50 protein-coding genes, 2 tRNA genes and 2 pseudogenes (2 of these 54 cut by a window edge) are annotated in these 56,247 nt (G+C 63.9%); 25 read left to right on the plus strand and 29 right to left on the minus strand.

Going from position 1 to position 56,247, the window contains the following annotated elements:
* Positions 1-576 carry the 3' portion of a glutathionylspermidine synthase family protein gene (locus tag ACP7BY_RS05040; RefSeq protein ID WP_137902527.1) on the plus strand. The gene continues 564 nt to the left of window position 1, outside the view, so 576 of the gene's 1,140 nt are visible here — the last part of the coding sequence; the start codon falls outside the window, past its left edge; it ends in the stop codon at positions 574-576.
* 1 nt (position 577) lies between these two features.
* Positions 578-1,045, plus strand: a complete 468-nt coding sequence (locus ACP7BY_RS05045) for an OsmC family protein (RefSeq protein WP_033964276.1) — start codon at positions 578-580, stop codon at positions 1,043-1,045.
* A 506-nt stretch (positions 1,046-1,551) separates the two neighbouring features.
* Here the strand turns inward: ACP7BY_RS05045 and ACP7BY_RS05050 are convergent.
* The 7 genes and pseudogenes from ACP7BY_RS05050 to ACP7BY_RS05080 all read right to left on the minus strand — a co-directional run bounded on the left by ACP7BY_RS05050 (position 1,552) and on the right by ACP7BY_RS05080 (position 5,675).
* Positions 1,552-1,926, minus strand: coding sequence for a hypothetical protein (locus ACP7BY_RS05050; protein ID WP_033964274.1), 375 nt, complete (start codon positions 1,924-1,926; stop codon positions 1,552-1,554).
* A 66-nt stretch (positions 1,927-1,992) separates the two neighbouring features.
* Entirely contained in the window at positions 1,993-2,631 is a 639-nt protein-coding gene (gene yihA, locus ACP7BY_RS05055; RefSeq protein WP_033964273.1) for a ribosome biogenesis GTP-binding protein YihA/YsxC, read from the minus strand.
* Complete coding sequence (yidC, locus tag ACP7BY_RS05060; protein ID WP_033964272.1) at positions 2,628-4,385, minus strand: membrane protein insertase YidC; 1,758 nt, start codon at positions 4,383-4,385, stop codon at positions 2,628-2,630. Before yidC ends, yihA begins: the two co-directional genes overlap by 4 nt.
* A gap of 19 nt (positions 4,386-4,404) precedes the next feature.
* A complete protein-coding gene (yidD, locus tag ACP7BY_RS05065) occupies positions 4,405-4,617 on the minus strand; it encodes a membrane protein insertion efficiency factor YidD (protein ID WP_081988645.1) in 213 nt (70 codons plus the stop codon).
* Positions 4,618-4,738: 121 nt separating this feature from the next.
* A pseudogene (rnpA, locus tag ACP7BY_RS05070) lies at positions 4,739-5,050 on the minus strand (ribonuclease P protein component); the annotation flags it as partial.
* Between the two features lie 38 nt (positions 5,051-5,088).
* Entirely contained in the window at positions 5,089-5,223 is a 135-nt protein-coding gene (gene rpmH / locus ACP7BY_RS05075) for a 50S ribosomal protein L34 (protein WP_010162954.1), read from the minus strand.
* Positions 5,224-5,324: 101 nt separating this feature from the next.
* Entirely contained in the window at positions 5,325-5,675 is a 351-nt protein-coding gene (locus tag ACP7BY_RS05080; RefSeq protein ID WP_231564984.1) for a hypothetical protein, read from the minus strand.
* A gap of 106 nt (positions 5,676-5,781) precedes the next feature.
* On the opposite strand from ACP7BY_RS05080, the gene ACP7BY_RS05085 reads away from it, so the two are divergent.
* Positions 5,782-7,287 (plus strand): YifB family Mg chelatase-like AAA ATPase, encoded by a 1,506-nt coding sequence (locus ACP7BY_RS05085; protein WP_033964270.1) that lies wholly within the window; start codon positions 5,782-5,784, stop codon positions 7,285-7,287.
* 6 nt (positions 7,288-7,293) lie between these two features.
* Here ACP7BY_RS05085 and ACP7BY_RS05090 read toward each other — a convergent pair whose 3' ends face one another.
* Positions 7,294-8,217: a hypothetical protein gene (locus ACP7BY_RS05090; RefSeq protein WP_137902528.1), complete on the minus strand. Its 924-nt coding sequence runs from the start codon at positions 8,215-8,217 to the stop codon at positions 7,294-7,296.
* 190 nt (positions 8,218-8,407) lie between these two features.
* On the opposite strand from ACP7BY_RS05090, the gene ACP7BY_RS05095 reads away from it, so the two are divergent.
* Complete coding sequence (locus ACP7BY_RS05095) at positions 8,408-8,854, plus strand: helix-turn-helix domain-containing protein (RefSeq protein ID WP_052192253.1); 447 nt, start codon at positions 8,408-8,410, stop codon at positions 8,852-8,854.
* A 38-nt stretch (positions 8,855-8,892) separates the two neighbouring features.
* Positions 8,893-8,977: transfer RNA gene (locus ACP7BY_RS05100), tRNA-Leu, on the plus strand.
* A 6-nt stretch (positions 8,978-8,983) separates the two neighbouring features.
* Here the strand turns inward: ACP7BY_RS05100 and ACP7BY_RS05105 are convergent.
* Positions 8,984-10,843 carry an ABC-F family ATP-binding cassette domain-containing protein gene (locus tag ACP7BY_RS05105; protein ID WP_033964267.1) on the minus strand — a complete coding sequence of 620 codons (1,860 nt, stop codon included), beginning with the start codon at positions 10,841-10,843 and terminating at the stop codon, positions 8,984-8,986.
* 78 nt (positions 10,844-10,921) lie between these two features.
* Here ACP7BY_RS05105 and ACP7BY_RS05110 point away from each other — a divergent pair, with 78 nt between their 5' ends.
* Positions 10,922-11,374, plus strand: coding sequence for a GreA/GreB family elongation factor (locus ACP7BY_RS05110; protein ID WP_033964266.1), 453 nt, complete (start codon positions 10,922-10,924; stop codon positions 11,372-11,374).
* 99 nt (positions 11,375-11,473) lie between these two features.
* Positions 11,474-11,791: a hypothetical protein gene (locus ACP7BY_RS05115; RefSeq protein WP_231564983.1), complete on the plus strand. Its 318-nt coding sequence runs from the start codon at positions 11,474-11,476 to the stop codon at positions 11,789-11,791.
* 28 nt (positions 11,792-11,819) lie between these two features.
* Here ACP7BY_RS05115 and ACP7BY_RS05120 read toward each other — a convergent pair whose 3' ends face one another.
* The 6 genes from ACP7BY_RS05120 to ACP7BY_RS05145 form a co-directional block, all read right to left on the minus strand.
* Positions 11,820-13,130 (minus strand): sensor histidine kinase, encoded by a 1,311-nt coding sequence (locus ACP7BY_RS05120; RefSeq protein ID WP_033964265.1) that lies wholly within the window; start codon positions 13,128-13,130, stop codon positions 11,820-11,822.
* Between the two features lie 46 nt (positions 13,131-13,176).
* Positions 13,177-13,896 carry a response regulator gene (locus tag ACP7BY_RS05125; RefSeq protein ID WP_033964278.1) on the minus strand — a complete coding sequence of 240 codons (720 nt, stop codon included), beginning with the start codon at positions 13,894-13,896 and terminating at the stop codon, positions 13,177-13,179.
* 88 nt (positions 13,897-13,984) lie between these two features.
* A complete protein-coding gene (locus tag ACP7BY_RS05130; RefSeq protein WP_137902529.1) occupies positions 13,985-14,434 on the minus strand; it encodes an EF-hand domain-containing protein in 450 nt (149 codons plus the stop codon).
* Positions 14,435-14,571: 137 nt separating this feature from the next.
* Positions 14,572-15,348 (minus strand): thioesterase family protein, encoded by a 777-nt coding sequence (locus ACP7BY_RS05135; protein ID WP_033964264.1) that lies wholly within the window; start codon positions 15,346-15,348, stop codon positions 14,572-14,574.
* Complete coding sequence (locus ACP7BY_RS05140) at positions 15,345-16,871, minus strand: class I adenylate-forming enzyme family protein (protein ID WP_137902550.1); 1,527 nt, start codon at positions 16,869-16,871, stop codon at positions 15,345-15,347. The genes ACP7BY_RS05135 and ACP7BY_RS05140 overlap by 4 nt, the downstream gene beginning before the upstream one ends.
* 222 nt (positions 16,872-17,093) lie before the next feature.
* Complete coding sequence (locus tag ACP7BY_RS05145; RefSeq protein WP_033964263.1) at positions 17,094-17,789, minus strand: glutathione binding-like protein; 696 nt, start codon at positions 17,787-17,789, stop codon at positions 17,094-17,096.
* Positions 17,790-18,018: 229 nt separating this feature from the next.
* Here ACP7BY_RS05145 and ACP7BY_RS05150 point away from each other — a divergent pair, with 229 nt between their 5' ends.
* The 6 genes and pseudogenes from ACP7BY_RS05150 (at position 18,019) to ACP7BY_RS05175 (ending at position 27,705) form a co-directional block, all read left to right on the plus strand.
* Entirely contained in the window at positions 18,019-19,236 is a 1,218-nt protein-coding gene (locus ACP7BY_RS05150) for an acyl-CoA dehydrogenase family protein (RefSeq protein ID WP_033964262.1), read from the plus strand.
* Positions 19,237-19,341: 105 nt separating this feature from the next.
* On the plus strand, positions 19,342-20,409 hold the full coding sequence (locus ACP7BY_RS05155; protein WP_033964261.1) for an acyl-CoA dehydrogenase family protein: 1,068 nt from the start codon (positions 19,342-19,344) through the stop codon (positions 20,407-20,409).
* 220 nt (positions 20,410-20,629) lie between these two features.
* Positions 20,630-23,449 carry a TonB-dependent receptor gene (locus tag ACP7BY_RS05160; RefSeq protein ID WP_126848772.1) on the plus strand — a complete coding sequence of 940 codons (2,820 nt, stop codon included), beginning with the start codon at positions 20,630-20,632 and terminating at the stop codon, positions 23,447-23,449.
* Between the two features lie 88 nt (positions 23,450-23,537).
* Positions 23,538-25,744: pseudogene (locus ACP7BY_RS05165) on the plus strand (ribonuclease R family protein).
* A gap of 403 nt (positions 25,745-26,147) precedes the next feature.
* Positions 26,148-26,600: a hypothetical protein gene (locus ACP7BY_RS05170; RefSeq protein WP_171010464.1), complete on the plus strand. Its 453-nt coding sequence runs from the start codon at positions 26,148-26,150 to the stop codon at positions 26,598-26,600.
* 292 nt (positions 26,601-26,892) lie between these two features.
* The gene (locus ACP7BY_RS05175; protein ID WP_033964260.1) at positions 26,893-27,705 is read left to right on the plus strand and encodes a MerR family transcriptional regulator; all 813 of its coding nucleotides are present in this window, start codon (positions 26,893-26,895) and stop codon (positions 27,703-27,705) included.
* 115 nt (positions 27,706-27,820) lie between these two features.
* On the opposite strand, the gene ACP7BY_RS05180 is transcribed toward ACP7BY_RS05175, so the two are convergent.
* Positions 27,821-28,975 (minus strand): saccharopine dehydrogenase family protein, encoded by a 1,155-nt coding sequence (locus ACP7BY_RS05180; protein ID WP_137902531.1) that lies wholly within the window; start codon positions 28,973-28,975, stop codon positions 27,821-27,823.
* A 116-nt stretch (positions 28,976-29,091) separates the two neighbouring features.
* A complete protein-coding gene (locus ACP7BY_RS05185; RefSeq protein WP_033964259.1) occupies positions 29,092-30,879 on the minus strand; it encodes an ABC transporter transmembrane domain-containing protein in 1,788 nt (595 codons plus the stop codon).
* A gap of 149 nt (positions 30,880-31,028) precedes the next feature.
* Between ACP7BY_RS05185 and ACP7BY_RS05190 the strand changes: the two genes are divergently transcribed.
* The 3 genes from ACP7BY_RS05190 to ACP7BY_RS05200 all read left to right on the plus strand — a co-directional run bounded on the left by ACP7BY_RS05190 (position 31,029) and on the right by ACP7BY_RS05200 (position 34,316).
* A complete protein-coding gene (locus ACP7BY_RS05190) occupies positions 31,029-32,261 on the plus strand; it encodes a polyhydroxyalkanoate depolymerase (RefSeq protein ID WP_033964258.1) in 1,233 nt (410 codons plus the stop codon).
* Between the two features lie 229 nt (positions 32,262-32,490).
* Positions 32,491-33,237: an FRG domain-containing protein gene (locus ACP7BY_RS05195; RefSeq protein WP_033964277.1), complete on the plus strand. Its 747-nt coding sequence runs from the start codon at positions 32,491-32,493 to the stop codon at positions 33,235-33,237.
* Positions 33,234-34,316 carry a DUF262 domain-containing protein gene (locus ACP7BY_RS05200; RefSeq protein WP_137902532.1) on the plus strand — a complete coding sequence of 361 codons (1,083 nt, stop codon included), beginning with the start codon at positions 33,234-33,236 and terminating at the stop codon, positions 34,314-34,316. The genes ACP7BY_RS05195 and ACP7BY_RS05200 overlap by 4 nt, the downstream gene beginning before the upstream one ends.
* Positions 34,317-34,486: 170 nt before the next feature.
* Here the strand turns inward: ACP7BY_RS05200 and ACP7BY_RS05205 are convergent, their stop codons facing one another.
* Entirely contained in the window at positions 34,487-35,665 is a 1,179-nt protein-coding gene (locus ACP7BY_RS05205) for an acetyl-CoA C-acyltransferase (RefSeq protein ID WP_033964257.1), read from the minus strand.
* Between the two features lie 126 nt (positions 35,666-35,791).
* Positions 35,792-36,226 carry a MaoC family dehydratase gene (locus ACP7BY_RS05210; protein ID WP_171010471.1) on the minus strand — a complete coding sequence of 145 codons (435 nt, stop codon included), beginning with the start codon at positions 36,224-36,226 and terminating at the stop codon, positions 35,792-35,794.
* A 122-nt stretch (positions 36,227-36,348) separates the two neighbouring features.
* On the opposite strand from ACP7BY_RS05210, the gene putA reads away from it, so the two are divergent.
* Together putA and ACP7BY_RS05220 are read left to right on the plus strand one after the other, a co-directional pair.
* Complete coding sequence (gene putA / locus ACP7BY_RS05215; RefSeq protein ID WP_137902533.1) at positions 36,349-39,342, plus strand: bifunctional proline dehydrogenase/L-glutamate gamma-semialdehyde dehydrogenase PutA; 2,994 nt, start codon at positions 36,349-36,351, stop codon at positions 39,340-39,342.
* Between the two features lie 264 nt (positions 39,343-39,606).
* Positions 39,607-40,548 carry a DUF2167 domain-containing protein gene (locus ACP7BY_RS05220; protein WP_033965995.1) on the plus strand — a complete coding sequence of 314 codons (942 nt, stop codon included), beginning with the start codon at positions 39,607-39,609 and terminating at the stop codon, positions 40,546-40,548.
* A gap of 4 nt (positions 40,549-40,552) precedes the next feature.
* Here the strand turns inward: ACP7BY_RS05220 and ACP7BY_RS05225 are convergent, their stop codons facing one another.
* Together ACP7BY_RS05225 and ACP7BY_RS05230 are read right to left on the minus strand one after the other, a co-directional pair.
* Positions 40,553-41,812, minus strand: a complete 1,260-nt coding sequence (locus ACP7BY_RS05225) for a mechanosensitive ion channel family protein (RefSeq protein ID WP_137902663.1) — start codon at positions 41,810-41,812, stop codon at positions 40,553-40,555.
* An 8-nt stretch (positions 41,813-41,820) separates the two neighbouring features.
* The gene (locus ACP7BY_RS05230; RefSeq protein WP_137902662.1) at positions 41,821-42,840 is read right to left on the minus strand and encodes a DNA topoisomerase IB; all 1,020 of its coding nucleotides are present in this window, start codon (positions 42,838-42,840) and stop codon (positions 41,821-41,823) included.
* Positions 42,841-42,934: 94 nt separating this feature from the next.
* Between ACP7BY_RS05230 and ACP7BY_RS05235 the strand changes: the two genes are divergently transcribed.
* Entirely contained in the window at positions 42,935-43,486 is a 552-nt protein-coding gene (locus ACP7BY_RS05235) for a type 1 glutamine amidotransferase domain-containing protein (protein ID WP_033965996.1), read from the plus strand.
* Here ACP7BY_RS05235 and ACP7BY_RS05240 read toward each other — a convergent pair.
* The 3 genes from ACP7BY_RS05240 to ACP7BY_RS05250 are packed head-to-tail and all read right to left on the minus strand — an operon-like array spanning position 43,462 to position 46,032.
* Positions 43,462-44,559, minus strand: coding sequence for an acyltransferase family protein (locus ACP7BY_RS05240; RefSeq protein ID WP_137902661.1), 1,098 nt, complete (start codon positions 44,557-44,559; stop codon positions 43,462-43,464). The genes ACP7BY_RS05235 and ACP7BY_RS05240 overlap by 25 nt on opposite strands.
* Positions 44,556-45,911: a putative O-glycosylation ligase, exosortase A system-associated gene (locus ACP7BY_RS05245; protein WP_033965997.1), complete on the minus strand. Its 1,356-nt coding sequence runs from the start codon at positions 45,909-45,911 to the stop codon at positions 44,556-44,558. The genes ACP7BY_RS05240 and ACP7BY_RS05245 overlap by 4 nt, the downstream gene beginning before the upstream one ends.
* A complete protein-coding gene (locus ACP7BY_RS05250) occupies positions 45,904-46,032 on the minus strand; it encodes a hypothetical protein (protein WP_260591602.1) in 129 nt (42 codons plus the stop codon). The genes ACP7BY_RS05245 and ACP7BY_RS05250 overlap by 8 nt, the downstream gene beginning before the upstream one ends.
* A gap of 82 nt (positions 46,033-46,114) precedes the next feature.
* Between ACP7BY_RS05250 and ACP7BY_RS05255 the strand changes: the two genes are divergently transcribed.
* The 3 genes from ACP7BY_RS05255 to ACP7BY_RS05265 all read left to right on the plus strand — a co-directional run bounded on the left by ACP7BY_RS05255 (position 46,115) and on the right by ACP7BY_RS05265 (position 49,738).
* Positions 46,115-47,356 (plus strand): TIGR04063 family PEP-CTERM/XrtA system glycosyltransferase, encoded by a 1,242-nt coding sequence (locus ACP7BY_RS05255; protein WP_033965999.1) that lies wholly within the window; start codon positions 46,115-46,117, stop codon positions 47,354-47,356.
* Positions 47,357-47,376: 20 nt separating this feature from the next.
* On the plus strand, positions 47,377-48,171 hold the full coding sequence (locus ACP7BY_RS05260; RefSeq protein ID WP_231565231.1) for a hypothetical protein: 795 nt from the start codon (positions 47,377-47,379) through the stop codon (positions 48,169-48,171).
* Positions 48,172-48,238: 67 nt separating this feature from the next.
* Entirely contained in the window at positions 48,239-49,738 is a 1,500-nt protein-coding gene (locus ACP7BY_RS05265; RefSeq protein WP_033966000.1) for a replicative DNA helicase, read from the plus strand.
* Between the two features lie 184 nt (positions 49,739-49,922).
* Here the strand turns inward: ACP7BY_RS05265 and ACP7BY_RS05270 are convergent, their stop codons facing one another.
* From ACP7BY_RS05270 to rplU, 3 genes are all read right to left on the minus strand, one after another.
* Positions 49,923-50,465, minus strand: coding sequence for a GNAT family N-acetyltransferase (locus tag ACP7BY_RS05270; protein WP_137902659.1), 543 nt, complete (start codon positions 50,463-50,465; stop codon positions 49,923-49,925).
* A 167-nt stretch (positions 50,466-50,632) separates the two neighbouring features.
* Entirely contained in the window at positions 50,633-50,902 is a 270-nt protein-coding gene (gene rpmA / locus ACP7BY_RS05275) for a 50S ribosomal protein L27 (RefSeq protein WP_010407762.1), read from the minus strand.
* A 13-nt stretch (positions 50,903-50,915) separates the two neighbouring features.
* Complete coding sequence (gene rplU / locus ACP7BY_RS05280; RefSeq protein WP_033966002.1) at positions 50,916-51,242, minus strand: 50S ribosomal protein L21; 327 nt, start codon at positions 51,240-51,242, stop codon at positions 50,916-50,918.
* Positions 51,243-51,773: 531 nt separating this feature from the next.
* Between rplU and ACP7BY_RS05285 the strand changes: the two genes are divergently transcribed.
* Entirely contained in the window at positions 51,774-54,344 is a 2,571-nt protein-coding gene (locus ACP7BY_RS05285) for a TonB-dependent receptor plug domain-containing protein (protein WP_137902658.1), read from the plus strand.
* 75 nt (positions 54,345-54,419) lie between these two features.
* On the opposite strand, the gene hspQ is transcribed toward ACP7BY_RS05285, so the two are convergent.
* Complete coding sequence (gene hspQ / locus ACP7BY_RS05290; protein ID WP_033966003.1) at positions 54,420-54,800, minus strand: heat shock protein HspQ; 381 nt, start codon at positions 54,798-54,800, stop codon at positions 54,420-54,422.
* A 159-nt stretch (positions 54,801-54,959) separates the two neighbouring features.
* Between hspQ and ACP7BY_RS05295 the strand changes: the two genes are divergently transcribed.
* Together ACP7BY_RS05295 and ACP7BY_RS05300 are read left to right on the plus strand one after the other, a co-directional pair.
* Positions 54,960-55,049, plus strand: a tRNA-Ser gene (locus ACP7BY_RS05295).
* A gap of 35 nt (positions 55,050-55,084) precedes the next feature.
* Positions 55,085-55,417: a DUF6481 family protein gene (locus ACP7BY_RS05300; protein ID WP_010407771.1), complete on the plus strand. Its 333-nt coding sequence runs from the start codon at positions 55,085-55,087 to the stop codon at positions 55,415-55,417.
* Positions 55,418-55,633: 216 nt separating this feature from the next.
* Here ACP7BY_RS05300 and ACP7BY_RS05305 read toward each other — a convergent pair whose 3' ends face one another.
* Positions 55,634-56,247: the 3' end of an NAD(+) synthase gene (locus ACP7BY_RS05305; RefSeq protein WP_137902671.1), read on the minus strand. 1,444 nt of this gene lie beyond the right edge of the window; the window shows 614 of its 2,058 coding nt (coding positions 1,445-2,058); its start codon lies beyond the right edge, outside the window; its stop codon occupies positions 55,634-55,636.

The raw sequence follows: 56,247 nt of genomic DNA on the forward strand, positions 1-56,247 counted from the left end.
GACACCGCGCGCGCGGCGGGGGTCGACACGCGGCTGATCGAGCTGAAGGATCTGGGCTGGGATAGTGCGGGTCGGCGCTTCGTCGATCTCGACAACATGCCGATCGACGCGATCTTCCATCTCTATCCGTGGGAATGGCTGGTCAACGAGCCGTTCGGCGGCGAGCTGATCGAGAGCCTGAGCAGCACTTTGTGGATCGAGCCGATCTGGAAGATGTTGTGGAGCAACAAGGCGATCCTGGCGGTGCTGTGGGAGCTGTATCCGGGGCACCCCAATTTGCTGGAGACGCGGCGGGCACCGCTTGTCGGCGACCATGTCCGCAAGCCGTTGCTGGCGCGCGAGGGGGCCAATGTCACGCTTGTGAAGGGCGGGGCGACGCTGGCCGAGACCGGCGGCGATTATGGCGAGGAAGGCTTCGTCTATCAGGCGCTGTACGATCTGCCCGGCAGCGGCGAGCAGCGCCCGGTGCTGGGCGCATGGATCGTCGATGGCGCGCCGGCGGGGATGGGCATTCGCGAGGACGGGCCGATCACCGGCAACACCGCGCGCTTCGTGCCGCACATCATCGAAGGGTAATATGTCCGAGCACCAGTACACCGCGCGGATCGCCTGGACCGGCAATCGCGGCGAGGGGACGCGGCAGTATCGCGGCTATGACCGGACGTGGCAGATCGTGACGCCGGGCAAGCCGGTGATCGAGTGCTCGAACGATCCGTTGCTGGGCGGCGATCCGGGCCTGCCCAACCCCGAGGATTTGCTGCTGGCGACGCTCTCGGGCTGTCACATGCTGTGGTATCTGCATCTGGCGAGCGTCGCCGGGGTGGTGGTGACCGCCTATACCGACGACCCGCTCGGCATCGGCGAAAGCGCGCCCGATGGGACGGGGCGGTTCGTGAAGGCGGTGCTGCGGCCGCGGATCGAGCTGCTCGCGGGGAGCGATCTGGCGGTGGCGGATGCGATCCACGCGCGCATCCACGCGCATTGCTTCATCGCGCGATCGGTGAATTTCCCGGTCGAATATGCGGCGACCTATATCGAGCGGTGATCCGGTGCGCCCGACTCGGAAGGTAACGAAGGTAAGGGCGCGTTATAGGCGGAGTGCGACCAATCTCGTCTTGCTGTCGATGAACCGAGTACGGTCGATGGCGGCAACGATGAGAAAGAGCATGCGGGGCGAGATTTTCATACTTCCCGCGTGTAGGACAACGCTTTCGTAAGGTTCGATCAGCGCGCGCTCAAAACGTGCTTCCCCGGCGAAGGCCGGGGCCCAGTTGCGAAGGTGGAACTTATCAAGCGCTAGAGTGTGATGACGTTTGACGGACTCCCCTCCCCTTCAGGGGAGGGGTTGGGGGTGGGGCCTATCCGTCTCACCGAGACCGGCGCACGCGGGGAGAGGCCCCACCCCAACCCCTCCCCTGAAGGGGAGGGGCTTCCCCGGATCGAAGTAACGTCATCCCGCTTTAGCGCTCGCCCTGTGCCGTTCCTCGCCTGGACCCCGGCTTTCGCCTGGGAAGGGCTTTATGGAAAGGCGTTGCGCCCCTGCGCAGGCGGTCAGCGCGAGCGGCGGGGCCAGTTATATTGGCTGCTCTCGAACGACACGACCGCACCGGCATTGTCGCCGAGCGGGATCGCGGCGGTGCCGTAGATGCCGCGCGTGCCGTTCGATCCGATCATCGCGCCGATTTCGCCGTGAATGCCGGGACCGGTGCCTGGGAGGCGCTCGCCGCGGGCGGCGGCGGCGCTTTCCACGGTGTTGCTGTTGAGGATGGCGTCGCGTTCCTTGTCGGACAGCCGGATCGTGTCGCCCGAAGACGGTGCCGCCGCTGCAGCCACAGCAGGAGTAGCCGGCACGGTCGCTTGCTGCTGGGCGAAGCCTGCCGTCGGCAAACCCGCAGCGGCGGAAAGGAGCAGCAGAGCGGGGCGCATCGGACGAGTCATAAGAGTCACTGTAGCGCAGATGTGGGTGATCGCCAACGTGCGCCGAAACCCCGCTTAGCTGGTGACCGCCTCGATCACCGCCGCGCGCAGTTCGGGGATGCCGAGGCCGGTTTCGCTCGACGTCACCAGAATCTCGGGGTGCGCCGCCGGGCGCTTGCGCGCTTCGTCGGCGGTGGCCTGGGTGACCTCGGCCAGTTCGCTCGCCTTGATCTTGTCGGCCTTGGTGATGACCATGCGGTAGCTGACCGCCGCCTTGTCGAGCATTTCGAGGATGTCGCGGTCGACATCCTTGATGCCGTGGCGCGCGTCGATCAGCACCAGCGCGCGCTTGAGCACGTCGCGCCCGCGCAGGAAATCATTGACCATGAAGCGCCACTTCTTGACCATGTCCTTGGGTGCCTTGGCAAAGCCGTAGCCGGGCATGTCGACCAAGCGGAACGCCAGCGGGTTGCCGACGTCGAAGAAGTTCAATTCCTGCGTGCGGCCCGGCGTGTTCGAGGTGCGCGCGAGCGCATTGCGCCCGGTCAGCGCATTGAGCAGCGACGATTTGCCGACGTTGGAGCGCCCGGCAAACGCCACTTCGGGCACCACCGCATCGGGCAGGAACTCGATCGTCGGCGCCGATTTGAGGAACGCGATCGGCCCGGCGAAGAGCTTGCGCGCGGCTTCAATGTCTTCCGGCTCGAAACTCACTTCTTCACCGCCGGTTCTTTGAGGCCGGGATGGCGGGCGTAGAGCAGGCGCTGCTGCGCGACGGTCCACAGGTTGGAGGTGATCCAGTAGACCTGCAGGCCGACCGCGAACGGGGCCATCACGAACATCAGCATCCACGGCATGATCGCGAAGACCTGCTTTTGCGCTTCGTCCATCGGTGCCGGGTTCAGCTTGAACTGGAAGAACATCGACACGCCGAGCAGCACCGGCACCACGCCGATCGCGAGGAACGACGGCAGGTGATAGGGCAGATAGCCGAACAGGTTGAGGATCGTCGCAGGGTCGGGTGCCGACAGATCGTGGATCCAGCCGACGAACGGCTGATGCCGCATTTCGATCGTCAGCAGCAGCACCTTGTACAGCGAATACATGATCGGGATCTGGATCAGGGTCGGCAGGCAGCCCGCGAGCGGGTTGACCTTTTCGGCCTTGTACAGCGCCATCACTTCCTGCTGGGCGCGGGCCTTGTCGTCCTTATACTTTTCCTGGATCGCCTTCATCTTCGGCTGGATCGCCTTCATGGCGGCCATCGAGGCGAACTGACGCTGCGCGACGGGGAAGATCAAAGTGCGGATGGTGACGGTGAGCAGGATGATCGCGACGCCGAAGTTGCCGATCATGCGGAACAACCAGTCGAGATATTTGAAGATCGGCTTTTCGACGATCTCGAACCAGCCCCAATCGATCGCCTTGCCGAAATGCTGGATGCCGAGGCGATCCTCATACCGGTCGAGCGTGTTGGTTTCCTTGGCACCGGCGAAGAATTTGGCGGTCGAGACGAGCGCCTTGCCCGGTGCGACGACGCGCGGGGCGAGCGTGAAATCGCCCTGGAACACGTCGCCGTTTGCAGCGTGGAAGCCCGCCCGAACCGGCGCGCCGTGATCGGGGATGACGGCGGCGAGGAAGTATTTGTCGCCGAAGCCGAGCCAGCCGCCGGTGGAATTGAAGAAATTCTCGCCAGCCTTGGCCGAATTGCCCCAGATCTTGCCGAGGAAGCTCGCTTCCTTGCCCTTCAGATTGTCAAAGGTGATGTCATAGGTGGCACCTTTGTCGAACACGCCGATCGGGCCGATATGGTTGGTCCAGGTATCGGCCTCGGTGCCGACGCCGGCGCGCGAGACGAGCGCATAGGGGCGCAGCGAAATCGGCGCGGGGCCGGCATTGGCGACGGTCTGGCGCACCGTGAACATATATTTGGCATCGACCGCGAAGGTCAGCGCGAAGCGCTGGCCCTGCTTGTTGTCCCAATAGAGCGTGACCGGCGTATTGGAGGTCAGCGTCGTGCCATTGGCGGTGAAGACGGTATCGCCATTGGGGACGGTGACGCCGTCACCATTCCAGCCGAAGCCCGCGAAATACGCATCCTTGGTGCCGCGCGGCGACAGCAGGCGGATCGGCGGGGAATTCTTGTCGATCGTCTGCTTGTATTTGGTCAGCGTCAGATCATCGATCCGCGCGCCCTTCAGGTTGATCGAGCCTTGCAGATCGGCGGTCTGGATCGCCACACGCGGGGTTTCGCGGCGAACGATTTCCAGATCGCGAACCTGCGCCGGGGTCGTCGCGGCCGGGCTTCCGCTGGGCGGAGGGACAACCTGGCTCTTGCCATCGACCAGCTTGGTCGCGGGCGGGTTGGCGACATGCGGGAAATAGCGAGCCGACAGGAAATTGCCGCCCAGCAGAATGATCGCGGCCAGCACCGCGAACAGGATGAAATTCCGGGTATCTTCTTTCACGCGGGTGTCTTCCGTTCGATCAGGGCACTGGATCGGGTCCGTACCCGCCCCAGGGATGGCACCGCGCGATTCGCTTGGTTGCCAACCACCCGCCTTTCACTGCGCCATAGCGGCGAAGCGCGGTGATTGCATAGGCGGAACAGCTTGGGGTGTAGCGGCACGATGGCGGCAATACCGCCGAGGGGCCAATTTGCCAGCCGCGTACCAGCAGGATGAGGAGGCGAGTCAGCACGGCGAGGCGTCGGTATGACCGTTCGCCCTGAGCCTGTCGAAGGGCCCCAGCCGCACGAGCGTCGATGCGTGTAGCGAGCTGTGCTTCCACAAGCTCAGCACGAACGGAGTGGGGTGATCCTTCACCGTGCCGCCTTCGCCAATGCTTTGGTGAGTTCGGCCCGCAATGTGGCGAAATCGCGCTCGATTCCGCCGTTGCGGCCGATCAGCACATGGTCGGCACCGGGCACGCCCTTTTCGGGCAGCAGCTCGCGCGCCAAGGCCCGCAACCGCCGTTTCATGCGATTGCGAACCACGGCGTTGCCGATTTTCTTGGTGACGGTGTAGCCGACCCGCATGGCGGGATCGCCATCACCGCGGGGGCGCACTTGCAGGACGAATCCCGGCATGGGTGCGCGCTTTCCCGCATTCGCCGCGAGAAAATCCGCGCGGCGGGTGAGCGTGCGTAGGTCGGCAGGGCCGACGGGTACGCTTACGCCGAGAGCTTCTTGCGGCCGCGGTTGCGGCGCGCGCGAATCACGTTGCGACCGCCCGGGGTCGCCATGCGCGAGCGGAACCCGTGGCGGCGTGCGCGCACCAGATTGCTCGGCTGAAAGGTCCGCTTCATCGTTCATTCCCTAAAATTCTGCACGGGGCACGTCGAAATAGAAAATGGCCGCCACGAGGACGGCCTTGAAGGTGCGCGCTTACCGAGGACGTGCCGGAAAGTCAACGTGTGCGATCGTTGGTTGGTGGTGCGAGGATCTCGGCGAGCCGCGCGCGAAAGCTGGCGGGCGGGCCGTCTTCCCGCGCTTCCCGGTCGCGCGCGCGGCGGCGTGCGGCGCTTTGGCGGCGCAATCCCATATCGGCATAATGGCCGAGCCTGGGCCAGCGGCGCTTGGCGGTGACGAAATGCTTTTTGGCGCGGTGCGAGTTTTGCAGCACCAGCGCGAGGCCGGCGGCAAACACGAAGATGCCGCCTGGCCCCGGAATCGCGCCGACGATCGGCGAGAGAATCACCAGCACCACGCCACCGGAAACAAGGCCCGTGCGGACCAGCGGATTACGGGACGTCATCATCGACAGGCATGTGGGGCCGGTGTCTTGTTTGCGCAAGACGCCGCCCGGCGCTGTTCCCTCTGCCGGAAAACCCGGTATGCTCCAGCGGCGTCCGGGGGGATCACAGATGGCAGCAAGCGTATCCACGGTGGCGTATCTCGGCCTCGAGGCGCGCGCGGTCGAGGTGCAGGTGCAGTTGATCCCGGGCTTACCCGCCTTCAACGTCGTTGGACTGGGCGACAAAGCGGTGGCGGAAAGCCGCGAGCGGGTGCGCGGGGCGATTGCGGCGATGGGGCTGGCGCTGCCGCCCAAGCGGATCGTGGTCAACCTGTCCCCGGCGGATTTGCCCAAGGAAGGATCGCATTTCGATTTGCCGATCGCGCTGGCGCTGCTGGGCGCAATGGGCGTGGTCGATGCGGAGACGCTGAGCGATTATGTCGTGGTGGGCGAACTCGGGCTCGACGCGCGAATCGCGCCGTCGCCGGGGGTGTTGCTGGCGGCGCTGCATGCGTCGGAACGCGGGATGGGGCTGGTGTGCCCGGCGGCGCAGGGCTCGGAAGCGGCCTGGGCGGGGCAGGGGGTGCTGGCGGCACCCGACATCCTGTCGCTGATCAACCATTTCAAGGGGCATGGCCTGCTGAGCGAGCCGTTGCCCGGCGACGCGGACGATGTCGGCCACGGGCCCGATCTGCGCCAGGTTAAAGGGCAGGAGACGGCCAAGCGTGCGCTCGAAATCGCGGCGGCGGGCGGACATAATCTGCTGATGGTGGGGCCGCCGGGCGCGGGCAAATCGCTGATGGCATCGTGCCTGCCGGGAATTCTGCCGCCGCTCGATGCGAGCGAGGCGCTCGAGGTGTCGATGGTGGCGAGCGTCGCGGGGACGCTGACCGGTGGGCGGCTGACTCGCCAGCGGCCGTACCGCGCGCCGCATCATTCCGCGTCGATGGCGGCGCTGGTCGGCGGCGGGTTGAAGGTCAAACCGGGCGAGGTCAGCCTCGCGCATCTGGGCGTGCTGTTTCTGGACGAACTACCGGAATTTCAGCGCGCCGTGCTCGATTCGCTGCGCCAGCCGCTGGAAGCCGGGACCGTCAGCGTCGCACGTGCCAATGCCCACGTCACTTTCCCGGCGCGGGTGCAATTGATCGCGGCGATGAACCCGTGTCGTTGCGGTCATCTGGGCGACGCGGCGCTTGCCTGTTCGCGCGCGCCGCGCTGTGCAGCCGACTATCAGGCGAAGGTCTCGGGGCCGCTGCTCGACCGCATCGATCTGCATATCGAGGTGCAGGCCGTGAGCGCCGCCGATCTGGTGTTGCCGCCGCCAAGCGAAGGCTCGGCCGAGGTCGCGGGGCGTGTCGCGGCGGCGCGGGCGGTGCAGCGAACGCGCTATGCTGACCATGCGGCGCGCACCAACGCCGATGCGGACGGCGCTTTGCTCGACGCCGTCGCCACTCCCGATGCGGCAGGATGCACGCTGCTGGCGCAAGCGTCGGAAGCGATGCGTTTGTCGGCAAGGGGCTATACGCGCATCCTGCGGGTTGCGCGGACGATTGCCGACTTGGCCGGTGCCGAGACGGTCGGGCGCATTCATGTTGCCGAGGCGCTAAGCTATCGCCGTCAGGCACCTCGCAATTAGTCGGGCTCAGTCGAAGGTGAGGAACGCCGGCTTGCCGTCGAGATAGCAGTGCGTCGGATTATCGAAGCGAAATCCGCCTGGACCCAGCCTCCGCAAGACGTGTGCGCAGTGCGCGGTGGCACGCGCTCCGGCCTGGACGATCGCGGCCGACCTCAGATATGCGTCGGTGGCCAGGACGCCGTGTCCGGCACGCGTCAGCTTTCCCGATGCGACCGCACTTTCGACCTCCCGCCGGACCGTCGAATAGCTCATGCGTAAGGTACGGGCGAGTACGGTGATGGCGATGGGCTCGCGCAAATCCTCGGGCGGAGCGGTATCGGCTTCCCCATAGCGGCGGCTCAGTTCCGGGTCGCGCGTGATCTTGCGCGCACCGGCGGTTGCCACGGTGTGCACGACCACAAGCTCGAGCCAGCTTGCATGCGCGTCCCGAATGTAATCGAACGGCGCAAGCACCAGGTCGATCGCCGCTGCAATGGTAGCGTTCGGATCATAGAAACGATCGACATGATTTGGCGGCAGGGGAACGCCCATCTGTGACAGATCTTCGATGACACTGACCATGTGGTCGTGCAGCGAACGCAGCAAGGTCGCAAAGGCGGGCAGGGCCAGCGTCTCGCTCCGAACGCTCACGCCGTGATCGACGCGCTGGCAAATCCCGTCGTCGATCAAGGCGTGGACGTGCCGTCGTACCGTCTCGAACGGTCGATTGAGCGACATTGCGACCGCATTGATACTGATGCCGTCCACGACCGAAGGCGCGGTCGACGCCAGACCGTTACAGAAAGCGCGAAGGCCGCTACTGCCGCGCAAGATCATTAGCAGGAAAATCGCTCGATCGAACGGGATTTTTCGCTGGAGATGCTCTTCCAGAACGCGGACCACATCCAGTCCAGACGCCAATTGCATCTGGCTGACAATGCGACCGATCATGCGGCTCCCCGGCCGCGCCGCAACTTCCCACTGCAAATGTTGCACCGATCCGATCGCTCCCCACCGCCCTGTGCGAACGGCTCTTACCCGATTTGCTCAAATGACGCATGTGATGTTTATCAAACTGGGTAACCATAGGGTGTAATATTTCAAATGGGGCCGTAACGATTCCATTGGGCGGGGGAATTGTATGGCGGGACACGGCGAAGCGTACGGGGGAGCGGACCTTGTCTCAATCGACGTCGCGCCGCCTGTCAGGCGCGAGTCGTTTCCAGGTGCCGCGTTGCAGAGCGCGCGCGAGGCGATGGGCGAGTCGCTCCGCGATGTGTCCCGCCATACGCGAATTCCCGAGCGCCACCTCGAGGCGATCGAGCGCGCCGATTATCGCGTTTTTCACGCGGCGCTTTACGCCGTCGGTTTTGCCCGCACCTATGCACGCCACGTCGGCTTGACCGAGCCCTGGATCGCCGAGGCGGTTCGCGCGCACTATCTCGCTGAGCGATTGCCGGAACGCGATGCGGCCCCCGGTCTGGAGAGCCGTGCAATACAGAGCGCTGTCCCGGCGATTCTGGCGGCGGTGCTGTCAATCTGCGCGGTATTGATCTTGGTGGGCTGGCTTCTGCGCATGTGGGGTTGATGTCCGGCGCGGTCGCGGCTAACAGCACCGTCCACGCTGCGGGTGTGGTGAAATTGGTAGACGCGCGGGACTCAAAATCCCGTTCCGCAAGGAGTGTCGGTTCGACCCCGACCACCCGCACCATCTACGTTACGCTGCGGCCAGCTCCAGCGTTTCGCTGATCTCGAACCACACGGCCTCGGCGGCCTCCAGCTTTTTCGAAATCTGCGCGTGCTGCTTGGTCAAGTCGGCCGGACTTAGCCGCGCGAGCCACGCCTCGGCGGTGCTTGGATCGAGCATCGCGCGGTCGATCGCACCCAGCTGCTTGGTGAGCTTGGCGACCAAAGCCTCAGCCTCATGCGCGCGCTTTTGCAGGGCGACCGCAGCGGCGCTCAGTTGCGGCTTGTCGTCCTTCTTCGCGGCCTTGGCCTTGGCACCTTCGCCACCGCCATCGCCTGCCAGCACGAAGGCGATATAATCCTCCATGCTGCCGGCATATTCCTTCGCGGTGCCGCCATCGACCAGCACGAGCCGGTCGGCGGTGAGTTCGACCATGTGGCGATCGTGGCTGACCAGGATGACCGCGCCGTCATAGGCATTGAGCGCCTGCACCAGCGCTTCGCGCGCATCGACGTCCAAATGGTTCGTCGGCTCGTCGAGGATCAGCATGTGCGGCGCGTCGCGCGTGATCAGTGCGAGCGCGAGGCGGGCGCGTTCGCCGCCCGAAAGCTTGCCGACCTTCTGCGTCGCCTTGACGCCCGAGAAGCCGAAGCGCCCGAGCTGCGCGCGCACCGCACCCGGTGTCTTGCCCGACATCATGCGGGTCATATGTTCGAGCGGGGTATCGTCGCCGTCGAGTTCCTCGACCTGATATTGGGTGAAATAGCCGACGCGCATCTTGCCGCTGGCGTTCATCGCGCCGTCCATCGTCGGCAATTGTGCGGCGAGCAGGCGGGCGAGCGTAGTCTTGCCGTTGCCGTTGCGGCCCAGCAGCGCGACGCGATCATCGGGATCGAGCCGCAGATTGAGGCGCTGCAGGATCGGCTTGTCGGCATAGCCGACCGCTGCCATGTCGAGCGTGATCAGCGGCGGGCGTAGTTCTTCAGGGCTCGGGAATTCGAACGACAGCGTCGGATCTTCGACCATCGACGCGATCGGCTGCATCTTCGCCAGCATCTTCTGGCGGCTCTGCGCCTGCTTGGCGGTCGAGGCACGGGCGCTGTTCTTGGCGATATATTCGCTCAATTTGGCACGCTGCGAATCCTGCGCGGCCTTGGCGGCGGCGAGCTGGGCGACGCGCTCGGCACGCTGGCGCTCGAAGCTGTCATAGCCGCCGGTGTAAAGATGGACCTTGCCGCCTTCGAGATGGAGGATCGTGTCGACGACATTGTTGAGCAGATCGCGCTCGTGGCTGATGACGACCATCATCGCCGGATAGCTTTTCAGGAAATTCTCGAGCCACAGCGTCGCTTCGAGATCGAGATGGTTCGAGGGCTCGTCGAGCAGCAGCAGATCGGGTTCGGAAAAGAGCAGGGAAGCGAGCGCGACGCGCATCTTCCAGCCGCCCGAATAGGAATCGAGCGGGCGGCCCTGCATTTCCTCGTCAAAGCCAAGGCCGACCAGAATGCGCGCGGCGCGCGCGGGGGCGGTGTAGGCGTCGATCGCGGTCAGCCGGTCATAGACGGCTCCGAGACGATCCGGGTCCTGGCAGGTTTCGGCCTCGGTCAGCAGCGCGGCGCGCTCGGTATCGGCGGCGAGCACGGCTTCGATCGGGGTGGTGGTGCCGCTCGGCGCTTCCTGCGCGATATAGCCGATGCGGGTGCCGCGCGGCATCTCGATCTCGCCGAGATCGGGTTCGAGCTGGCCGATCATCACCTTCATCAGCGTGGACTTGCCAGCACCATTGCGCCCGATCAGGCCGACCCGGCTCTTGGGGGGCAGGGCCGCGCTCGCACCGTCGAGGATCGCGCGCCCACCGAGGCGCACCGTGATACCATTGATATTCAGCATCGGCAGCGCCTAGCAGATTGTTGCGTTGCACCCAAGTGTCCGGCAGCGCGTTATACAACAAACACGAGAGGAAGCGGAATGAGCGTCGCCTTCCGTCGCGAAAGCGACGAGGAACATCTGGAGCCCAAGTTCGAACGGCCGATCGCGCCCGGGCCGAATCTGGTCACGCCGCGTGGGCTGGCGCTGATCGGGGCCAAGGTGAACGAACTCGAAGCGGCATTGGCCGATGCGGCGGCGGTCGATCGCGACGCGGTGCTGCGCGAGTTGCGCTATTGGCATACGCGCCAGACCACCGCTGAAGTCGTACCCGCGCCGCCTGCTGGCGTGATCGGTATCGGCAGTCGCGTGACGTACCACCTGGCCGGTGCCGACCGCACGGTCGAAATCGTCGGTGGCGACGAGGCCGATCCGGCGGAGGGCCGCATCGGCTTCCAGGCACCGCTGGCGCGCGCGCTGATCGGCGCGGAGGTGGGAGAGCGGGTCGATTTTGCCGGTAAGGCCGAGGCGGTCGAAATTATCGGGGTGGCGTGAGCCGGGCTTTCCCGGCACGCTCGCAGGTGGGCAGCGAATCACGGCTAGAAGCGTTGGCAGAGTGGATTTCCGAAAAGATTCGACCAAGGACCGCGACCGATGACTCGTAACCGCAAGCTCGGCCCAATGGGCAATCCCTGGCTCGGTATCGGGATGGACGCCTGGACCTTGGGGCTGGAGGCCTCGGCCGTGATCGGGCTGCGCACCTGGCAGCGGGTGATGGCGGGTCCCAACGGCAACGCCGCCAGCGATGCCGAGGCGCATCGCATGATCGATGAGAAGATGACGGCGGCGCTGCAACTGCAAATGGCGATGATGACGGGCCGCTTGGGCACTACACCTGCGACGGCGACCAAGAAGATCATCCGGCACTATTCTCGCACGGTGCGCGCAAACCGGAAGCGCCTGGCGGGCTAACGCTTCGGGCAGGTCTGGCCGCGCGCGGTTACCGGGCCAGCGTAATCCGCGCGATCAGACCGCCGCCGTCGCGGTTCTCCAAAGTGATGTCGCCGCCCGCCTCGCGCACGATCGCGCGGGCAAGTGCGAGGCCCAGCCCGATGCCGCCGGTTTCCTTGTTGCGGGAGGTTTCCAGCCGGGTGAACGCTTCGAACACGTCGCCCAGCCGATCGGCGGGGATGCCCGGGCCACGATCGCACACCGCGATCACCACTTCGTGCGGGGTCGCGGTGAGCGTGACCTCGGCCGACTTGCCATATTTCAGCGCATTCTCGATCAGGTTGCGCAGCGCGCGCCGCATGGGCGAGGGGCGCAGCCGCACTTGCAGGCGATCGGCCTCTTCGAAGCCGACCGAATGGCCAAGATCGCGAAAATCTTCGACCACGGCATCGACCAATGCCGCCAGATCGACCTCGGTCGGCGGTTCGCTCGGGCGACCCAGCCTGGCGAGCGACAGAATGTCGTCGAGCGTGCGGTTCATCTCGGCGATGGTATCGGCCATTTTCGCGCGATCGGTGTCGTCCTCGACCGATTCGATCCGCACGCGCAGCGCCGCCAACGGGGTACGTAGATCGTGCCCGATCGCCCCGAGCATGCGATCTTTTTCCTCCAGCATGGCAGTCACGCGCAGCCGCAATGCGTTGAACGCCACGATCACGTCGCGCACGTCCTGCGGACCGCTCTCGACGATCGGTTCGGTCGCGGTACTAGGGTGGAAGTCGCGTGCGGCGGTGGCCAGGCGGCGTAGCGGGCGCGATATGCGGCGTCCCGCCCAGAGCAACGGCACCAGCACTACGCCGTAGAGAATCGCCGTCTGTGCGAACAGCCGCCACAGGATCGTCGAATCGCTGCGCGTCCAGCCGATGTTGAGCGCAATCCACTGCCCGTCGGGCCGCTGGACCGCGACGACGAGCTCCGCCCCCGCACGGAGCAGGCGTTCGATGCGGGACTGGCTGACATAGCGCAGACGCGGATCGTTCGGCGAGATCGGCAACACTTGCGTTTCGATCCGGTTTACCTTGACGCCAGCGTCAGTGAGCGCGGCGCGCAACGCTTGTTCGATATCGCCCAGCCGCTCCGCCCCGGCCGGGATCGGGGAGGCCGCCAGCACGCGGGTGCGGCTCCACGATCCGCCGCCGCCGATCTTCTTGCCCGCCGCAATGCGTTCGTCGGCATCGACGATGCGGGTGACGGCGGGCCCGGTTGCCTGATCGAGCCGTGCCTGACGCCGTTCCTGCAGCAATAAGCCGAAATTGATCGCCTGCGCGACGAACAGCGCCACCGCGATCAGCAGCGCCATCTGGCCGGAGAGATTGCGCGGGAGGAGCTTCAAGGGCGCGCCGTCGTCACAGCCGGGTCACTTCGGCGGCCAGCGTATAGCCGCCGCCCCATACGGTCTTGATCAGTTCGGGAGCCTTGGGATCGGCCTCGATCTTGCGGCGCAGGCGGCTGACCTGGTTGTCGATCGCGCGGTCGAATGCGGCCGCCTCGCGCCCTTGCGTGAGATCGAGCAACTGGTCGCGAGTCAGCACCTGACGCGGGCGCGTGACCAGCGCGTGCAGCAAATTATATTCGCCGGTCGACAACGGCACCGACACGCCGTCGCGATCGACCAGAGTACGCTCGCCCGATTTCAGCACCCATCCGGCAAAGGCGAAGGATCCGGTCTCGGGCGCGTGTTGGCGCACGCCGCCCGCGGCGGCACGGCGCAGGATAACCTTGACGCGCGCCGCCAGTTCACGTGGCGAAAACGGCTTCACCACATAATCGTCCGCGCCCATTTCGAGTCCGACGATGCGGTCGGTTTCCTCGGTGCGGGCGGTGAGGAGGATGACGGGGATTTCGCCGCTCTCGCGAATATGGCGCGTGAGCGACAGGCCGTCCTCACCGGGCATCATGATATCGAGAATGACGAGGTCGATCGCGTAGGCTGTCATCCGCGCGCGCGCGCCCTCGGCGTCGCCTGCTTGCGTCACGCGAAAGCCCTGCCGCGTCAGGAACTGCGCGAGCGGCTCGCGGATCGAGCGTTCGTCGTCAACCAGCAACAGATGCGGCGTTTCCCCCATGGTGTCGGTGTTTAGCATGACGCGATCCACTTGGAAAAAGGTGCCGGGCGAGCGGGGGGCATGCTCGCCCGGCGGCCGGGCCTGGGGATTATTGGCCCGGATTGGGGGAAGGGGTTGGCGCGGGCGCGATCGCATCCGCAGGGTCGCTGCGGCGCTGCATCACCGCCTTGCGCGCGCGGTCGGTCCAGGCGGCCAATTCGTCCCTGGTGATCTGGCCATCGCCATTGGCGTCGATGCGCGCGAAACGCTTGTCGGCTTGCGCAAGATATTCGGCGCGCGAGATCTTGCCGTCGCCATCGGTATCGGCGCGCGCCAGCAATCGCGCCGCCGGACCCGTCTGCTCGTCGGCCGAGAGGAAGCCGTCCTTATTGGTATCCATCGCGTCGAACCGCGCATTCGCTTGCGCCGTGGCTTCGGCCTTGGAGATCATGCCATCGCCATTGGTGTCCGCCTGCGTCATGCCACCGCCCTGTGCAACGGCCGCAGCGGTCGCAAGCGCGGCAACTGCGGCTGCAGTAAGAATGCGGGTGAACCTCATCGGCTGGTCTCCTGATGCTGCCTTGGCGATGGCGTGTCGGTTGCGCGGTTATGCCGTGGCATCTGTCGCGCCACTATCCCGGGGATGGGGGCAAAGTGTCGCAAAATGTCGCAAGGCGTGGCAACCACGCCCGGCGGTCACGCGAAGATGGCGACGCTTTGCATCCCCTGGGCAATGGGGGTGCCGTCGGCATTCCACAGCATCATCGTCTGGCTCGATCCGCCATTGACCGCGTGGGCCGATTCGGCCGCGAGCAACCACCAGCCATCGCGGGTGGCGGGGGCGGGCGTCAGCAGGTTGACGATCCACGTCAGGGAACTGAGCGGCGCGGGCTGCTTGCCGAGCAGTTTGAACGCGGCGGGCGGTAGCGCGTCGGCCAGCGCCAGCACCTCGACCATCGGGTCGATCCCCGACGCATCGCGCAACCGCGCCCAGCGCAGCCATTCGGCTTCGCCCGGCGCCTGATCCTTCAGGTCGAGGAAGTTGAAATTGCCGGTGAAAAAGCCGTCGGGGCCCGTGTAGAGCGTGGCGTCTGGAGCAGGCGGGGTGACCGCACGCTGCAATCCACCGCTGAGCGCAATGCGCGAGGGCTGTTCGGCCATGAAGACGAAGATTGCGCGATAGCCGAGCCCCGCTTCGGACACGATATCGGCCTGGATGAAGGCGGCGGTGCGGCCGCGGCGCAATTTGGTCGCGATGACCGTGACCGCGCCCGCCAGCGGCCCGATGAAGGAGACTTGCGCCGACCGCAGCGGTGGCAGATCGGGTTCGATACCTTGCGCGGCGTGTAGCGCCAGCGCGCTCGACAGGCCGCCATAAGCGGTGCGCCCTTGCAGCCAGTCGGAGGGAATTTCGGTGCGGAAGCCGCCTTCGACCGGCTGCGCGGTGGAGAGAATCTGGTGGATCGGGGTCACAGCGCGTGCTCCGCCAAGCGATCGCGCAACTCGCGTTTGAGCACCTTGCCGATCGCGCTGCGCGGGAGTTCGGCAATCGCGTGGAGTGCCGCCAGACGCTGGGTCTTGCCAAGTTGCGCATTGGTCCAGTCGAGGATCTCGGCGATGTTGGCGTCGACCCCGGTGTGCGGCACGTAAAAGCCGACCGGGCTTTCCCCCCATTTCTCACTCGGCACGCCGATGACGCTGCAATCGGCGACGGCAGGGTGGCGGGCAAGCACCGCCTCAAGATCGGTTGGATAGATGTTGAAGCCGCCCGAGATAATCAGGTCCTTCTTGCGGTCGAGCAGGGTCAGGAAGCCGTCGGCATCGAAGCGCCCGACATCGCCGTGGCGGATAAAGCGGTTGCCATCGGCATCGAACCATTCCGCAGCGGCGGTGGCGTCCTTGCGGCCGTGATAGGCGGTCATCATCGCCGGGCTGCGGCCGACCACCTCACCCATTTCGCCCTGCGGCACCTCGCGACCGTCATCGTCGATCAGGCGGATGTCGTGGCCCTCGACCGGGCGGCCGACGGTGTGGAGCTTGTCGGGAAAGGCGTTGGCGATCAGCAGGCAGGTGCCGCCGCCCTCGGTCATGCCGTAATATTCGACCAGCAGCCCCGGCCAGCGCGCGACGACATCGGCCTTCAGTGCCGGCGGGAACGGGGCGGAGGTGCAGGTCTTGAAGCGGAAGCTCGACAGATCGAAGCGATCGAAATCGGGCAGTGCCATGATCCGCTGATATTGCACCGGCACCAGCATGGTGTGCGTGGCGCGGTGGCGTTCGGCGAGCGTCAGATAGCCGCGCGCGTCGAACTTCTTCAGCAACACCACAGTGCCGCCCCAGCCGAGCGTGGGCAGCACGCTGACCAAAGTGGTGTTGGAATATAGCGGCGTCGCGATCATCGTCACCGCGTCGGCGAACCCGGCGGCCTCGTTGCGGTTGATATGTGCCCAGCGCATCGCGTGGCTTTGTACGATCCCCTTGGGGACGCCGGTGGTGCCCGACGAGTAGATGATGTTGAAGCCATCCTCGGGCGCGATCGTGACCGGTGTCGGCCGCGCGCCGACCGGGGCGAGCCACGATCCCAGCGATTTCAGATGGACGAGCTTGCCGGGAATATGGTGTCCGCCCAATGCGCTTGCCGCCTCGGCGTCGACGAAGGTGATGGGGGCCGCGCAATCGGCGATCATCGCAACGATGCTATCGGGCGTCCCCGATGGCGCGAGCGGGGTCGCCACGCACCCGGCCCGGAGCGCGCCGAGGAAGATCGCGACATAATCGATGCTGGCGGCGGCGACGATCGCGACGGCGTCGCCCTGCCGCACGCCATCACGCTGAAGCGCGGCGGCGACGCGGTCGACCAGCGCGTCGAGACTGGCATAATCCAGCTCGCCGTCGGCTTCGGCCAGGGCGACCTTGTCCCCCTGCTCCGCGGCGTGCGCACGGATCAGGTCGGGCAAGGTCGCAAAGTCACTCGCGAGCATTTCGGCAGCGGTCATCATGTCCCTTCTCAGCAAATCCCGATCTTCGATTCGCTAGAACAAGAGAGAGGGAAACACCATACGCGATGTTCGAACGATCGATCCTCCCCGGAACGGGGAGGGGGGGCTTCGTCAGTCGGGTGGTGGAGGGGGCTCCACGGGAGTTCCGCCCGCGGCACGCCCCCTCCACCACTCGCTCAATGCTCATGGTCCCCCTCTCCCCGACGCGGGGAGGAGTCGTTACCCCAGTACCTTTGCCGTCTGCCCAAACAGGATCTTCTTCGCCTCCTCGGTCATCGGCTTGTTGTCGCTGATCGCGACCCCCTTGGCATAAGCGGCGATCGTGTGCGGGCGTGCGGCGATCGCCTCGAACCAGCGCTTCACGTTCGGGAAATCGCCGAGATTTTGGCCCTGGCGTTCATACGGCACGATCCAGGGGTAGCAGGCCATGTCGGCGATCGAATATTCGCCGGTGATGAAATCCCGGTCGGCCAGGCGGCGATCGAGAACGCCGTATAAGCGATTGGTTTCCTTGACATAACGATCGATCGCATAAGGAATTTTTTCAGGGGCATAGCCGCTGAAGTGATGGTTCTGCCCGAGCATCGGCCCCAATCCACCCATCTGCCACATCAGCCACTGAATCGTCTCGGTGCGGCTGCGCAAGTCCGCGCCGATGAACGCGCCATATTTGTCGGCCAGATAGAGCAGGATCGCCCCCGATTCGAAGATCGCGATCGGCTCGCCACCATCGGCGGGGTCGTGATCGATGATTGCGGGCATACGGTTGTTGGGCGCGATCTTCAGGAAATCCGGCTGGAATTGGTCGCCTGCGCCGATGTTGACCGGAATGATGCGATACTCGACCCCGGCCTCCTCCAGAAATAGCGTGATTTTGTGGCCGTTCGGCGTGGGCCAGTAATGCAGGTCGATCATGCGCCAAGCTCCTCTTGCGTCACGCGGGAGATGGGGAGCCGCTACGCGTCCGCAACTGCGCCGGGCAACAATGCCGGTGCCGATTGCGGCCTGAAGCGTCGCGGCCCGGTGCCGCCTTACCGAACGGGCGATCGCTGCAACGCGCCCAATAACGCTTTTCACGACGCCCATTCTGTGGCATCGCTTCGCCATACCCAATCTTCAGATTTTATCAGCAAGGACAGGTTTTATGGCGACTGCGCCCGAACTCGACGCTCCAGCGACCGCGCTTGACGAGTTCCGCCAGACGGCCCGCGCCTGGCTTGCCGCCAACTTCCCGCCTGCGCTCAAGGGCAAGGACAATGCCCTGTCCGCGCTCGAAGGCCCAACCGAACTGTCCGCAGATGAAATCGCCTGGAAGGCCGCAATGGGCGAAAAGGGCTGGGGTGTTCCCGGCTGGCCCAAGGCTTATGGCGGCGGTGGGCTCGACAAGGCCGAAATCCGCGTCCTGCAGGAGGAAATGGCGCGGATTGGCGCGTGGAACCCGATTGGCGGCATGGGCGTGATGATGTTCGGCCCGACGCTGCTCGAATATGGCAGCGAGGCGCAGAAGCACGAACATATCCCGGCTATCGCCAAGGGTGAGGTGCGCTGGTGCCAGGGCTATTCCGAGCCCAATGCCGGGTCGGACCTCGCCAATGTGCAGACCTTCGCCGAGGACGCGGGCGACCATTATATCGTCAACGGGCAAAAGACCTGGACGTCGGGCGGGCAGTGGGCCGACAAATGCTTCGCGCTGGTGCGCACCGACAAATCGCAAAAGCACGGCGGCATCAGCTTCCTGCTGCTCGACATGACTTCGCCCGGCGTCGAGGTGAAGCCGATTCGCATGATTTCGGGCCAGTCGCCGTTTTGCGAAACCTTCTTCACCAATGTGAAGGTGCCCAAGGAAAATCTCGTGGGGCGCGAGGGGCAGGGCTGGGAGATCGGCACGCGGCTGCTCCAGCATGAGCGTAACAGCCTGTCGGGCGGCGGCGGTGCCTCGCGGCTGTTCGCGGGCAAGGCGATGGGGGCGCTGGCCAAGGAATATCGCGGCGCGGATGAGCAGGGCCGCGTGCCCGACAGCGATTTGCGCATGCGCATCGTGCGGCATGAGATGGACAGCCGCGCCTTCGCGCTGACGCTGCGCCGTGCCGCGCTGGAAGCCAAGTCGAACCAGGGGCCGTCGGCGGCGACCTCGATCATGAAGAATGTCGGCGCGCGCATCACGCAGGAACGCGCGGAGCTGTCGATCGAGATCATGGGCATGGCCGGGCTGGGCTGGGAGGGCGAGGGCTTCAGTGAGGACGAACTGACCCAGACGCGCACCTGGCTGTGGGGCAAGGCGGTGTCGATCTATGGCGGGTCGACCGAGATCCAGAACAACGTGATTTCGAAGCGCATCCTCGGGATGCTCGATCACCAGTAATTCCAGATAGGCTGCCGCAACTGCGGCGGGCCGGAGAGGGGCGGGGTGAAGGACGGCAGAAGCCATCCTCCCCCGTTTCACCCATCACAAAACGGGGACCGCGAGATGGCCGTACTCAACGACGAACAAACGATGCTCCGCGACATGGTGCGCGAGTGGTCCGACAATGAATCGCCCGTGACCGCCTTCCGCAAGATGCGCGCGGCCGCACCGAGCGCGGGTTATGATGCGGCGGCGTGGCAAGCGCTGTCCGAAATGGGGGTGGCCGGTATCGTCATTCCCGAGGCTTTTGGCGGGACTGCCTTTGGCTATCTGTCGCTTGGCCTCGTGCTGGAACAGCTTGGTCGCAATCTGGCGGCGTCGCCACTGGCAGCGACGTCGGCGGCGGCGAGCGCAATCGTCTTGGGCGAATCCGAGACGGCGAAGGCCGAATGGTTGCCGCGCATTGCCAGCGGCGCGGTGGTCGCCACGCTCGCGGTCGATGAGGGGCCGGTGCATGATCCGGCCAAGGTCGCGACCAAGGTGGTCGACGGAAGGCTGAGCGGGACCAAGGCGTTCGTCGCCGAAGGCGATAGCGCGGGCGTCTTTGTCGTTGCCGCCGATGATGGGCTGTATCTTGTCTCCGGCGATGTCGGCGTGACCCGCTCTCCACGCCATATGACGGATTCGCGCAGCCACGCGCAGATCACCTTCGCCGACGCGCCCGCCGAACGGCTCGGCGATACCGCGCTCACCGCGCGCGTGGTCGATCGCGCGACTGCGGCGGTGTGCGCCGAAATGCTGGGCCTGGCTGTGCAGGCCTTCAACACCACCAACGATTATTTGAAGACGCGCGTGCAATTCGGGCAGGTGCTCTCGACCTTCCAGGCGCTGCAGCACCGCATGGCAAAGATGTTTACCGAGCTCGAATTGATGCGGTCGGCAGTCGAAGGGGCGTTGGAGGCGATCGATGCGGGGCGGTCGGATGTCGACCAGGCGGTCAGCCTGGCCAAGGCGGTGGCGGGCGATACGCTCCACCTCGTCAGCCGGGAGATGATTCAACTGCACGGCGGCATCGGCATGACCGATGAGCATGATGCAGGCTTCTACATCAAGCGCGCGCGTATCTTGGAGACGATGTGGGGCAATGCCGCTTTTCACCGGGAGCGCTTTGCCCGGTTGAACGGATACTGATCGGGATCCGCTCCCCTTTCGCAATTGCACCATGAGCGACCCATTTTCGAAGCTGCGTTCTGGCCGTTTCGGTCGTGTCATTTTTGTCGCAAGTCCGTAAAACTCCTATACGTTGCCGGTCATTTGCGACGTATCCGCGCTTGACGCGGCCCCGTTCTCGGGTAAATTCGATGATAGGGTACGGAACCGATTAGTGTTCTGGTCCTTCGGGGAGAGAGATATGACGAACGCCTTGTTGTCTGCATGTGCCATGTCCGCGCTTGCGCTTGGGATTGCCATGCCAGCATCGGCGCAGACCGCGCCTGCAACCGGGGTGCCGTCGTCGTCGCCGGAAGCCGCCAAGGCTCCGGCGGCGGCCGATACGGCGGACGAACCCACCCGCGACATCATCGTGACGGCGACGCGCCGCAATTCGCTGCTGTCGGACGTGCCGCTGGCGGTGTCGGCGGTTTCGTCGGCGTCGCTGTCCAATTCAGGCGCGAACGACATCCGCCAGCTTAACCAGCTCGCACCATCCTTGCTCGTGTCTTCGACCGGATCGGAAGCGAACGGTTCTGCGCGCATCCGCGGCATCGGCACGGTGGGCGACAATCCCGGCCTGGAAAGCTCGGTCGCGACTTTCATCGACGGCGTCTATCGCAGCCGCACCGGGGCTGGCCTCAACGATCTCGGTGAAATCGACCGGATCGAAGTGCTGCGCGGTCCGCAGGGAACGCTGTTCGGGCGCAATGCCAGCGCGGGCTTGCTCAACATCATCACCAAGGCTCCGAGCTTTACCTTTGGGGCCAATGGCGAGCTGACCTATGGCAATTACAATGCGGTACGCGCCTCGGGCAGCATCACGGGCCCGATCACCGAAACGATCGCCGCGCGGCTCGATGGCGTGTATTCGAAGCGCGACGGCTTCTACACCGATGCGGTGACGGGCCAGCGGCTCAACAATCGCGATCGCTATTTCGTACGCGGGCAGTTGCTCTATCAACCCACCGCAGACCTGTCGGTGCGTTTGATCGGGGATTATACGCACCGCGTCGAATCCTGCTGCGCCGCCGTCTATGTTTCGACGGTGGAAACCTATGATCCGACGCCGGGTGCGGCGGGGACCAACCCCGAACATGATTATGCCAGCCGGACCAACCGCATCACCGACGTGATGACCAGCATGGGCGCGGTGTTTCCGGGCGGCGTTTATCCGGCGAACATGACGCCCTATAACCGCCTGACCTCCGATACGCCGGGCCGCAGCTTCCGTGGCAAGACCACCGATGGCGGCATCTCCGGCGAAATCAACTGGAAGATCGGTGATGTCGCGTTGACGTCGATCACCGCCTATCGCGAGTATAAGGCAGAGGCCCCCGGCGACGTCGATTACAGCAACATCGATTTGCTGTATCGCGCTGCGGACGGCAATTCCTTCCGCCAGTTCAAGACGTTTTCGCAAGAGCTTCGACTGCAGGGATCGCTGTTCAAGGATCGGCTCGACTGGCTCGTTGGCGGCTATTTCTCCAATGAAGATCTAACGGTTCGCGACAACCTCAAATTCGGCTCGCAATATGGGGCGTTTGCCGCGTGCCGTCTGGTCGCGACGATCAACGCCGCTGCAGTTCTGCGTAACCCCAGCGCACCGGGCTGTCTCAGCCCGACCGGTATCGCCACGTTGACCGGGGCGTTCGGGGCGGCTGCACCGATCTTCATCAACGGGCTCAACACGCTCAGCACGGTCAACAATGTCGGCGACAACAACGCCAATTACTATCAGCGCAGCCGCAACTTCGCCTTTTTCACGCACAATATCGTGCACATCACCCCGACGCTCGATCTGACGTTGGGCCTGCGCTACACGCATGAAGAGAAGACGTTCCGCGCCGATTTCAACAACACCAACACCGTCTGCCCGGCCCAGCAGGCGTTCTTCGCCCCGTTCCTGACCGGAGGTGCGGCAGCGTTGCCGGCCTCGCTGCAATCGCTGGCAGCGGGCGTTGTCAATTTGACGTGCCAAGGCAATTCCAGTTCGGCGCTCAATGCCTTGAAGCTCAGCGACAAGCGCAAGGAAGGCGAGTTCACGGGCACGGCGGTGCTGTCGTGGAAGCCGACTACGGGCGTGCTGACCTATGCCAGCTATTCGCGCGGCTATAAGGCGGGCGGCTTCAACCTCGACCGTTCGGCGCTGGGCCAGCCGATCTTCTCGCCGACCGATCCGCGCCAGTTTGGCGGGCGCGGCGCTGGCTTTGGTACGGCGAACCTCCAGTTCGATGCCGAGAAGGTAAACGCCTATGAAGTCGGCGTGAAATATACCAGCCGCCGCTTCAACCTGAACGTCGCGGCGTTCCAGCAGGACTTTAAGGACTTCCAGCTCAACACCTTCAACGGTTCGGTGTTCCTGGTGCAGAATATCGACTCCTGCTCGACCGATCTGGCGGGCGCGGACCGCGATGCATCGGCGTCGACCGGGGCGTGCGATCCCAACAATGTCCGGCCCGGCGTGCGGACGCGCGGTGTGGAAGTCGAGGCGGCGATCTACCCGACCCGCAACGTGGCGTTCACCGCCGGCTATACGCTGGCCGATACCAAGTTCCGCAACAATTTGGTCGGGCGCAATACCGGGGCACCCTTGGACCCAGCGTTGTTCCTGTTGCCGGGGCAGGCCTTGTCCAACGCGCCGCGCAATGTCGTGACCAGCAGCATCGCCTGGACGCCGCGTTTGGGCAGTTCGGGCCTGTCGGGGTTGATCTATGTCGATCAGCGTACCACCAGCGATTATAACACCGGCTCCGACCTGTTCCCGGAAAAGAAGCAGGACGGCTTCACCACGGTCAATGCCCGCGTCGGCATCCGTGGCCCCAAGGAGCAGTGGGCGATCGAACTGTGGGCGCAGAATTTGACCAATACGCAATATGAGCAGGTCGCGTTCAGCACGCCCTTCCAGGGATCGAACAGCGTCGCCAACGTCCAGGCCTTTGGCGGCACGGCGAACCAGACAATTTCGGCATTTCTGGCCGAGCCGCGCACCTACGGCGTGACGCTGCGCGGCAAGTTCTGAACGACAGCGGTCGGGGGGCAAGGGCCCGTCATCCTGCGGGGTGGCGGGCCCTTTGCCGTTTGGCCGCGTGTGGCGTATCGCTAGGCCGATGCCCAAACCGATAAAGCGCACGCCCGGCCTGCCGACCCGCGAGCAGATCCTCGATTTCATCTCCGCCTCGCCGACCCCGGCGGGCAAGCGCGAGATTGCGCGCGCCTTCGGGCTGACCGCGCAGGACAAGATCCTGCTGAAGGCGCTGCTGAAGGACATGGCCGATGAGGGGTTGATCGACAGCGCCCCCGGCCGCGCCTTCCACAAACTTGGCGGCTTGCCCAAGGTGACGGTGCTGCGCATTGCCGATGTCGACGATAGCGGCACCGCCTGGGCCGTGCCCGAACGCTGGGAGGCCGAAACGCCCGCGCCAAAGCTGCGCGTGCGCGAGCGCAAGCAAGGCGCGCTGGGTGTGGGCGACCGCATCCTTGCGCGCACCGAGGAAGCGGGCAAGGGCTGGATCGCGCACCCGATGAAGACGCTGCCCAAGGGCGAGGAACTCGTGCTCGGCGTGCTGCGGCAGGAGGGCGCGACGCTGTGGCTGCAGGGGGTGGAGAAGAAGGAACGCCGCGAATTCCAGGTGTCCGATGCGGGCGCAGCGCAGGTCGGCGATCTGGTGCTGGCCGAAAAAGCCGGGCGCCCGCCGCGCATCACCGTGCGCGTGACGCAAGTGTTGGGCGACCCGTTCGCGCCGCGCAGCTTCTCGCTGATCGCGATCCACAAGCTGGGGATTCCCGACGTGTTCTCGGCGGAGACGCTGGAGGAAGCGGTGCGTGTGGCGGCGTTGCCTTTGGGGGACAAACGCGAAGACCTCCGCCATCTGCCGATCGTCGCGATCGATCCGGCCGATGCGCGCGACCATGACGATGCGGTGTGGGCCGCACCCGATGACGACCCATCCAATGACGGCGGGTGGAAGGCGATCGTCGCGATCGCCGACGTGTCGTTCTACGTCCGCCCCGGATCGAGCCTCGACCGCGAGGCGCGGCGGCGCGGCAACAGCGTCTATTTCCCCGATCGGGTGGTGCCGATGCTGCCCGAAAGCCTGTCGGCGGAGATGTGCTCGCTGAAGGAAGGCGTCGATCGCGCGGCGCTGGTCTGCCATTTGCAGGTGAGCAAAGGCGGCGCGCTGAAATCGTGGCGCTTCACCCGTGCGGTGGTGCGGATCGCGGCGAACCTCGCTTATGAGGATGCGCAGGCGATGGTGGATGCGGCAATGCTCCCCTCCCGCTGTGGGGCTGCTGGAAGGCGCTGTCCAAGGCCCGCGCCGCGCGCGCGCCGCTCGATCTGGACTTGCCCGAACGCCGCGTCGTGCTCGACGAGAAGGGCCGCATCCTGTCGGTCGCCCCGCGCGAGCGGCTCGATGCGCATAAGTTGATCGAGGATTATATGATCGCCGCCAACGTCGCCGCAGCCAAGGCGCTGGAGGCGAAGAAGGCGCCGGTCATGTACCGCGTCCACGAACAGCCGAGCCGCGAGAAACTGGTTGCGCTGAAGGACTATCTCAAAACCTATGGCATCGAGTTCGCGCTCGGCCAGGTGGTGCGGCCGAAGACCTTCAACCAGATCCTCGACAAAGTGATCGACAGCGACGCGCGCCCGCAGATCATGGAGCAAGTGCTGCGCACCCAGACCCAGGCTTATTATGCGTCGGCCAATATGGGGCATTTCGGGCTGGCGCTGGGCAGTTACGGCCACTTCACCTCGCCGATCCGGCGCTATGCCGATCTGATCGTGCATCGCTCGCTGGTCGCCGCGTATGAGCTCGGCCCCGGCGGCCTGACCGAAGGCGAAGCCGCGACGATGGAGCGGATCGGCGAGAGCATCTCGATGCTCGAACGCCGCGCGATGGAGGCCGAGCGCGACACGATCGACCGCTATGTCGCGGCTTTCCTGAGTGAAAAGGTCGGCGAAGTGCTGGAGACGCGCATCACCGGCGTGACCAATTTCGGCTTCTTCGCGACGGTCGAGGGGATTGGCGGCGACGGGTTGATGCCGGTGCGCGATCTGGGCGGCGAGTATTTCCGCTTCGACGAAGCGAGCCGCACGCTGGTCGGCGAACATAGCGGCACGGTCTTCGCCAGCGGCCAGAAACTGCCGCTGCGGCTGGCCGAGGCCAACCCGGTGTCGGGCGCTTTGCGCTTCGAGATGGTCGAGGGACGCGGCGCCGCCCCCGAGCGCGAAACGCGCGGCAAGGGGCCAGCGCGCGTGATCAAGCGGCGCGGGCGACCGGCGAACATCCGGCATCAGGGGAAGAAGCGGTAGGGTGTTGAGGGTGCGTGATATTGTTGCGGGCTCGGGGCGGAAGGTTAGGGGAAAGTTAGGGGTAACTTCCACTTCGATCGCTGCGCTTCCCGGTGTGCGGGGAAGGGGGACGGCTGGTTCTGTCAAAGAGCGGTGGCAGGATAGCGGAGGGGGCGTTTGTAGGACAGGGTTTGGGGGATACTTACCCATTCTCTTGTGGCTCCTGCTCAGTTAACCAATCGGATGCCAATTTTCTTAGAGGGTGAGCTATATCGGATTTTCCTAAAGTGAACGTTGCTCGCACTAAAATAACACAATATTGCAAATAATCATCTATCAGAGTATTTATACATATATGTTGACTAATGTAATTTATCATGTAAATTCATTTTTTATGTAAATTAATGCAATATTTTAATTCGCAATGGTGGTGAAAATGTCTTGGACATTTAAGCAGATTGAAGAATTTGTTGCTAGCCAAACCGGAGAAGAGCCTCAAAGAGCTGAGGTTGAGGGGCCGGCTGTTTTGGGGCCGTATACAGTTTGGAGGGTTTGGACGTATGACGGATCCGTATATAATGCACATTATGTTGTAGGGCATGAGTTATTGAAAGAGTTGCAACTTTTTCAAAATTTTCAGCCGTTCGCGAATTGGCTTATGAAAGCTTTCAATGCAACGGAAATTCATACCAGAGGTTTAGATTGGCTTAGAAGTATTGTTGCTTCAACAATTACTTTAACTCTTTTAATATTAGTTGTTTGGGCGGTCATTCATGACAAGGCATCTGGTGTAGATTTTAGATGGCTCGTTGGAGCTTTGGCCGTTACTGCGCTAGGCTATCTGCTTGGAGGGTGGACGCGCAAATCAAGATTATAAATGAGAATTTCATATTATATGCCGTAATTATATTCAATTAAATTGTATTTTCGATATAAAATTATTATTTTCAATGCATTTAGACGTTATTTATTTGTATAAAATTGCATCTAGTACGTAATCTTGTTCTTGTGGTGTAGATGGATTTGGCTTTCCAGAAGCGATCCGGCTTAATATCCAGCTTCCGCACATAGTTGCTCAGGCCGTAAATCGCTTGCCTCGCCCAAAGAACATGCCTCCCGCCCAAATCACCCCTTGAAGTTGCCCCAAGGTCAACCGGCATAAGGGCGGCATGGATGATTCGTTTGCCATTGATGAAGTGGTCCGCCGCACCGGCCTGACCGCGCGGGCGCTGCGTTTTTATGAGGCGCGTGGGCTGGTGTCGCCGCTGCGTACCCAGTCGGGCCGCCGCTGGTTCGGGCCGGCTGAGCTGGAGCGGGTGCATCGAATCGTCGCGCTCAAAAAGGCCGGGTTGACCCTGGGCGACATCAAGCGGTTGTTCGACCGCAAACCGATCGACCTGGCCGCCTTGCTGAGCGCGCAACGCGAGCGGCTGGCCGTTCAGGCGCAGGAGATTGGCGACGCCATCACCCTGATCGATTCCGCATTGTCCCGCATCAACCGAGGCGAGCCGCTCGATGCCGCGACACTTTGCTCGCTGATCCGCGATGGAGATACAGTCATGAACGATCAGGCAAAAGCGTGGAAGGACGTGATCGACCGCTATTACACGCCCGAAGAACAGGCCGAGTGGCACGCGCACATGGGGGCGGCTCCGCAAGTCTCGACCCCCGATTATCTGGCGCAGTGGCGGGCGCTGAGCGACCGGATCGAGGCGGCCTTGCCGCTCGACCCGGCCAGCGATGCGGCGCTGGCGTTCGTGCGCGAGTGGTTCACCTTGCTCGAACCGTTCAGCCGCGTTGCCACCCCGGCGATGTGGGAAGGCTCGGCGCGGCTCTATGCCGATATGGGCGCGTGGGAGGGCAAGGCCGACGCCGGGTTCAGCAAGCGGGTGTGGGACTTCATCAACCAGGCGGCCGCCGTCGCGCGCGCGGCGGGCAAGGATATCGGGCCGGTTCCCGCTTTTGTGCAGGCGCGGGGGTAAACCTTCCTCCGTTCGGGCTTAGCGTGTCGAAGCTCCCTCTCACCGCAGGCGTGGCATTTGGGGAGAGGGGCCCTTCGACGGGCTCAGGGCGAACGGTGAGGGGAGTGGAGCGCCTTCACCCGCAGCGGAAGGTCAGCCCCGCTTTCGCCTGCAGCCGATCCGCCAGCACTTGCCCCATGAGCGCGCCGGGCGTCCAGATGCCACCGTCTCCCGCCACATCCTCGACCAGGCAGCGCGCGGTTTCGGCGATCATCTTGCTGGTCGAGCCGTAGCCCGGATCCTTGTCGCCGGTGACGACGCAATCGATGCGTTCGCCCTTCGCACCCTCGCCGATGAACAGCAGGTCGTAGAAACCGGCGTCGCGCTCTTCCTTGGAGGGGCCTTCGCCGGGCTTGGGGCCGTGCGCGCTGGCGAGCGGGTTTATCCGCGCGATCGCTTCGGCAGCCGCCTTGCCCATCTCGCCAAGGCCGGGCGCGACCATCATCTCGTCATAGACGAAGTCCGCCCCGAAGCGTTCGCCCAGCAGGAAGTTGGTGCGGTGGACGTTCTTGGTGTTGATCGGTGCCATGATGAAGGGCGCGACCCACGCCTCGATCGTGCGGTCATATTCGGGGATCAGCCCGGTTGGCTGATGCGGGCCGGTAAAGCCCGGTGTGAGCGCGAACGGGTTGGTGAGCAGGCCGAGGATCGAGGGGTTCTTGGCGGCGGCGGCGAGCGTTGCCTTCAGGCTGGCGGCGGTGCCGCCGGAAAAGCCGCCCTGCATTTTGCGCACACGGCCCTTCACGCGCGTCACGGGCGCGCCGAACTTGGCGCGGGCGGCCTCCTGCAGCGTCAGCACGCCGAGATCGAACGGGATCGAATCGAAGCCGCAGGAAAAGACGATGCGCGCGCCGCTGCGCTGCGCGGTGGCGTGGTGCGCGTCGATCATGTGGCGCATCCAGGCGGGCTCGCCGCAGAGGTCGACATAAGCGGTGCCGGTTTCGGCGCAGGCGGCGACGAGATCGCTGCCATAGAGCTGGTACGGGCCGACCGTGGTGAGCACGACCTGGGTGCGTTCGCACAGCGCGCGCAGGCTGGCGGGATTTTCGGAATCGGCGGTGAGGAGCGGCGTGTCGGCGGGCGCGCCGATCAGATCGCGCACTTCGGCCAGCTTGGCGGCGGAGCGCCCGGCCATCGCCCAGCGCGGCGCACCGCTGTGCGCGAGATATTCGGCGACCAGACGGCCGGTAAAGCCCGTCGCCCCGAAAACGATGATGTCGAAATCGCGCATGTTTCTCCCCTCCCGCTTGGCGGGAGCGGTCGGGCAGGGGCCGGTCGCTCCGTGCGGTTTGGCTGGATCATGCCCTCCCCCAGCCCCTCCCGCAAGCGGAAGGGGAAGCGCACGGTTCAGGCGGCTTCGCTGAATTGCAGGCTGGCGAGGCGGGCGTAGAGGCCGTTTTGTTCGACCAGCGTGCCGTGTGAGCCTTGTTCGACGATGCGGCCGTCGCTCATCACGATGATGCGTTCCGCCGCGCGGACGGTGGCGAGGCGGTGGGCGATGACGAGCGTGGTGCGCTCCGCCATCAGCCGTTCGAGCGCTTCCTGGACCAGGCGTTCGCTCTCGGCGTCGAGCGCGCTGGTGGCTTCGTCGAGCAGCAGGATCGGGGCGTTGCGCAGCAGCGCGCGCGCGATTGCGACGCGCTGGCGCTGGCCGCCCGATAGGCGCGCGCCGCCTTCGCCGAGGAAAGTGTCGAGCCCCTCGGGCAATTTGCGCAGGAATTCGGCGGCATTGGCGGCCTCGGCTGCGGCCCAGAGTTCGTCGTCGCGCGCGTCCCAGCGGCCATAGCGCAGATTGTCGCGCGCCGAGGCACCGAAGATCACCGTCTCCTGCGGCACCATCGCGATGCGTGCGCGCACTTCGGCGGGGTCGGCGGTGCGCAAATCGACGCCGTCGATCTTCACCGCGCCGGTCGAAGGATCGTAGAAACGCTGGATCAACTGGAACAAAGTGGTCTTGCCCGCCCCCGAGGGGCCGACGATCGCCACCGTCTCGCCCGGCGCGACCGACAGCGAGAAATCGTGCAGCGCGGCCACGTCGGGCCGGGTGGGGTAACGGAATTCGACATGGTCGAATTCGATCGTCCCGCGCGGCGGCTGCGGTAGCGTGATCGGCTTGGCCGGGGCGGCGATTTCGGGTTTCTCGTCGAGCAATTCCGCCAGCCGTTCGGCCGCACCGGAAGCGCGCAGCAAATCGCCATAGACTTCACTCAGCGACCCGAACGCGCCGCTCACCAGCACCGAGGTCGCCAGAAACGCGGTCAGCGATCCGGCCGACAGCCGCCCAGCCGCGACATCGGCGACAGTGCTCCACAACAGCAAGGTGATCGCGCCGAAGATCAGCGTGATGAACAAGGCGGTGAGGAGCGCGCGCAGGAAGATACGGCGCTTGGCGGCGGCGAAGCTGCGCGTCACGGCATCGGCAAAGCGCGCCGCCTCACGCCGTTCCTGCCCGAACGCCTGAACGATCTTCATTGCCGAAAACACCTCGACCGCCATCGCGCCGATGTCGGCGATGCGGTCCTGGCTGGTGCGCGAATGCGTGCGCAGGCGGCGGCCGAGCACGATGATCGGCACCAGCGTCAGCGGAATGCCGATCAGGATCATGCCGGCCAGTTTGGGCGCGAGCACGAACAGCGAAACGATTCCGCCAATCCCGGTGATGACATTGCGCAGCGCGACCGACACGGTGGTGCCGACCGCCATTTCGATCTGGCCGGTATCGGCGGTGAGGCGCGAGGCGATTTCGGACGGGCGGTTCTCCTCGAACCAGCGCGGCGTCAGGTTGAGCAGATTGTTCTGCACCGCAATGCGCACGTCGGCGACGGTGCGTTCGCCCAGCCATGACACGAAATAGAAGCGGATCGCCGTGGCGATCCCCAGCACCAGCACCACCGCGAACAGCAGATAAAAAGTGCGGTCGACATGCGCCATGTCGCTGCCATGCGAGAAGCCGCGATCGATCACCGACTTGAACGTCCAGGGAATATAGATCGTCGTCGCCGAGGTGACGAGCAACGCGCCGAGCGCGATCCCCAATTGCACCGGATAATGGCGGGCATAGCGCCACACCATGGCCAGACTGCTAAGCTTGCGTTGGGCGGGTTCGCTGGGGGAAGCGTTTTGGGGGTCTGCCATAGCCGTTGCGCCTAGCAGGGACCGGGCTTGCCCTCAACGTGGATCCTGACCGCCCGCGAAACGTTCAATTGAAAGCGAGGATTGCCGAATGCGGCGGTGCGGCATAAGCTTTGATGCTAAGATAAGATTTGTCTGCTAGAAAGTCCGGTATGTTGTACAACGCTTATGAAATGCAGAAATCGTTGTTGGCCGGTGCCAGCGCGATGGCCGACTTCAGCGCAGGGGTGCTCAGCAACCCCGCCAACCCCTTTTCCTATTTCGGCGGGGGGCAGATCCTCAGCTCCGCGCTGGAGGTGTTCGCGCATGCCGCGGCTCCACGCGGCAAGCCCGCCTTCGGGCTGGATTTCACCACGATCGACGGCAAGACGGTCGAGATCCACGAAGAGATCGCGCTTCGCAAACCCTTCGGGCAGTTGCTGCATTTCAAGCGCAAGGGCGTCGAGGGCGGCCCCAAGCTGCTGATCGTCGCGCCGATGTCGGGCCATTACGCCACGCTGCTGCGCGGTACGGTCGAGCGGATGCTGCCGGTGGCGGACGTTTACATCACCGATTGGCGCGACGCGAAGCTGGTGCCGCTGTCCGACGGCAAGTTCGACCTCGACGATTATGTCGATTATCTGATCGAATTCTTGGAAACGATCGGCAGCAATGAGGGGCAGGGCGGCACGCATATGCTGGCCGTGTGCCAGCCCTCAGTGCCCTGCTACGCCGCCGCCTGCGTGATGAGCGCCGACAACAACCCGGCGCGCCCCAAGACGCTGACGATGATGGGCGGCCCGATCGACACGCGCGAAGCGCCGACCGCGGTCAACACGCTGGCGACCGAGCGGCCGCACAGCTGGTTCAGCCAGAATGTGATCGCGACGATCCCCGGCACCTATCCGGGCGCGGGGCGGCGCGTCTATCCGGGCTTCCTGCAGCTCGCGGGCTTCATGTCGATGAACCTCGGCAACCACATGATGTCGCATTATGAGATGTTCAAACATCTGGTGCAGGGCGAGGATCTGGAAGCCGAGGCGACCAAGGATTTCTACGAGGAATATCGCTCGGTCTGCGACATGACCGCCGAATTCTACCTGCAGACGATCGACGTGGTGTTCCAGGACCATTCGCTGCCCAAGGGCACGATGACGCACCGCGGCCGCGTGGTCGACCCCGCAGCGATCACCGACATCGCGATCCTGGCGATCGAGGGCGAGCGTGACGATATTTCAGGGTTGGGCCAGACCAAGGCCGCGCTGAAGATCTCGACCAGCCTGCCCGAGGACAAGAAGCGCTATTACATGGCCGAGGGTGCCGGGCATTACGGCATCTTCAATGGCTCCAAATGGCGGACGAAGGTGGCGCCGGTGGTCGAGGAATGGATGAAGACGCACGGGTGAGGGGGGCGCGGCTTGGGGGGTGGCGAAGATTAAGGTTCTGTGCTCTGGAGTGCTGATAGCATCGATCACGCCGCCTCGATGAAGAGTTATTGCGTAATTATTTCGATCAGGAAAATTGAACTGTGCTGGCATTTTAAATTTTATTTTCAATTGTATCTCTAAATGGGTTGGTAATATAATCCTGCTTTAAAGTGTGTTGTTCGTTATAATACGAAGCACTGGGGCGGAAATGATAGAGCGGCAGGTCGGCAGCGTTTCGGAATTTTTGGATGCTCTTCAGGCGGATCAAGGCGCTAATCCTGGGACTATTTGGTTTAGAGGGCACGCTGATGCTGCGTGGGAACTCTTGCCGGGCTTTATGCGATCCGCCGCAGATACCTCGGAGACCACGCTCCTAAACCGTTTTCGTCAAAGTGCGGCCATGTTGGCCGATCGTCGTCCCTCGTCATCTTTTGACTGGACGTTCCTAATGCAGCATTATGGGGTTCCAACCAGGCTCCTTGACTGGAGCGAGAGTCCGCTCATTTCGATGTATTTTGCGGTCGCTGACTGGGCCGACAGGCCGTCTACTGATGCAGCGCTTTGGTGCTTATGGCCGACCGCCCTAAACAAACATGCTAATATCGTGGATAAAGTCGAGGGGCAGTACATTCCTTCATTTGAAGATGAGGAATTGCAAGCGTATTCGACTGATAGTCTCAGGCAGAACACGCGGATTGAACTTTTTCCCGTCGCAACAATCGCAACACGGAATAATGCGCGAATTCAGGCGCAAATGGGCACTTTTACTATTCATCACAATAAGAAAGTGCCCATTGAAACCATTGGAGATGGCACGCACGTTGCGAAATATACAATCCCATTTTTGGCAAGAGAGCGGCTCGCAAGAGAGCTTAAGTTGCTTGGAATGACTCGATTTAGTCTGTTCCCCGAGCTCGCAAGTGTGGGTGCGATCCTCAAGGAAATGATGCAATGAGCTATGTTGATACCTCTACATTAAAAAACAGCACTATCATGCTATTATACTCTGAGAGGTCAGAGATTAATATGAATCCGGAATATCAGCGGATGGGGGGTGTTTGGACGACAGAGAAGCGTCGTTTGCTAATCGACTCTATTCTTAACGACTATGATCTTCCGAAGATTTATTTTCATGCTTTGAGTCCTGAGGCGTTGTCAGAAACTGGGTTTCGCTTTGCCGTCATAGACGGACGCCAGCGCCTCGAAGCGATATGGGGGTTTATGGATGGGGAGTTTACTCTTGCGTCCGATTTTGAATATCAGCGCGACCAGCAACTTAATCTCGGCGGGCTTAGCTATGAGGACATAGCTAAGCGGCATCCAAAAATTCGCGTGAAATTTGACTCCTTCGTATTGCCAGTCGTTACAGTCTCGATTGAAGGAGATGATATAGATCTGATCGAGGATATGTTTTCGCGTTTGAACGAGGCTGTCCCTCTGAATGCTGCTGAGAAGAGAAATGCGATCGGAGGGGATGTTGTTCGCGCAATCGCGGAAGTTTCTCAACACAAGTTTTTCATTAATCGTGTTAAATTTAGGAATAACCGCTACCAGCATCGGGAATCGGCAGCACGTTTCTTGCTCGTTGAAGACAGTTTGAAAAGTACTAACCAGATTGTAGACACGAAAAAAGTGTATCTTGACGGACTTGCGCGTAAATACAGAGAAGGAAGGAGGCTGTATGTCGATTTTTTGAAGTCAGAGGTAAGTTCTGTTCTTGATAGAATGGAGATAGAGTTTACTGATGCTGATGAATTGCTATTGGCTCAAGGTATTCTAGTTGTTTACTATCTTATTTTTCGATCCGCCATTGCTCACGGCGAGGATGCGAAATTAACCCGCCGAAGCCTGCTCGATTTCCGTCAAAAGCTGGCGGATAACCGAGAAGCCGCCGTTAAAAATTATGAGGGAGCATCTTTCGATCTTTTGGAGTTTGATCGCCTCAATCAGCAGGGGACGAATGACGCCTCCAGTATAAAAGAGCGGGTTCGTATATTGAGTGAATTCCTTGGGATCACAATCGCGAAAATTTAACTTGCACTCCGGGCAAGCGCCCATTTCGCCAGCTTATTGTCGCTTGCGTGGGAAATGGTCGGGGAAATAGTGGTGTCGCGGTGTTATCTAGTCCCAAATCTCCTGCCAAAAAAAAGGCGGCACCGGTTTCCCGGCGCCGCCTCTTCTAACCCCGCCGAAGCGCGGCTCGTTTACAGCACCTCAAACAACCCCGCAGCCCCCTGGCCGCCGCCGATGCACATCGTCACTACGACGTACTTCGCGCCACGGCGCTTGCCTTCGATCAGCGCGTGGCCGGTGCCGCGCGCGCCGGTCATGCCGTAAGGGTGGCCGATCGAGATCGCGCCGCCGCTGACGTTGAGCAGGTCGTTGGGGATGCCGAGCTTGTCGCGGCAATACAGCACTTGCACCGCAAACGCTTCGTTCAGCTCCCACAGGCCGATATCGTCCATCTTCAGGTTGAAGCGTTCGAGCAGCTTGGGGATGGCGAAGACCGGGCCGATGCCCATTTCGTCGGGCTCGGTGCCCGCCACGGCCATGCCGACATAGCGGCCGAGCGGTTGCAGCCCGCGCTTCTCGGCGACCTTTTCCTCCATCAGCACCGAGGCGGACGAGCCGTCCGACAGCTGCGAGGCGTTGCCCGCCGTCACGTTCATGCCCGGGCCCATCACCGGCTGCAGCGCCTTCAGGCCCTCCAGCGTGGTCTCGGGGCGGTTGCCTTCATCCTTGGTCAGCGTCACTTCCTTATAGGTGACCTCCTTGGTCTCCTTGTTGGTGATCGCCATGTTGGCGGTGACCGGGATGATCTCGGCATCGTAATAACCGGCGGCCTGTGCGGCGGCGGTGCGCTGCTGCGACTGGAGCGCATATTCATCGCACACGTCGCGGCTGATATTGTAGCGCTTGGCGACGGTCTCGGCGGTGCCGAGCATCGTCATATAGACATCCTTGTGCATCGCGATCAGCTCAGGGTCGGCGGCGACGCGCATTTGCGGGGTCTGGACGAGGCTGATGCTCTCCACGCCGCCGCCGACGGTGATGTCCATATTGTCGGTGATAATCTGCTTGGCGGCGGTGGCGATCGCCATCAGGCCGCTGGCGCACTGGCGATCGACCGACATGCCGGGCACGGTGACGGGAAGCCCCGCGCGCAGCAACGCGTTGCGCGCGATATTGCCACCCTGATGGCCCTGCTGCAGCGCGCAGCCGAAGACGAGGTCGTCGACCTGGCCGCCTTCGATGCCGGCGCGCTCGACCGCAGCGCGGATCGAATGTGCCGCAAGCGTGGGCGCGGGGGTGTTGTTGAAGGCACCGCGGTAAGCGCGGCCAATCGGGGTGCGGGCGGTGGAAACGATGACGGCGGAACGCATGGGGTTTCTTCCTTTTGCTTCTTCCTCCCCTCCCGCTTGCGGGAGGGGCTGGGGGAGGGCGTGGGGAGAGCGTCGGAATTGCCCTCCCCTAACCCCTCCCGCGAGCGGGAGGGGAAATGGGTTACATCAAACGAAAATCTGGCTGATCCATTCGGCGATCATTGCGGGCTTGTCCTCGCCTTCGATCTCGACCGTGAATTCGTTGGTCTGCTGCCACTGGCCGGGGCGCTTTTCGTCGAAGCTCAAGAGCTTGAAACGACCGCGCACGCGCTTGCCCGAGCGGACGGGCTGCAGGAAGCGGACCTTGTTGCCCCCGTAATTGACGCCCATCTTGACGCCTTCGATCTCGACGCCGTCGATGATCTTGGACGACAGTAGCGGCATCAGCGACAGCGTGAGGAAGCCGTGCGCGATGGTGCCGCCGAACGGGGTCATCGCCGCCATTGCCGGGTTGACGTGGATGAACTGGTGGTCGCCAGTCGCATCGGCGAACTTGTCGATCATTTCCTGGCTGACCTCGACCCAGTCGGACACCTGTTCGGTGCCGATCCGGCCTGCCATTTCCTGGACTGTAACGGTCGTCACGGCATTCCCCTGAAGCTGATTTCGTCGCATAGGCGCGGCCAAGCAAATGGCATCCGCCGTGCCTGCGCGCAAGCCTCACACCGACCGGAAACCGGAACATGACCTTTGACGTAGCGTCCACCGCCCGTAAATCCATGGGCAATCTCCACCGCGCGAGCGAACCCGATGTTCTAAAGCCCCTGTTGGACCGTGCCGCGCTCACCCCCGAGTCGCGCGAACGGGTGATGGGCCATGCTTTGGGGCTGCTCGCCGACCTGCGCGCGGCGCAAGGGAAGGGCTGGGTCAACCAGTTCCTGCAGGAATATCGGCTCAATTCGTCCGAGGGCGTCGCGCTGCTGTCGCTGGCCGAGGCGTTCCTGCGCGTGCCCGACCCCGAGACCGCCGATCTGCTGATCGCCGACAAGCTTGGCGATGCCGATTGGCGCGCGCACACCGGCAAATCCAACTCGACTTTGGTCAATTCGGCGACCTGGGGGCTGGTGGTCGGCCGCGCTTTGGTGGGGGAGGGGCAGGCGCAAAGTGCGTTGCGCCGCCTGATTGCCCGTGCAGGCGAGCCGTTCGTGCGCCAGGCGGTGGGCGCTGCGATGCGGATGATGGGCGAGATTTTCGTGATGGGCCGCACCATCGACGAAGCGATGAAGCGGATGAAAAAGCCCGAGCATAAGGGCTTTACCGCGAGCTTCGACATGCTGGGCGAGGCGGCGCGGACGCATGACGATGCGCAGCGCTATTTCCGCGCTTATACCGATGCGGTGGATGCGGTCGGGCGCGATCCGGCGGCGGGGCATTCGATCTCGGTCAAGCTGTCGGCGCTGCACCCGCGCTATGAAGTCGCGCGCTGGGAGGAATGCGTGCCGGCGCTGACCGAAATGCTCGAGGCGCTGGCCGTGCAAGCGGCGGGCAAGGGTATCGCGCTGACGGTCGATGCCGAGGAGAGCGAGCGGCTGGAAATGAGCCTCGACATCATCGGCAAGGTCGCCGCGCTGCCGAGCCTGAAGGGCTGGGACGGCTTCGGCATGGCGGTGCAGGCTTATGGCAAGCGCGCGCGGCCAGTCGTCGCGTGGGCGGGCGCGCTCGACCGCATCATGAACGTGCGGCTGGTGAAGGGGGCCTATTGGGACAGCGAGATCAAGCGCGCGCAAGTCGAGGGGCTGTCCGATTATCCCTTGTTCACGCGCAAGGCGGCGACCGACGTGTCGTATCTGGCGGTGGCGCGCGACATGCTCGATGCGCCCAACATCCGCCCGGCCTTTGCCAGCCACAATGCGCTGACGGTGGCGACGATCATGGAATGGGCCGGCAACAGCCGCGACTTCGAATTCCAGCGGCTGCACGGCATGGGCGACGGGCTGTATGAGCGGCTAGTGCGCGAGCAGGGCTATCACTGCCGCGTCTATGCGCCGGTTGGCGGGCATCGCGATCTGCTGGCCTATCTGGTGCGGCGCTTGCTGGAGAATGGCGCGAATTCGTCCTTCGTCCATCAACTCGCCGACGAGCGGCTGACCGAGGCCGAGATCCTGGCCGACCCTGTGGCGAAGATCGCTGCCGTCGGCGGTGCGCGGCACCCGAGCATCCCGCTGCCGGTCGACCTGTTCGGCGCGGAGCGCAAAAACTCCGCCGGGGTCGACCTCGCGGATCGTACGACCTTGGGCGAGACGGTTTCTTCTCTTCGTGGCTTTGTGTCTTTGCCCGAGCAAAAAGATGATCTCGCACAAAGCCACAAAGGCAGGAAGGAAGAGGCGAAAAAGGCCGTTGGTACTGCCGCCGCGGCCTTCCCCGCATGGGCTGGGCGGTCGATTGAGGATCGCTGCGCGATCGTGGAGCGGCTGGCCGATCTGTTGGAGGCGCATCGCGACGAATTGATGGCGATTTGCGTGTCGGAAGCGTTCAAAACGATCCCGGATGCGCTCGGAGAGGTGCGCGAGGCGGTCGATTTCTGTCGGTATTACGCACGCGCCGCGCGCGATGGGTTGCAGCCGGTCGAACTGCCCGGGCCGACGGGCGAGCGCAACGTGTTGCGCTATGCCGGGCGCGGGGTGTGGGCGACGATTGCGCCGTGGAATTTCCCGCTGGCGATCTTCCTCGGCCAGACCGTCGCGGCGCTGGTGACGGGCAACACCGTCGTCGCCAAGCCCGCCCCGCAAACCCCGCGCATCGCCGCGCGCGCGGTGGCGCTGGCGCATCAAGCGGGCGTGCCGAGCGATGCGCTGATCCTGCTGCCGGGAGGGCCTGAGGTTGGCGCCGCGCTCACCGCCGATCCGCGCATCGCGGGCGTCGCCTTTACCGGTTCCACCGCAACCGCGCGAAAAATCGCCCGCTCGCTCTTGGAAGACGACGCGCGCCCGATCGTGCCGCTGATCGCCGAGACTGGCGGGATCAACGCGATGATCGTCGATTCCACCGCTTTGCCCGAACAGGTCGTGGCCGATGTCGTCACCTCGGCCTTCCGCTCGGCCGGGCAGCGTTGCTCGGCGCTCAGGCTGCTGCTGCTGCAGGAGGAAATCGCCGAGACGACGATCGAAATGCTGAAGGGTGCGATGGACACGCTGCGCCTCGGCGATCCGGGCGATCCTGCGACCGATGTCGGCCCGGTGATCGACCAGGCCGCCTATGACAAGCTCATGGCGTATCGTGCGGGCGCGACCGTGCTGAAGACGCTGGACGCGCCGGCCGAGGGGCTGTTCGTGCCGCCGACGCTGATCGGGCTGTCGCGGATCGAGGACCTTACCGCCGAATGGTTCGGCCCAATCCTGCATGTCGTCACCTGGCCGTCGGGCAAGCTTGCCGAAACGATCCGTAGCGTGAATGCCAAGGGCTATGGCCTGACCATGGGGCTGCACAGCCGCATCGCGCGCGCCGCCGAGGAGACCGAAGCGCTGGCCGAAGTCGGCAACCTCTACGTCAACCGGTCGATGATCGGCGCGGTGGTCGGCTCGCAGCCCTTCGGCGGCGAGGGACTGTCGGGCACTGGTCCCAAAGCGGGCGGACCCAACTATCTCCACCGCTTCGTGGTGGAGCGTGCGGTCTCGGTCGACACGACCAGCGCAGGCGGCAATGCGACGCTGCTGAGCCTTGACGAGGGCGGGATTTAGGCGCGCCTGAGATCGCTGGGGCCTCCCCTCCCTGGAAGGGAGGGGATTGAGGGGTGGGTGGGCCGATGGCCTGGGTTACGGTTGATCGGCGGGCCGACCCACCCCCAGCCCCTCCCTTCCAGGGAGGGGAGGAGGAGCGCGCGTTGGGCTGCTCGCTCGGCCCGAAGATGGCCGGGAACGCCACGCTGCTAAGCCTTGACGAGGGCGGCGTTTGACGGCCTTGTCGGTCGGCGCGATTCTCGCGCCGACCGGGGGGTTTAGCAGATGACATTCAAGGCTGTGGCCAGCGCGTGCGCGCTCGGCCTGGGACTGGTGCTGGCCACGGCAGCGGATGCGCAGAAGGACAGCGCGCCGCAAAAGCTGTCGCCCGAGGCGATCGCCTTCGAGAAGGGCCTGCACAAGCAAAGCGGCGATGTTGCCATTCCCGCCGCGCATGCCGTGCTGCATCTGGGCGAGCGCTATTATTTCGTGCCCGCCGACGAGGCCAAGACGATCCTGACCAAGGTGTGGGGCAACCCGCCATCCTCGGGCGACGGGGTGCTGGGCATCGTGTTCGAGAAGGGCCGCACGATATACGACAATGTCTGGGGCGCGATCGTCACCTATGAAGACACGGGCTATGTCCCCGACAAGGACGCCAAGACCGAGGATTATGACAAGGTCGTCGAGAGCATTCGCGCGGGCGAGGCCGATGCCAATGTCGAACGCAAGAAAGGCGGCTATCCGACGATTCACCTTGTCGGCTGGGCGCAGCAGCCGTCTTACGATCCGGCGGCGCATTCGCTGATCTGGGCGCGCGACATCAAGTTTTCGGATTCACCGGTCGATGCGCTCAACTACGACGTGCGGCTGCTCGGGCGGAAGGGTGTGCTGAGCCTCAACATGCTGTCCGACATGAAGCATTTGCCCGACGTGCGCGCGGCGGCGACCGATTTCGGCAAGGCGGCGGCGTTTGCGCCTGGGTCGAGCTATGCCGATTACGACAAGTCGGTCGACAAGACCGCCGAATTTGGTCTGGCCGGGCTGGTCGCGGCGGGCGCGGGCGTGGTCGTGGCCAAGAAGCTGGGCCTGCTCGCGATCGTGTTCGGTTTCTGGAAAGTGATCCTGGGCGGGCTTGCGGTCGCGGGCGCGGCGATTTCGCGCTTCTTCGGGAAGATCTTCGGGCGCAAGCGCGATACGCTGGAGGGCGACGAGGGGTCGCTATAGCGGTTCAGCCGGTGCCGACGTCGCCATCGACGGCGGAATCGCTTGGCGCGGCTCCGGTGCCCGTGCGACCGTTTACCGCCTTCGAGGCCGACTTGGCCGGGGCTGGTGCTGCATCGTCCGTCGGATAGGGCAGCACCATCCGTCCGTCGGGCGCGGCGGTGAAGCTGGTCTGGGTCGGGTAGGCAAGCTGGATGCCGGCGTCGTTCAGGCAACGGACGATCGCGAGGCCAACCGCGTGGCGCGCGTCATAGAATTCCTGGAAGGCGGCGGTGGGGGAATCGAACTCGACGTCGAAATCATAGCTTTGCGCGCCGAAGGTGACGAAACCGGCGCGCACGAACTTCATGCCGCCTGCCTCGACCACGTCCTTGATCATCGATGGCAGCGCCTCCATCGTCTCGACCGGGGTCCATTGCACCAGCCCGAGCGTGAACACCACGCGACGGTATTCCCGCTGGGTGTTGTTGATGATTTCCTTTTCGAGCAATTGCTTGTTGGCGACGATGCGTTCCTCGCCGGTGACGCCGCGAATGCGCGTCGATTTCAGGCCGATCGCCTCCACCGTGCCCGCCGATTTGTCATAGCTGATCGCGTCGCCGCGCCGGAAGGGGCGATCGAGCAGGATGGCGAGCGCCGCGAACAGATCGGCGAAGATGCCCTGCGCCGCCAGGCCAACGGCGATGCCGCCGACGCCAAGGCCCGCGATCAGGCCAGTGACGTTGACGCCGAGATTGTCGAGCACGACGATCGCCGCGATCGCGAATACCGCAAAGCTGACCAGCAAGCGGATAATGTTCATCGCGCTGCCGATGGCTTCACCCGCATAATGGTCGCCACCGGTGCGGTGCTCGATCGTGCCGAGGATGATTTCGCGCGCCCAGATCGCCATCTGGAACACCGCGACGATCACCCACAGGACGTTGATGAGCGAAAGCACCTCGCGCGGCGTCCCCGCGAAAGTGTCGGCGGTGACGATCTTGGCGGCCGCCATCACCATGAAGAAATTGCCGGTCTGCAACGTCGCGCGTGCTGCGACGCCGAACCAGCCGCGCGGGCCGGAATCGCGCATGCAATATTTCCGCGCGAGCCGCCGCACGAAATGCAGCGCCATCACGATCACGCTCGCCACCGCCAGCACGATCAGGATCTGCAGCCAGTGCGTGTGGACCCAGTGATAGAGGATGCCGATGAAGCCGCGGGCTTGATCGTCCAGGTCGCCCACCCGAATGGGCGGCAGGATGGCGGTGGTGTTGTTCGTGGTCATCGGAACCTTCAGGCGGCTTGGGCGGTCGCCGGTTGCGTGGCGCTTTCGAGCAGGCCGATCAAGCCGCGTTCGACGCGCGAGAGATATTGTGTGCGGCGCGGCAGGCGCAGGCCAGCGCGAAACGCCGTCTGCCCGTCCTTGGCGAGCGCCAGCAAAGCTGGGTGGACATAGGATTTGCGCGCGATCGCGGGCGTGTTGCCAAGGGTCTCGCTCACCGGCAGCAGCATCGTCTTCAGGCTGATATCGGCGCGCGCCTCGGCCAATGCCTCGAACGCCAGCACGCTCGCCGACCAGGTGCGGAAATGCTTTGCGGTGAAATCCTGCCCCATGGCGGCGCGGATATAGGCGTTGACGTCGGATGAGGTGACGGGATGGGTTTGCCCCGCTTCATCCACCCAGCGGAACAGATGTTGCCCCGGCAAATCCTGGCATTTGCGCACGAAGCGCGTGAGCGAACCGTCGGTGATCGTCAGCACGCGCAATTTGCCCGACTTCGCCTTGAACTGCAGTTTCAGCGCGCGGCCTTTCAGCGCGGCATGGCGTTTGCGCAGCGTGGTCGCGCCGAAGCTCTTATTGGCTTTCACATAGCCTTCATTGCCGATGCGGACCTTGCCGAGATCGAGCAACCGCACCACCGCCGCGACGGCGGTATCCTTGCCGATGCCGCGCTTGGCGAGGTCGGCGGCGACGCGCGCGCGGAGCTTCGGCAGGGCGCGACCGAAGGGGGCGCACAGATTATATTTCGCAGCCTCCTGCGTTTCGCGGAAGGCCGTGTGATAGCGATATTGCTTGCGACCCTTTTCATCCCAGCCGACCGCCTGGATGTGGCCGCCGGGGGTGGGGCAGAACCAGGCATCGCGATAAGCGGGGGGCAGCCCGATCGCATTCAGCCGGTCGATTTCGGCGCGATCGGTGATGCGTTTTCCGCTCGGGTCGAAATAACCCCAGCCATGGCGCAATTTCTTGCGCGAAATGCCGGGTTCGCTGTCGTCGCAATAGGTGATTTGGCAAAGCGTTTCGGCGGTCATCGCCTATTTCAATGCACGGATCGTCGCATCGTTCCGGAACGGGGAGGTGCGCTCGCGGGTTGAGCGGCGCGAACCCCCGATGCGGAGATTCCCCATGACCGACCTTTCCGATACGCACGTCCTGATTCTGGCGACCGATGGTTTCGAGCAGGACGAATTGTTCAAGCCGCGCCAGGCGCTGCTTGATGCCGGCGTCAAGGTGACGCTCGCTTCGATCAAGACCGATCCGATCCAGGGCATGCAGCATGATGTGAAGGGCGACACGATCGTGCCCGACATGCTGCTGGAGGACGTCGATACCGAGGATTACACCGCGTTGCTGCTGCCCGGCGGCGTCGCCAACCCCGATACGCTGCGGATGAATGATCGTGCGATCGAAATCATCGAGGAATTTGCCGATGACGAGAAACTGATCGCGGCGATCTGCCACGCGCCGTGGCTGCTGATCGAGGCCGATGTCGTGGACGGCGTGCGCATGACGAGCTGGCCGTCGGTACGCACCGATCTCGCCAATGCCGGTGCCGATGTGGTGGATGAGGCGGTGGTCCGCGACGGGCCGTTCATCACCAGCCGCAACCCTGATGACATCCCGGCCTTCAACGCGGCCATTCTTGAAGCGCTTCAGGAAGCGCTGGAAGAGGCCTGAACGCGTGCGCCCCTCCGCTGCCAGCGGGTGGGGAGGCGGTTCATCCAATCTTGTGCGGGGCGCTCCACCAGATGGTGGAGCGCCACCGAACTGCCGAGAACCAGCGTGAGATACAGCGCGATCAGCACCGGCGGGATGGCACGGGCATCTTCGACGAAGGCCAGCTTGAACACCCCGAACAGCAGGAAGTGGCCGAGATAGGTCGCGTAGCTGATCTCCCCCAGAGCGTGCAGCGCCGGGGTTTCGAGCGGGTTGCCGCGCCGGTCGGCGGTCAGCGCCAGCGCGAGCAGGAAAGCGGCGAACGCGCCGGGCACGGTCAGTGTTTCGGGCGCACCCAAAGCCGCCGCAGCGACTCCGGCCACGCCGAGCATCGTCGCCAGCGCGGCGGGCAGGGCGGGGGCGTCGCGCCACCGCAGCCACAGCGCGCAGATCGCAGAGCCGACAGCGAACTCGATCAGGCAGCGGCGCAATCCGAAGGTCCAGATATCGGTGCCGAGCGTCGGCGCGCCCGCCATCGCGCCGTGCAGCAGCATCAGCAGCGCCGCGATCGTGGCGAGCACCGCCCAGCTCGGCACGCGGTGCCAGTCGAGGCTGAATGCCAGCAGCGGAAACAACAGATACGCCGCCCATTCGGTGCTGATCGACCAGCTCGGGTCGTTCCACGCCAGATGATCGGTAAAGCCCCAATTTTGCAGCAGCAGGATATGCAGCGGCAGATCGGCAAAGGGTTGATGCACGGCATCGTGCTTGCCGAGGGCCAGCAACAGTAGCGCCAGCGCGACTGCGCAGCCGAGCATGAACAGGTGCAGCGGCCAGATCCGCGCGAGCCGTCGCCACAGGAAACCCGGCACCGCGCCGATCCCGCCGCGCCGCAAGCGCTCGCTCCAGCTCAGCCAGATGACGAAGCCCGAGAGCAGGAAGAAGAAATCGACCGCGAGATAGCCCTTGGCGAGCACCGCGACCACGCTGTGCGGCAGCCCCGCCACCGACAGGCGGATGTGATAGAGCACTACCAGCCACGCGGCGATGCCGCGCATGCCGGTCAGCGCGCGCAGTTCATGCCGCGCGGTCATGCCACCACCGCCTCCGGCCGAGGTTTGCGGATCGGCCGCCACGCCGCCGCGCGGCGTTTGCGCGCGAGATAGGTGTCGAGCCCGATCTGCGCGCCGATCAGCATGTAGACGAAGGGCTGGAACGCGATCGCGATGAACGCTGCCCCGAGCAGATAGACGATATGCGCCGATTGCAAGGCGCCAGCGAGCGGGGTGACCCAGGCGTACTCGGCCTGCTTGCGGTAGCGATGCCGCAGCACCTCCATGCGGATGATGCCGGTCAGATTGATCAGCACCCAGATGGCGAGCCCCGGAAAGCCCTGTTCGCCGAGCATTTCGAAATAGGCGCTGTGGAAGGCACGCGCCTGATCGACGGTCAGCTTACGGTCGACGGTGGCGTTGCTGGCGTCGCCTTCGACCTTTTCGGTGTCGTAGCGAATCTTGTTCTGGCGGTACATTTCGAAGCCGCCGCCGAGCGGATGCTCCTTGGCATACTCCCACGTCCAGCCCCACACGGCGAGCCGGGTCGAGGCGGATTCATCGCCCTTATAGGTTTTGATGGTGCTCATGCGGTTGGTGAAGGAGGAGGGCAGGAACGGCACCGCCAGCACGCCCATTGCGCCCAACAACCCGAGATAGAGCAATTTGCGCTTGGCATCGCGCAGCATCAGCAAGGCGACCAGACCGATGCACAAAAGGCCGGTGCGCGTCGAAGTGCCGACCGGGATCAACAGGCACGAAAACACCAGCGCGTAACAAAAGCCCTTCACCTTCCAGTCGGGCGGGAAGATCGTGCCGTGGCGGGTGAACCACAGGATCAGCGGGATGATCGCCACCGCGACGGTCGAGATGGTCGAGCCTTCGTACAGCCCCGAATTGTTGGAGACCATCAGGTTGAGCGTGCCGTAACCACCCCCGCCGCTGGCGATGGTCTTGGCCCCGCCGACGATGATGATCGAGGAGGCCGACGCCACCATCACCAGCAACAGCGCCTCGATCCGCAACTTAGTGCGCAGCGTGAAGGGCAGGAAGGCGGCGAAGGCGAGCGCCTTCCACACCCATCCCCATTTATCGAGCGCCTCGACCGGGAAATCGGCATTGAGCGTGGTGGCATAGCAATAGGCCAGCAGCAGCACGATCAGCACCTGGCGCGGCGCGATGCGCGTTTCGGCTTTGTCATCGGCGAGCATCCAGCCGCCGACCGACAACACCACCGCGATCAACGAGATCGGCACCGCGTTGAGCAGATAATAGGTCAGCCGCTGCGGGCTGACGATGTCGATATAGACATAGGCCAGCACGAAAATGAACGGACGGCGAAAGCCTGCCGCGAAGAACGCGCCGAGAAAGGCGACGAAGAACAGGTCACGCACGCGGGCGACCCTTCCTGGGCGGCGGCGCGTCTTCGCGGTCGAGATCGGGGCGGCGCAGCAATCGCCACACCGCCAGCGCGATCAAGCCGTGGCTGATCGCGAGCGCGAGATTGTCGATCATGAGGCGGCCTGACTTTCCACGGGAGCGGTGTAGGGCGTGCGGGTTGAGGCTCCGTTAAGCAGTGCCACGCTATGGACCGCGCATGCGCATCCTCCACATCCTGGACCACGGCCTGCCGTTGCAAAGCGGCTACACCTTTCGCACGCGGGCGATCCTGAAGAGCCAGATGCGGCACGGCTGGCACGTGGCCGCCGTCACCGGCCCACGCAACGGCGCGCGCGACGCGGCGGCGGAAACCGTCGATGGCATCGATTTTTTCCGCACCCCGCCCGTTCCCGAGACGATCAGCCCATTTGGCGAGATGCGCGAAATCCGCGCCTTTGCCCGCCGCATCGATGAGGTGGTCGCGGAATTTAAACCCGACATCCTCCACGCGCATTCGCCGGTGCTGGATGCGGTCGCCGCGCTGCGGGTGGCACGCACGCGCAATCTGCCTCTCGTGTATGAGATTCGCGCTTTTTGGGAGGATGCTGCGGTTGGCAATGGCACCGGGCGCGAAGGATCGCTGCGCTACCGCGCGACGCGTGCGCTCGAAACCTGGGCGGTGCGGCGCGCCGACGCGGTCGCGGTGATTTGCGAGGGGCTGCGCGGCGATCTGGTCGCGCGCGGCATCGATCCGGCCAAGCTGCTGGTGTCGCCCAATGGCGTCGACATGGCGGTGTTCGGTGATCCGTTGGCCTATGATTCGGCGTTGGCCGAGTCGCTCGGGTTGCGCGATGCCGAAGTGATCGGCTTCATCGGCAGCTTCTATGATTATGAGGGCCTTGATGATCTGATCGCGGCGATGCCGACGCTGGTTGCGGCGCGGCCCAAGGCGCATCTGGTGCTCGTCGGCGGCGGCCCGATGGAGGACGCCTTGCGCGCGCAGGCGGCAACCTCGCCGGCGGCAGCGCAGATCCATTTCATCGGGCGGGTGCCGCATACCGAGGTCGATCGCTATTACAGTCTGATCGACGTGCTGGCCTATCCGCGCAAACGGATGCGGCTGACCGATCTGGTCACGCCGCTCAAACCGCTGGAGGCGATGGCGCAGCGTCGGTTGGTCGCCGCGTCGGACGTTGGCGGGCACCGTGAGCTGATTCGCCACAACGATACCGGCACGCTGTTCCCGCCCGACGACCCGGTGGCGATGGCGAACGCACTGGCGGCGCTGCTCGCGGATCGCGACGGTTGGGAAGGGCGGCGCGCGCGCGGCCGCGCCTTTGTCGAGGCGGAGCGCAACTGGGCCGTTAATGTTGCGCGTTATGGCCCTGTTTACCAGAAACTTACCGGTGCGGTGGCATCGTCTGCGTCATGGCCGTGTTCTCCCGTTCCCAACCTCTGATTCTCCCCGTCGCGCCAGCGGTGGCTGGTGTTATCGGGGTGATGACCGCCGCGATGTTCGCGCTGGTGCCGACCGATCTGCTCGAATCGATGGTCGTGGATAGCGGGATCGCCTCGGTCCTGTCCGCAGCCGAGCCGCCGCTTGGGCTTACCGCGCGGTTGGTGTTGGTGCTGCTGTGCGGCGGCGGCATCGGCCTGATAGCATGGTTCGCCCTGTTCCTCGTTTTCGGCGCGCGCACTATGGTGATCCAGCGCTCGCGCGGGGACCGGAGCAGCGCGCCGGTGTTGCGCCGCGCCGATGCCCACCCAGATGCGCCGGCCCGCCGCCCGCTGTTCGCCAATACCGATCTCGGCACGCCGTTTCTCGATGTGCGCGCGCCCGCCGTCCCTATCACGGCACCGGCGGCGGTGGAGCCTCCGGTCGAACGACCATTGCCGGTTGATCTCGAAGAACCACTGGCCGCTTATGGTCGGGTCGCGGTGCCTGAAACCCCGCTTAGCGGGTCCTCGACCCCGACGCGGGAGGAGTCGGTTACCATCCTTCCCGCCGAACGCCTGCAGACCTTCGATCCCGGCGAGCGCTTCGAAACCTTTCCGCTGACGCCGATGGTGCGATCGACCCCGCAGCCCGTGGTGGAAACGCCGGTGCCGCCGGTCGCGCCCGCACGGGCCGATCCATCCGATACGATTCACGCCTTGCTCGACCGGCTGGAGCGGGTGGTGGGACAACGCCCGCCCGTCGCTGCGCCGCCGCCGCAGGAGACGTTGGAGGACACGTTGGCCGTGCTGCGCCGGATGGCGACGGGCGCGCGCTGAGCGGTTATCCCCGGCTTTAATCGCGCCTGCCCCTTGAGTGGCGGCGGCTGGGGTGGGACAAGGGGGCATGGCCACCGCATTCGTATCCCCGACCGAACCCGAAACCGTAACCCTGCCGCAAAATGTCGAGGCCGAAGCCGCGATGCTCGGCGCGATGATGATCGACAACCGCCTGGCGGACGATCTGATCGACCGGCTCCAGCCCGAGCATTTCTTCGAGCCGCTGCATGGCCGCATCTTTTCCGCGATTCGCACGCTGCGCGGCAATGACATGCTGGCGAGCCCGGTCACGCTGCGCCCGATGTTCGAACAGGATGTCGGGATGCGTGAGCTGGGCGGCCCGGCCTATCTCGCGCAATTGACCGGGTCGGGTGCCGGACTGCTCGGCGCGCGCGAATTCGCCAAGCAGATCTACGATCTGGCGATGCTGCGCACGCTGGTGACGGTCGGGCGTAGCCTCGTCGAACGGGCGATGGACACGTCGGAAGAGGTCAACCCGCGCGCGCAGATCGAGGCGGCCGAGGAAGAACTGTACAAGGTCGCAGCCGATGGCGGCAGCGACAATCAGATCAAGACCTTCGTCCAGGCCTCCACCATCACGATCAAGATGGCCGAAGTCGCGCTCAATTCGGGCGGGCATATTTCGGGCATCACCACCGGGCTTGAGAGCCTCAACGCCAAGATCGGTGGTATGCACCGCTCCGACTTGATGATCCTCGCCGGGCGTCCGGGCATGGGCAAGACCTCGCTGGCCACCAACATCGCCTATAACGCCGCACAGCGCTGGATGCGCGACATGGCCGACGGGATCGACCCCGAACGCTCGCTGGGGGCCAAGGTCGCCTTTTTCAGCTTGGAAATGTCCGCTGATCAGCTTGCCGGGCGTATTCTGGCGGAGCAATCGGGCATCAATTCCGAAGTGCTGCGCTCGGGCAAGATCAAGCGCGAGGAATTTCACAAGCTTGCGGCGGCGGCGGCAAGCCTGGAAACGCTGCCCTTGTTCATTGACGACAGCGCCGGGCTTTCGATCGGCGCGCTGCACACCCGCGCGCGGCGCTTGCAGCGCAAGCTCAACAACCAGCTTGGCTTTATCGTGGTCGATTACTTGCAGCTGCTCTCGGGCACCGCCAAGAGTTCGGGCGACGGGCGCGTGCAGGAGATTTCCGAAATCAGCCGTGGCCTGAAGAACATTGCCAAGGATTTGAACGTGCCGGTGATGGCGCTGTCACAGCTCAGCCGCGCGGTCGAGCAGCGCGAGGACAAGCGCCCGATGCTGTCGGATCTGCGCGAATCGGGCTCGATCGAGCAGGACGCCGACATGGTGATGTTCGTGTTCCGCGAGGATTATTATCTCAACATGACCCAGCCCGAAATTCCGACGGCTGGCAGCCCGGCCGACGTGCAGGACAAGCACGCCAAATGGTCGGAGCATCTGTCGCGCGTCGATGGGCTTGCCGAGCTGATCGTCGCCAAGCAGCGCCACGGCTCGACCGGCAAGGTGACGCTGCGATTCGAGCCCAACATCACCAAATTCTCCGATTATGGCGGCTACGCCCCGGATTATTGAACGGACCGCGAGGTCGATTTCCGATATAGTATCGACTTCCCCGGCGAAGGCAGGGGCCCAGTTGCCGGCGTTGCGGTGGCGGGCGCTGTGCGCGTTACATCCACCATCACGACTGGGCCCCGGCCTTCGCCGGGTGGCGTGATTGATCCAAGTCTGCAGCCCGACCGCAGCACGCTACGTGCGATCAGGCCGCCATCCTAAAATCCGCAGCGGTCCCAGCCTCCAGCGCCAATTCCAGCGTTGCGCATGGTGCTTCGGCTCCGCGTGCGACGCTGTGAAGCAGCTTCTCGCCGGTCCGGCGGAAACCCAGCTTGGCAAGCACGTTGCCCGATGCGGGATTGTCGAGGAAGTGGCTCGCGCGCAGACGCTTGAGCCCCATTGCATAGCGCGCAATGCCGAGCATCGCGTGACCAGCCTCGGTCGCATAGCCGCGACCGCGTGCGTTTGGGGTCAACCAATAGCCAATCTCATGGTCGCCGTCGCGGAAGATTACCGAGATTCCGCCGACCAGTTCGGGATAGGCACCGTCGTGGGCAAGGATAACGCAGTTTACCTCATCCGCGTCGGGCTGGCGCGAAAGCCATGCTTCGGCATCGGCCTGCGTATAGGGCCAAGGCAGCCGCGAGAGCATGCAGGCGACATCGTAATGCGCGATCGCCTGCGTGAGCGCGGGGGCGTCTTCCGGCCAGCCGGGCCGTAGCGTCAGTCTCGGAGTCCGAGCGAACATTTTGTACTCTCCTCGTCGCCGTCGCTTGCCCGTCTCTCGTGACGATCAAGCGACAATGGGTGGGGAGGGAGCATGAAAAAAGGGAGACCGGGGCGACCCGTCTCCCTTTTTCGGTAGTCTGAACTACCCGGATCGCCCTGGTGGGCAACCCGGATGGTCACCCGATGTTATTCAGCCGCAAGCGCCAGCATTTCTACCGAGCAGAATTGGCGACCGAGCTTGCCTTTATGGAAGGTCACGCGACCTTCGGTGAGTGCGAACAGGGTGTGATCCTTGCCGATGCCGACATTGGTGCCCGGGTAAAACTTGGTGCCGCGCTGACGCACGAGAATGTTGCCCGGAATGACGGCTTCGCCACCGAACTTCTTCACGCCAAGGCGACGACCGGCCGAATCACGACCGTTGCGCGAGGAACCGCCTGCTTTCTTATGTGCCATCTCGAATTACTCCTTACGCCTGAGCGGCCGGTGCGGCGGATTCGCCACCGATCGCGGTGATGCGCAGAATCGTGTGCTGCTGACGATGGCCGTTCTTGCGGCGATAGTTGTGGCGACGACGCTTCTTGAAGACGATGACCTTGTCGGCCTTCGCCTGCGCGATGATCTCTGCCGAGACCGTGAGGCCTTCGACCGACTTCAGCTCCGAGCCTTCGCCCGCCAGCAGGATATCGCCGAGCGTAATCGACGCCCCGGCCTCGCCCTCGAGCTTCTCGACGACGATCTTGTCTCCGGCGGCAACACGATACTGTTTGCCGCCCGTGCGCACGATTGCGAACATGGGCCTCATCACTTTCAAAAATACCTGTGCCCCACGCACGGCGAGCCGAGCGCGGGAAAGAAGCGCCGACTATGCGACGGAGCGCGCGCTGTCAACCGTCCAGGTGCGCCGTGCAGGCGGGAAATGCCCTGCAAAAATGTTGCTCAAACGCAATAGTCGGGCCGAAACCGACCTAATTCGTTCGGCGCTACCCGCGTTGCATGAACTTTATGTTGCATTGCGAAAAAGACTATGGCGTCATCCGATTCGGAACAGACGAGGCGAGCTCGATTCCGGCAATAAAATGTCGCGAATAAGTGCTTAGCAGCGCGGTGTTTCCAGGAATGTAGATGTCGGGCGTAAGTGTGCGCGCTCGGCCAAGAAGGTCGTGTCAAAATATCTGCAGGGTTATTTCAATGCCGTGCTGTGCGGCAGGAGGAGCTGTGTCCGTTATTATCCGACGGCGCAAAAGAGGTGTGTATTCGAGATAAAACAACAAGATGGGGGCGGATGGACTGAAGGTCACCTGTTTTTTTGGGGGATCTCACAGCCATGAACACACATTCGATTTCGCTCTTCGCGCTGGCCGTCGCCAGCGTGGCCGGGCCGCCTGCCTTTGCAGACACCGCGCCCGATGCCAGCGTCACGGCGGTCGCCGCGCTGGGGGCCCCGGCACCCGCCGACCCGGCACCGGAGGCCGTTGCGCCCGAACAAACCGATATCATCGTGACGGGTACGCGGCGTATCGGCACCACCGCAGCCGAGAGTGCGACGCCGATCAAGGTTTTGGGCTCGGACGAATTGTCGCGAGTCGGGCAACCGAACCTCAATCAGGTGCTGACGCAATTGGTGCCGTCCTTTACGGCGCAGGCGTTTGGCGGCGACACCGCCAATTTGACACTGTCGGCGCGGTTGCGCGGGCTCAGCCCCAACCACACGCTGGTGCTGATCAACGGCAAACGCCGCCATGGCACCGCCAACCTTGCGGTGCTTGGTGGCCCTTACCAAGGCGCAGCTACGGCCGATCTCGATCTGATTTCACCAAGCGCGATCGCGCGGATCGAAGTGCTTGAAGACGGTGCCGCTGCGCAATACGGATCGGACGCGATTGCGGGCGTCATCAACATTATCCTCAAAGACGATGCCGAGGGCGGATCGGGCTACGCCACGGCGGGCAAGAATTACGATGTCGGCGGCACAACCTATGCGGGCACCGCCCATCTGGCGACCAGGATCGGCGAGGACGGCTTCATCAACGTCACGCTGTTCCACCGCTTCCACGATTTTACGCAAGTCGGTGGCCTGGATCGTCGTGTCACCGATGCGAACGGGGCGTTGCTGACCACGACCACCAGCCCTGCGCTCTCGGCCGCACAGCAAGCCCTTTATAAAAACATTCCGGGCTTCCCGTACGTCAATCGGATCAACGGCGATGCCAAGTCGTGGCTGACCAATGTCCAATATAACGCGGCCTACGATTTCGGCGACGTTACCGCCTACAGCTTCGGCACCTTCAGCAAGCGGATCGCCAGCGCGTATGAGAATTTGCGCGTGCCCGATCGCGTCATCGCCTCGCCCGTGCTTGGCGTGGCGGGCAGCCTGACCACGGCGGGCGAACTGATCCCGTTCCCGCTCGGTTTCAACCCGCGTGAAGGCATACGCGAGGACGATTACGCCTTTACCGGCGGCGTGAAGGGTGCGGTCGGCGCGGTGAAGTTCGACCTCAGCACGACGTACGGCAAGGACAAGAACCTCATCTACACGCTCGACTCGGCGAACCGCTCGCTGTTCATCGACACCCATTTCACGCCGCGCGATTTCTATGACGGATCGTTCACGTCGTCCGAATTCACCGCCAATGCCGATTTCTCGACCGAATTCGATCTGGGCATGGCGGTGCCGCTGAACGTCGCGTTCGGCGGCGAGTACCGCAAGAACCAATATTCGATCGGTTCGGGCGATCCGGGCTCGATCTACAAGGAGGGCGGGCAGTCCTATCCGGGCTTCCGTCCGTCCGACGCGGGCACGCATAGCCGCGAGAACGAATCGCTGTATCTGGATGTCGCCGCATCCCCGGTCGCGGCGCTGAAGCTCGATGGCGCGGTGCGCTATGAGCATTATTCGGATTTCGGCAGCCAGGTGATCTTCAAGGGAACGGGGCGGTACGATTTCTCGCACGCCTTTGCCCTGCGCGGCACCGTTTCGACCGGCTTCCGCGCGCCGACCCTGGCCGAATCCTATTATTCGGCCACCAACGTCTCGCCGACCTCTGCGTTCGTGCAGCTGCCGGCCAATTCGGCAGCGGCCAAGCTGATCGGCTTCCAGAATCTGAAGCCCGAGAAATCGACCAACTTCAGCGCGGGCGGCGTATTTCGTGCGGGCAAGCTGACGGTCACGCTCGATGCCTATCAAGTGAAGATTCGCGACCGTATTCTTGGCACCGGATCGATCTTCGGCAGCGGCGGGGCGACCAACTTTGCGATCGTGACGCAAGCGATCGTCGCCAATGGCAACGTGCTCGATCCGACGGTGACGCAGACCGGCATCAACATCTTCACCAACGGGGCGAGCACGCGCACCCGCGGGATCGAACTGACGGCAAACGTGCCCTCGGACTTCGGAAGCTGGGGCACGGTCAGCTGGAGCCTGTCGGGCAATTATAACGAGACCAAGATCACCAAGCTCGGTGTGGCTCCGGCGTCGCTTGGCGGTATCCCGCTGTTCGATGCCAGCGCGCGCGCCAACCTCGAAACGGCCTCGCCCAAGTTCAAGGCGATCGCCTCGGCGTTCTGGTCGCTTGGTGCGGTCTCGGCAACGGCGCGTGGTACGCTGTATGGCGAGACATCGACCTATGCCAGCCCCGATGGCGGCACCTATTATCTGCAGAAGGTGCCGACCGCGTTCATCGCCGATCTGGAGGCGACCTATAAGCTGCCGGGGGGCATCGACCTGACCGCGGGGGCGAACAACCTGTTCAACAAGCGTCCGCCGACGGTGGCGCTGGTGCCGGGCACGACCAATACGACCCTGGTCACGGGCGGTAACGTCATCGATGCACCGCTCAGCGCCCCCTACGGCATCAACGGCGGTTATTATTACGCGAAGGTCTCGTTCAAGTTCTGAGCGAACATTCCATTCGAACAAACGGAAAGGGGGCCTGTGCGGCCCCCTTTCTATGTCATCACGCGGTGGCCGCGATCAGTGGCGATGTTCGCGCCGCAGCGGGTATTTGCCGTCCTCATAATCGCCGAACAGCCCCGAAATGGCCGGGTGGTCGACCGGCTCGTCGCTGTCATCGGGCACCAGATTCTGCTGGCTGACATAAGCGACGTAGCTCGACTCCATGTTCTCGGCGAGCAGATGATAGAAAGGCTGGTCCTTGCGCGGGCGCAGCTTCTCCGGGATCGCGTCATACCATTCGTCGCTATTGGCGAAGATCGGATCGATATCGAACACCACGCCACGAAAATCGAACATGCGGTGGCGCACAACGTCGCCGATGGCGAAGCGGGCGTGCGCAATGGGAGGGAGAGTGATCGCGCTGTCGAACGGCAGGGCCGAGATGGTGGTACGGGGCATGACTGTAATTTAGGCGCTCTTGCGCAAGGCACAAGCGATTGCTGTGCTTTTGCTGGTGCGCAAACGCTTGCCTCCGCCCGATCACTGCGTTAGAGGCCCCCGCTCACCGACCGGTGCCGCTTTTTGGATTTCCCATCAGACGGCATCTTATGACCTCGCGGAGAGGTGGCAGAGTGGTCGAATGTACCGCACTCGAAATGCGGCGTGGGTGCAAGCTCACCGTGGGTTCGAATCCCACCCTCTCCGCCATTTCCTTCCTGACTGACTCCCGCTAAAGGGCCCGCATGGCATCGTATAAGGAACCCTCGTTCAAGGATCGCGCAGCGCTCTCGGCTGACGCGAAACAGCGCGCGCTTGAGAAGCTGAAGGCCAAGCCGCCCGTCGATCCGGCTGTCGTCGCCGCGCGCGCCGCCGCGCGCGAAGCGAAGGAAGCCGCCGAGGCGAAGAAGCGCGAAGAGAAGAAGGCTGCGATCGAACAGGCGCGGCTCGAAAAGATCGCCAAGGCCGAAGCTGCCGAACGCGCGATCGAAGAGGCCAAACAGGCCGCAATCCAGGCCGAAATCGACAAGAAAGCGGCGCGAGACGCCCGCTACGCGGCCCGCAAGAGCCGCAAGTAAGGCGCTTTCGGCGCGTTTTCTTTGGGGGGCGCGCAACGGACCGATCCGCCCAATTACGGGCCGACCTACCCCCAGCCCCTCCCTTGCAGGGAGGGGAGGAACCGCGACGCCTTCCGCCTCCCCTCCCTGGAAGGGAGGGGCTGGGGGTGGGTTGCTCTACAATGGGCAACCGCGTGTCTCGCGGACTCCCCCCTCACTCCCGGTCTACCAATGGCGCTATTGCGGCAGCCCGCGCGCCAGTTCCTCCAGCCACACCCGCGCCGTGCCGTCCGAGGGCGCACGCCAGTCGCCGCGGGGGCTCAGCGCGCCGCCGCTCGAAACCTTCGGCCCATTGGGGATCGCCGAGCGCTTGAACTGGCTCGTCGCGAAGAAGCGCACCAGAAACTTCTCCAGCCAGAGCGCAATCGTCGGCAAATCATAAGCGACTCGCGCCGATAGCGGCACGTCGCGCGGCCAGCGGCCCGCGCTTGCATCGCGCCACGCATGCAGCGCGAGGAAGGCGATCTTGGACGGCGCCATGCCGTGACGCACGACATAATGCAGGAAGAAATCGTTCAGCGCGTACGGGCCGATTCGCGCCTCGGTGCTCTGGATCGCGCCATCGGCACCCGCCGGCACCAGTTCGGGCGAGATTTCGGTCGCGAGAATTGCCTCGAGGATCTTGTCGGTCTCTGGATCATATTGGCGGTCGCGGATGCACCAGCGAATCAGGAACTGGATCAGCGTCTTGGGCACACCGGCATTGACCGCATAATGGCTCATCTGGTCGCCGACACCATACGTGCACCAGCCGAGCGCCAGCTCTGACAGGTCGCCGGTGCCGACCACCA

The sequence above is a fragment of the Sphingomonas sp. PSPC2-2 genome (genome assembly GCF_049897725.1).
In the GTDB taxonomy this organism is placed as follows: Bacteria; Pseudomonadota; Alphaproteobacteria; order Sphingomonadales; family Sphingomonadaceae; genus Sphingomonas.

Bases quoted from the DNA above. Each gene is read 5' to 3' on its own strand.
- ACP7BY_RS05045 (WP_033964276.1), top strand. From the start codon at position 578: ATGTCCGAGCACCAGTACACCGCGCGGATCGCCTGGACCGGCAATCGC.
- ACP7BY_RS05050 (WP_033964274.1), bottom strand. From the start codon at position 1,926: ATGCGCCCCGCTCTGCTGCTCCTTTCCGCCGCTGCGGGTTTGCCGACG.
- rpmH (WP_010162954.1), bottom strand. From the start codon at position 5,223: ATGAAGCGGACCTTTCAGCCGAGCAATCTGGTGCGCGCACGCCGCCAC.
- ACP7BY_RS05080 (WP_231564984.1), bottom strand. From the start codon at position 5,675: ATGATGACGTCCCGTAATCCGCTGGTCCGCACGGGCCTTGTTTCCGGT.
- ACP7BY_RS05085 (WP_033964270.1), top strand. From the start codon at position 5,782: ATGGCAGCAAGCGTATCCACGGTGGCGTATCTCGGCCTCGAGGCGCGC.
- ACP7BY_RS05090 (WP_137902528.1), bottom strand. From the start codon at position 8,217: ATGATCGGTCGCATTGTCAGCCAGATGCAATTGGCGTCTGGACTGGAT.
- ACP7BY_RS05095 (WP_052192253.1), top strand. From the start codon at position 8,408: ATGGCGGGACACGGCGAAGCGTACGGGGGAGCGGACCTTGTCTCAATC.
- ACP7BY_RS05105 (WP_033964267.1), bottom strand. From the start codon at position 10,843: ATGCTGAATATCAATGGTATCACGGTGCGCCTCGGTGGGCGCGCGATC.
- ACP7BY_RS05110 (WP_033964266.1), top strand. From the start codon at position 10,922: ATGAGCGTCGCCTTCCGTCGCGAAAGCGACGAGGAACATCTGGAGCCC.
- ACP7BY_RS05115 (WP_231564983.1), top strand. From the start codon at position 11,474: ATGACTCGTAACCGCAAGCTCGGCCCAATGGGCAATCCCTGGCTCGGT.
- ACP7BY_RS05120 (WP_033964265.1), bottom strand. From the start codon at position 13,130: ATGGCGCTGCTGATCGCGGTGGCGCTGTTCGTCGCGCAGGCGATCAAT.
- ACP7BY_RS05125 (WP_033964278.1), bottom strand. From the start codon at position 13,896: ATGGGGGAAACGCCGCATCTGTTGCTGGTTGACGACGAACGCTCGATC.
- ACP7BY_RS05130 (WP_137902529.1), bottom strand. From the start codon at position 14,434: ATGAGGTTCACCCGCATTCTTACTGCAGCCGCAGTTGCCGCGCTTGCG.
- ACP7BY_RS05140 (WP_137902550.1), bottom strand. From the start codon at position 16,871: ATGACCGCTGCCGAAATGCTCGCGAGTGACTTTGCGACCTTGCCCGAC.
- ACP7BY_RS05145 (WP_033964263.1), bottom strand. From the start codon at position 17,789: ATGATCGACCTGCATTACTGGCCCACGCCGAACGGCCACAAAATCACG.
- ACP7BY_RS05150 (WP_033964262.1), top strand. From the start codon at position 18,019: ATGGCGACTGCGCCCGAACTCGACGCTCCAGCGACCGCGCTTGACGAG.
- ACP7BY_RS05155 (WP_033964261.1), top strand. From the start codon at position 19,342: ATGGCCGTACTCAACGACGAACAAACGATGCTCCGCGACATGGTGCGC.
- ACP7BY_RS05160 (WP_126848772.1), top strand. From the start codon at position 20,630: ATGACGAACGCCTTGTTGTCTGCATGTGCCATGTCCGCGCTTGCGCTT.
- ACP7BY_RS05170 (WP_171010464.1), top strand. From the start codon at position 26,148: ATGGTGGTGAAAATGTCTTGGACATTTAAGCAGATTGAAGAATTTGTT.
- ACP7BY_RS05175 (WP_033964260.1), top strand. From the start codon at position 26,893: ATGGATGATTCGTTTGCCATTGATGAAGTGGTCCGCCGCACCGGCCTG.
- ACP7BY_RS05180 (WP_137902531.1), bottom strand. From the start codon at position 28,975: ATGCGCGATTTCGACATCATCGTTTTCGGGGCGACGGGCTTTACCGGC.
- ACP7BY_RS05185 (WP_033964259.1), bottom strand. From the start codon at position 30,879: ATGGCAGACCCCCAAAACGCTTCCCCCAGCGAACCCGCCCAACGCAAG.
- ACP7BY_RS05190 (WP_033964258.1), top strand. From the start codon at position 31,029: ATGTTGTACAACGCTTATGAAATGCAGAAATCGTTGTTGGCCGGTGCC.
- ACP7BY_RS05195 (WP_033964277.1), top strand. From the start codon at position 32,491: ATGATAGAGCGGCAGGTCGGCAGCGTTTCGGAATTTTTGGATGCTCTT.
- ACP7BY_RS05200 (WP_137902532.1), top strand. From the start codon at position 33,234: ATGAGCTATGTTGATACCTCTACATTAAAAAACAGCACTATCATGCTA.
- ACP7BY_RS05205 (WP_033964257.1), bottom strand. From the start codon at position 35,665: ATGCGTTCCGCCGTCATCGTTTCCACCGCCCGCACCCCGATTGGCCGC.
- ACP7BY_RS05210 (WP_171010471.1), bottom strand. From the start codon at position 36,226: ATGGCAGGCCGGATCGGCACCGAACAGGTGTCCGACTGGGTCGAGGTC.
- putA (WP_137902533.1), top strand. From the start codon at position 36,349: ATGACCTTTGACGTAGCGTCCACCGCCCGTAAATCCATGGGCAATCTC.
- ACP7BY_RS05220 (WP_033965995.1), top strand. From the start codon at position 39,607: ATGACATTCAAGGCTGTGGCCAGCGCGTGCGCGCTCGGCCTGGGACTG.
- ACP7BY_RS05225 (WP_137902663.1), bottom strand. From the start codon at position 41,812: ATGACCACGAACAACACCACCGCCATCCTGCCGCCCATTCGGGTGGGC.
- ACP7BY_RS05230 (WP_137902662.1), bottom strand. From the start codon at position 42,840: ATGACCGCCGAAACGCTTTGCCAAATCACCTATTGCGACGACAGCGAA.
- ACP7BY_RS05235 (WP_033965996.1), top strand. From the start codon at position 42,935: ATGACCGACCTTTCCGATACGCACGTCCTGATTCTGGCGACCGATGGT.
- ACP7BY_RS05240 (WP_137902661.1), bottom strand. From the start codon at position 44,559: ATGACCGCGCGGCATGAACTGCGCGCGCTGACCGGCATGCGCGGCATC.
- ACP7BY_RS05250 (WP_260591602.1), bottom strand. From the start codon at position 46,032: ATGATCGACAATCTCGCGCTCGCGATCAGCCACGGCTTGATCGCGCTG.
- ACP7BY_RS05255 (WP_033965999.1), top strand. From the start codon at position 46,115: ATGCGCATCCTCCACATCCTGGACCACGGCCTGCCGTTGCAAAGCGGC.
- ACP7BY_RS05265 (WP_033966000.1), top strand. From the start codon at position 48,239: ATGGCCACCGCATTCGTATCCCCGACCGAACCCGAAACCGTAACCCTG.
- ACP7BY_RS05270 (WP_137902659.1), bottom strand. From the start codon at position 50,465: ATGTTCGCTCGGACTCCGAGACTGACGCTACGGCCCGGCTGGCCGGAA.
- rpmA (WP_010407762.1), bottom strand. From the start codon at position 50,902: ATGGCACATAAGAAAGCAGGCGGTTCCTCGCGCAACGGTCGTGATTCG.
- rplU (WP_033966002.1), bottom strand. From the start codon at position 51,242: ATGTTCGCAATCGTGCGCACGGGCGGCAAACAGTATCGTGTTGCCGCC.
- ACP7BY_RS05285 (WP_137902658.1), top strand. From the start codon at position 51,774: ATGAACACACATTCGATTTCGCTCTTCGCGCTGGCCGTCGCCAGCGTG.
- hspQ (WP_033966003.1), bottom strand. From the start codon at position 54,800: ATGCCCCGTACCACCATCTCGGCCCTGCCGTTCGACAGCGCGATCACT.
- ACP7BY_RS05300 (WP_010407771.1), top strand. From the start codon at position 55,085: ATGGCATCGTATAAGGAACCCTCGTTCAAGGATCGCGCAGCGCTCTCG.